The organism is Rhodococcus sp. WY5, assembly GCF_018588185.1.
GTDB classification, from domain to species: Bacteria; Actinomycetota; Actinomycetes; order Mycobacteriales; family Mycobacteriaceae; genus Rhodococcus_F; species Rhodococcus_F qingshengii.
Window position 1 is genome coordinate 1994775 of the sequence record NZ_JAAMPR010000001.1, and the last position, 54035, is coordinate 2048809.

General features: G+C 62.8%; 63 protein-coding genes and 1 tRNA gene (2 of these 64 cut by a window edge). 38 read left to right on the plus strand and 26 right to left on the minus strand.

Translation table 11 applies throughout. The features are described from left to right. Together G4D79_RS09195 and G4D79_RS09200 are read left to right on the plus strand one after the other, a co-directional pair. On the plus strand, positions 1-136 hold the 3' portion of the coding sequence (locus G4D79_RS09195; protein ID WP_007730016.1) for a CoA transferase subunit A. Its footprint begins 611 nt before the window's first position; 136 of the gene's 747 nt are visible here — the last part of the coding sequence; the start codon falls outside the window, past its left edge; the stop codon is at positions 134-136. Continuing rightward, entirely contained in the window at positions 133-780 is a 648-nt protein-coding gene (locus G4D79_RS09200) for a CoA transferase subunit B (protein ID WP_007730017.1), read from the plus strand. The genes G4D79_RS09195 and G4D79_RS09200 overlap by 4 nt, the downstream gene beginning before the upstream one ends. A 63-nt stretch (positions 781-843) precedes the next feature. Here G4D79_RS09200 and G4D79_RS09205 read toward each other — a convergent pair whose 3' ends face one another. Next, positions 844-1722: an AraC family transcriptional regulator gene (locus G4D79_RS09205; RefSeq protein ID WP_099698118.1), complete on the minus strand. Its 879-nt coding sequence runs from the start codon at positions 1720-1722 to the stop codon at positions 844-846. A 154-nt stretch (positions 1723-1876) separates the two neighbouring features. Here G4D79_RS09205 and G4D79_RS09210 point away from each other — a divergent pair, with 154 nt between their 5' ends. The 4 genes from G4D79_RS09210 (at position 1877) to G4D79_RS09225 (ending at position 5978) form a co-directional block, all read left to right on the plus strand. Continuing rightward, the gene (locus G4D79_RS09210) at positions 1877-2449 is read left to right on the plus strand and encodes a peroxidase-related enzyme (RefSeq protein ID WP_099698117.1); all 573 of its coding nucleotides are present in this window, start codon (positions 1877-1879) and stop codon (positions 2447-2449) included. A 133-nt stretch (positions 2450-2582) separates the two neighbouring features. Beyond that, positions 2583-4280, plus strand: a complete 1698-nt coding sequence (locus tag G4D79_RS09215) for a hypothetical protein (protein ID WP_099698116.1) — start codon at positions 2583-2585, stop codon at positions 4278-4280. Continuing rightward, on the plus strand, positions 4252-4869 hold the full coding sequence (locus tag G4D79_RS09220; protein WP_047272058.1) for a sortase domain-bontaining protein: 618 nt from the start codon (positions 4252-4254) through the stop codon (positions 4867-4869). The genes G4D79_RS09215 and G4D79_RS09220 overlap by 29 nt, the downstream gene beginning before the upstream one ends. 26 nt (positions 4870-4895) lie before the next feature. After that, complete coding sequence (locus G4D79_RS09225) at positions 4896-5978, plus strand: M20/M25/M40 family metallo-hydrolase (protein ID WP_030536559.1); 1083 nt, start codon at positions 4896-4898, stop codon at positions 5976-5978. Here the strand turns inward: G4D79_RS09225 and G4D79_RS09230 are convergent. After that, positions 5939-6964, minus strand: a complete 1026-nt coding sequence (locus G4D79_RS09230; RefSeq protein ID WP_003939717.1) for a LacI family DNA-binding transcriptional regulator — start codon at positions 6962-6964, stop codon at positions 5939-5941. The two genes, G4D79_RS09225 and G4D79_RS09230, sit on opposite strands and share 40 nt — an antisense overlap. 234 nt (positions 6965-7198) lie before the next feature. Between G4D79_RS09230 and G4D79_RS09235 the strand changes: the two genes are divergently transcribed. From G4D79_RS09235 to G4D79_RS09270, 8 genes are read left to right on the plus strand one after another with little or no spacing between them, the layout of a single operon-like run. Beyond that, a complete protein-coding gene (locus G4D79_RS09235; RefSeq protein ID WP_003940276.1) occupies positions 7199-8041 on the plus strand; it encodes a BtpA/SgcQ family protein in 843 nt (280 codons plus the stop codon). A gap of 2 nt (positions 8042-8043) precedes the next feature. Beyond that, positions 8044-8943 carry a PfkB family carbohydrate kinase gene (locus G4D79_RS09240; RefSeq protein WP_042924967.1) on the plus strand — a complete coding sequence of 300 codons (900 nt, stop codon included), beginning with the start codon at positions 8044-8046 and terminating at the stop codon, positions 8941-8943. Then, a complete protein-coding gene (locus G4D79_RS09245; RefSeq protein WP_019745494.1) occupies positions 8940-9947 on the plus strand; it encodes a substrate-binding domain-containing protein in 1008 nt (335 codons plus the stop codon). The genes G4D79_RS09240 and G4D79_RS09245 overlap by 4 nt, the downstream gene beginning before the upstream one ends. A 2-nt stretch (positions 9948-9949) precedes the next feature. Beyond that, positions 9950-10720, plus strand: a complete 771-nt coding sequence (locus tag G4D79_RS09250; RefSeq protein ID WP_003939830.1) for an ATP-binding cassette domain-containing protein — start codon at positions 9950-9952, stop codon at positions 10718-10720. Then, positions 10717-11760: an ABC transporter permease gene (locus G4D79_RS09255; RefSeq protein ID WP_003939698.1), complete on the plus strand. Its 1044-nt coding sequence runs from the start codon at positions 10717-10719 to the stop codon at positions 11758-11760. The genes G4D79_RS09250 and G4D79_RS09255 overlap by 4 nt, the downstream gene beginning before the upstream one ends. Then, entirely contained in the window at positions 11715-12806 is a 1092-nt protein-coding gene (locus tag G4D79_RS09260; protein ID WP_233405578.1) for a phosphotriesterase, read from the plus strand. Before G4D79_RS09255 ends, G4D79_RS09260 begins: the two co-directional genes overlap by 46 nt. Next, a complete protein-coding gene (locus G4D79_RS09265; RefSeq protein WP_003939869.1) occupies positions 12799-13551 on the plus strand; it encodes a glutamine amidotransferase in 753 nt (250 codons plus the stop codon). The genes G4D79_RS09260 and G4D79_RS09265 overlap by 8 nt, the downstream gene beginning before the upstream one ends. Next, positions 13548-14174 (plus strand): TenA family protein, encoded by a 627-nt coding sequence (locus G4D79_RS09270; protein ID WP_099698115.1) that lies wholly within the window; start codon positions 13548-13550, stop codon positions 14172-14174. The genes G4D79_RS09265 and G4D79_RS09270 overlap by 4 nt, the downstream gene beginning before the upstream one ends. A 97-nt stretch (positions 14175-14271) precedes the next feature. Here G4D79_RS09270 and G4D79_RS09275 read toward each other — a convergent pair. Beyond that, positions 14272-14345: transfer RNA gene (locus tag G4D79_RS09275), tRNA-Met, on the minus strand. A gap of 53 nt (positions 14346-14398) precedes the next feature. Further along, a complete protein-coding gene (locus tag G4D79_RS09280; protein WP_042446958.1) occupies positions 14399-15109 on the minus strand; it encodes a FadR/GntR family transcriptional regulator in 711 nt (236 codons plus the stop codon). 98 nt (positions 15110-15207) lie between these two features. Between G4D79_RS09280 and G4D79_RS09285 the strand changes: the two genes are divergently transcribed. Genes G4D79_RS09285 through G4D79_RS09300 form a run of 4 tightly spaced genes read left to right on the plus strand, consistent with a single transcriptional unit; the run spans position 15208 to position 18971 of the window. Further along, positions 15208-15957, plus strand: a complete 750-nt coding sequence (locus tag G4D79_RS09285) for a (Fe-S)-binding protein (RefSeq protein ID WP_058037936.1) — start codon at positions 15208-15210, stop codon at positions 15955-15957. Beyond that, complete coding sequence (locus G4D79_RS09290; protein WP_063315731.1) at positions 15954-17474, plus strand: LutB/LldF family L-lactate oxidation iron-sulfur protein; 1521 nt, start codon at positions 15954-15956, stop codon at positions 17472-17474. Before G4D79_RS09285 ends, G4D79_RS09290 begins: the two co-directional genes overlap by 4 nt. Beyond that, positions 17471-18097: an LUD domain-containing protein gene (locus tag G4D79_RS09295; protein ID WP_047272066.1), complete on the plus strand. Its 627-nt coding sequence runs from the start codon at positions 17471-17473 to the stop codon at positions 18095-18097. The genes G4D79_RS09290 and G4D79_RS09295 overlap by 4 nt, the downstream gene beginning before the upstream one ends. A gap of 58 nt (positions 18098-18155) precedes the next feature. Continuing rightward, entirely contained in the window at positions 18156-18971 is an 816-nt protein-coding gene (locus tag G4D79_RS09300) for a mycofactocin-coupled SDR family oxidoreductase (protein ID WP_099698114.1), read from the plus strand. Positions 18972-18977: 6 nt separating this feature from the next. Here G4D79_RS09300 and G4D79_RS09305 read toward each other — a convergent pair whose 3' ends face one another. Continuing rightward, positions 18978-19616 (minus strand): LON peptidase substrate-binding domain-containing protein, encoded by a 639-nt coding sequence (locus G4D79_RS09305; RefSeq protein WP_099698113.1) that lies wholly within the window; start codon positions 19614-19616, stop codon positions 18978-18980. Then, the gene (locus G4D79_RS09310) at positions 19616-20092 is read right to left on the minus strand and encodes a DUF309 domain-containing protein (RefSeq protein ID WP_003940372.1); all 477 of its coding nucleotides are present in this window, start codon (positions 20090-20092) and stop codon (positions 19616-19618) included. The genes G4D79_RS09305 and G4D79_RS09310 overlap by 1 nt, the downstream gene beginning before the upstream one ends. A 140-nt stretch (positions 20093-20232) precedes the next feature. On the opposite strand from G4D79_RS09310, the gene G4D79_RS09315 reads away from it, so the two are divergent. Together G4D79_RS09315 and G4D79_RS09320 are read left to right on the plus strand one after the other, a co-directional pair. Then, on the plus strand, positions 20233-20577 hold the full coding sequence (locus G4D79_RS09315; RefSeq protein WP_003939718.1) for a YciI family protein: 345 nt from the start codon (positions 20233-20235) through the stop codon (positions 20575-20577). A gap of 6 nt (positions 20578-20583) precedes the next feature. Beyond that, positions 20584-21825, plus strand: a complete 1242-nt coding sequence (locus tag G4D79_RS09320) for an RNA polymerase sigma factor (RefSeq protein ID WP_003940594.1) — start codon at positions 20584-20586, stop codon at positions 21823-21825. A gap of 7 nt (positions 21826-21832) precedes the next feature. On the opposite strand, the gene G4D79_RS09325 is transcribed toward G4D79_RS09320, so the two are convergent. Beyond that, complete coding sequence (locus G4D79_RS09325) at positions 21833-22411, minus strand: hypothetical protein (RefSeq protein ID WP_099698112.1); 579 nt, start codon at positions 22409-22411, stop codon at positions 21833-21835. 35 nt (positions 22412-22446) lie between these two features. Continuing rightward, positions 22447-23046: a TetR/AcrR family transcriptional regulator gene (locus tag G4D79_RS09330; protein WP_039973130.1), complete on the minus strand. Its 600-nt coding sequence runs from the start codon at positions 23044-23046 to the stop codon at positions 22447-22449. Between the two features lie 140 nt (positions 23047-23186). Between G4D79_RS09330 and G4D79_RS09335 the strand changes: the two genes are divergently transcribed. The 3 genes from G4D79_RS09335 to G4D79_RS09345 all read left to right on the plus strand — a co-directional run bounded on the left by G4D79_RS09335 (position 23187) and on the right by G4D79_RS09345 (position 25912). Continuing rightward, entirely contained in the window at positions 23187-24332 is a 1146-nt protein-coding gene (locus tag G4D79_RS09335; RefSeq protein WP_007730036.1) for an acyl-CoA dehydrogenase family protein, read from the plus strand. A 73-nt stretch (positions 24333-24405) separates the two neighbouring features. After that, positions 24406-25167, plus strand: a complete 762-nt coding sequence (locus G4D79_RS09340; RefSeq protein ID WP_003939707.1) for an SDR family NAD(P)-dependent oxidoreductase — start codon at positions 24406-24408, stop codon at positions 25165-25167. A 97-nt stretch (positions 25168-25264) separates the two neighbouring features. Continuing rightward, positions 25265-25912: a TetR/AcrR family transcriptional regulator gene (locus tag G4D79_RS09345; RefSeq protein WP_007730038.1), complete on the plus strand. Its 648-nt coding sequence runs from the start codon at positions 25265-25267 to the stop codon at positions 25910-25912. A gap of 2 nt (positions 25913-25914) precedes the next feature. Here G4D79_RS09345 and G4D79_RS09350 read toward each other — a convergent pair whose 3' ends face one another. Then, a complete protein-coding gene (locus G4D79_RS09350) occupies positions 25915-26376 on the minus strand; it encodes an SRPBCC family protein (protein WP_003940411.1) in 462 nt (153 codons plus the stop codon). A gap of 89 nt (positions 26377-26465) precedes the next feature. Between G4D79_RS09350 and G4D79_RS09355 the strand changes: the two genes are divergently transcribed. Next, complete coding sequence (locus tag G4D79_RS09355) at positions 26466-27092, plus strand: TetR/AcrR family transcriptional regulator (RefSeq protein WP_099698126.1); 627 nt, start codon at positions 26466-26468, stop codon at positions 27090-27092. 51 nt (positions 27093-27143) lie between these two features. Here the strand turns inward: G4D79_RS09355 and G4D79_RS09360 are convergent, their stop codons facing one another. After that, on the minus strand, positions 27144-27722 hold the full coding sequence (locus G4D79_RS09360) for a TetR/AcrR family transcriptional regulator (RefSeq protein WP_047272072.1): 579 nt from the start codon (positions 27720-27722) through the stop codon (positions 27144-27146). A gap of 34 nt (positions 27723-27756) precedes the next feature. On the opposite strand from G4D79_RS09360, the gene G4D79_RS09365 reads away from it, so the two are divergent. Beyond that, complete coding sequence (locus G4D79_RS09365) at positions 27757-28734, plus strand: DMT family transporter (RefSeq protein WP_235867874.1); 978 nt, start codon at positions 27757-27759, stop codon at positions 28732-28734. Here the strand turns inward: G4D79_RS09365 and G4D79_RS09370 are convergent. The 6 genes from G4D79_RS09370 to G4D79_RS09395 form a co-directional block, all read right to left on the minus strand. Beyond that, a complete protein-coding gene (locus G4D79_RS09370; RefSeq protein ID WP_235867873.1) occupies positions 28721-29542 on the minus strand; it encodes a tyrosine-protein phosphatase in 822 nt (273 codons plus the stop codon). The genes G4D79_RS09365 and G4D79_RS09370 overlap by 14 nt on opposite strands. A 38-nt stretch (positions 29543-29580) precedes the next feature. Beyond that, positions 29581-29994: a phage holin family protein gene (locus tag G4D79_RS09375; protein WP_099698110.1), complete on the minus strand. Its 414-nt coding sequence runs from the start codon at positions 29992-29994 to the stop codon at positions 29581-29583. A gap of 27 nt (positions 29995-30021) precedes the next feature. Then, on the minus strand, positions 30022-30999 hold the full coding sequence (locus G4D79_RS09380) for a DUF1214 domain-containing protein (RefSeq protein ID WP_003940299.1): 978 nt from the start codon (positions 30997-30999) through the stop codon (positions 30022-30024). A gap of 65 nt (positions 31000-31064) precedes the next feature. Further along, the gene (locus tag G4D79_RS09385; protein WP_007729626.1) at positions 31065-31373 is read right to left on the minus strand and encodes an SHOCT domain-containing protein; all 309 of its coding nucleotides are present in this window, start codon (positions 31371-31373) and stop codon (positions 31065-31067) included. Position 31374: 1 nt separating this feature from the next. Continuing rightward, a complete protein-coding gene (locus G4D79_RS09390) occupies positions 31375-31812 on the minus strand; it encodes a DUF6325 family protein (RefSeq protein ID WP_007729624.1) in 438 nt (145 codons plus the stop codon). Then, positions 31809-32183: a PLDc N-terminal domain-containing protein gene (locus G4D79_RS09395; RefSeq protein ID WP_007729621.1), complete on the minus strand. Its 375-nt coding sequence runs from the start codon at positions 32181-32183 to the stop codon at positions 31809-31811. The genes G4D79_RS09390 and G4D79_RS09395 overlap by 4 nt, the downstream gene beginning before the upstream one ends. A gap of 171 nt (positions 32184-32354) precedes the next feature. Here G4D79_RS09395 and G4D79_RS09400 point away from each other — a divergent pair, with 171 nt between their 5' ends. Continuing rightward, entirely contained in the window at positions 32355-33890 is a 1536-nt protein-coding gene (locus G4D79_RS09400) for a LuxR family transcriptional regulator (protein WP_063315739.1), read from the plus strand. Here G4D79_RS09400 and G4D79_RS09405 read toward each other — a convergent pair. Continuing rightward, entirely contained in the window at positions 33825-34412 is a 588-nt protein-coding gene (locus G4D79_RS09405) for a TetR/AcrR family transcriptional regulator (RefSeq protein ID WP_099698124.1), read from the minus strand. The two genes, G4D79_RS09400 and G4D79_RS09405, sit on opposite strands and share 66 nt — an antisense overlap. 95 nt (positions 34413-34507) lie before the next feature. On the opposite strand from G4D79_RS09405, the gene G4D79_RS09410 reads away from it, so the two are divergent. The 4 genes from G4D79_RS09410 (at position 34508) to G4D79_RS09425 (ending at position 39329) form a co-directional block, all read left to right on the plus strand. After that, positions 34508-36286, plus strand: a complete 1779-nt coding sequence (locus G4D79_RS09410) for an ABC transporter ATP-binding protein (protein WP_099698109.1) — start codon at positions 34508-34510, stop codon at positions 36284-36286. A 75-nt stretch (positions 36287-36361) separates the two neighbouring features. Beyond that, positions 36362-37573 carry an acyl-CoA dehydrogenase family protein gene (locus G4D79_RS09415; RefSeq protein WP_003940162.1) on the plus strand — a complete coding sequence of 404 codons (1212 nt, stop codon included), beginning with the start codon at positions 36362-36364 and terminating at the stop codon, positions 37571-37573. After that, on the plus strand, positions 37570-38595 hold the full coding sequence (locus G4D79_RS09420; protein WP_007729609.1) for a phosphotransferase family protein: 1026 nt from the start codon (positions 37570-37572) through the stop codon (positions 38593-38595). The genes G4D79_RS09415 and G4D79_RS09420 overlap by 4 nt, the downstream gene beginning before the upstream one ends. Next, positions 38592-39329, plus strand: coding sequence for an SDR family oxidoreductase (locus G4D79_RS09425; protein WP_030537223.1), 738 nt, complete (start codon positions 38592-38594; stop codon positions 39327-39329). Before G4D79_RS09420 ends, G4D79_RS09425 begins: the two co-directional genes overlap by 4 nt. Positions 39330-39333: 4 nt before the next feature. Here the strand turns inward: G4D79_RS09425 and G4D79_RS09430 are convergent, their stop codons facing one another. Continuing rightward, on the minus strand, positions 39334-39879 hold the full coding sequence (locus G4D79_RS09430) for a hypothetical protein (protein WP_007729604.1): 546 nt from the start codon (positions 39877-39879) through the stop codon (positions 39334-39336). Between the two features lie 144 nt (positions 39880-40023). Here G4D79_RS09430 and G4D79_RS09435 point away from each other — a divergent pair, with 144 nt between their 5' ends. From G4D79_RS09435 to G4D79_RS09450, 4 genes are read left to right on the plus strand one after another with little or no spacing between them, the layout of a single operon-like run. Further along, positions 40024-40524: a methylated-DNA--[protein]-cysteine S-methyltransferase gene (locus G4D79_RS09435; protein ID WP_003940613.1), complete on the plus strand. Its 501-nt coding sequence runs from the start codon at positions 40024-40026 to the stop codon at positions 40522-40524. Continuing rightward, the gene (locus G4D79_RS09440; RefSeq protein WP_080961251.1) at positions 40511-41065 is read left to right on the plus strand and encodes an RNA polymerase sigma factor; all 555 of its coding nucleotides are present in this window, start codon (positions 40511-40513) and stop codon (positions 41063-41065) included. Before G4D79_RS09435 ends, G4D79_RS09440 begins: the two co-directional genes overlap by 14 nt. Further along, positions 41062-41661 (plus strand): methylated-DNA--[protein]-cysteine S-methyltransferase, encoded by a 600-nt coding sequence (locus G4D79_RS09445; protein ID WP_007729599.1) that lies wholly within the window; start codon positions 41062-41064, stop codon positions 41659-41661. The genes G4D79_RS09440 and G4D79_RS09445 overlap by 4 nt, the downstream gene beginning before the upstream one ends. Next, positions 41658-42503, plus strand: coding sequence for a DNA-3-methyladenine glycosylase (locus tag G4D79_RS09450; protein ID WP_099698108.1), 846 nt, complete (start codon positions 41658-41660; stop codon positions 42501-42503). The genes G4D79_RS09445 and G4D79_RS09450 overlap by 4 nt, the downstream gene beginning before the upstream one ends. Positions 42504-42507: 4 nt before the next feature. Here the strand turns inward: G4D79_RS09450 and G4D79_RS09455 are convergent, their stop codons facing one another. The 5 genes from G4D79_RS09455 to G4D79_RS09475 all read right to left on the minus strand — a co-directional run bounded on the left by G4D79_RS09455 (position 42508) and on the right by G4D79_RS09475 (position 48401). Next, positions 42508-44733 (minus strand): MMPL family transporter, encoded by a 2226-nt coding sequence (locus G4D79_RS09455; RefSeq protein WP_064074236.1) that lies wholly within the window; start codon positions 44731-44733, stop codon positions 42508-42510. A gap of 102 nt (positions 44734-44835) precedes the next feature. Next, positions 44836-46386 carry a bifunctional 3'-5' exonuclease/DNA polymerase gene (locus tag G4D79_RS09460; protein WP_099698107.1) on the minus strand — a complete coding sequence of 517 codons (1551 nt, stop codon included), beginning with the start codon at positions 46384-46386 and terminating at the stop codon, positions 44836-44838. Between the two features lie 46 nt (positions 46387-46432). Continuing rightward, a complete protein-coding gene (locus G4D79_RS09465) occupies positions 46433-47296 on the minus strand; it encodes a biotin-dependent carboxyltransferase family protein (protein ID WP_099698106.1) in 864 nt (287 codons plus the stop codon). Next, a complete protein-coding gene (locus G4D79_RS09470; protein WP_099698105.1) occupies positions 47293-47925 on the minus strand; it encodes an allophanate hydrolase subunit 1 in 633 nt (210 codons plus the stop codon). The genes G4D79_RS09465 and G4D79_RS09470 overlap by 4 nt, the downstream gene beginning before the upstream one ends. Next, on the minus strand, positions 47922-48401 hold the full coding sequence (locus G4D79_RS09475) for a MarR family winged helix-turn-helix transcriptional regulator (RefSeq protein WP_064687758.1): 480 nt from the start codon (positions 48399-48401) through the stop codon (positions 47922-47924). Before G4D79_RS09475 ends, G4D79_RS09470 begins: the two co-directional genes overlap by 4 nt. 74 nt (positions 48402-48475) lie before the next feature. On the opposite strand from G4D79_RS09475, the gene G4D79_RS09480 reads away from it, so the two are divergent. Then, complete coding sequence (locus tag G4D79_RS09480) at positions 48476-49309, plus strand: alpha/beta fold hydrolase (RefSeq protein ID WP_099698104.1); 834 nt, start codon at positions 48476-48478, stop codon at positions 49307-49309. Between the two features lie 4 nt (positions 49310-49313). On the opposite strand, the gene G4D79_RS09485 is transcribed toward G4D79_RS09480, so the two are convergent. Further along, positions 49314-49757 (minus strand): hypothetical protein, encoded by a 444-nt coding sequence (locus G4D79_RS09485; RefSeq protein ID WP_054188400.1) that lies wholly within the window; start codon positions 49755-49757, stop codon positions 49314-49316. A gap of 49 nt (positions 49758-49806) precedes the next feature. Between G4D79_RS09485 and G4D79_RS09490 the strand changes: the two genes are divergently transcribed. Then, positions 49807-50085 carry a hypothetical protein gene (locus G4D79_RS09490; RefSeq protein ID WP_054188399.1) on the plus strand — a complete coding sequence of 93 codons (279 nt, stop codon included), beginning with the start codon at positions 49807-49809 and terminating at the stop codon, positions 50083-50085. Between the two features lie 118 nt (positions 50086-50203). Here the strand turns inward: G4D79_RS09490 and G4D79_RS09495 are convergent, their stop codons facing one another. Both G4D79_RS09495 and G4D79_RS09500 read right to left on the minus strand, forming a co-directional pair. Further along, on the minus strand, positions 50204-51580 hold the full coding sequence (locus G4D79_RS09495; protein ID WP_039973099.1) for an NAD-dependent succinate-semialdehyde dehydrogenase: 1377 nt from the start codon (positions 51578-51580) through the stop codon (positions 50204-50206). A gap of 99 nt (positions 51581-51679) precedes the next feature. Continuing rightward, positions 51680-52993, minus strand: coding sequence for a YhgE/Pip domain-containing protein (locus G4D79_RS09500; RefSeq protein ID WP_099698103.1), 1314 nt, complete (start codon positions 52991-52993; stop codon positions 51680-51682). 171 nt (positions 52994-53164) lie between these two features. On the opposite strand from G4D79_RS09500, the gene G4D79_RS09505 reads away from it, so the two are divergent. Beyond that, on the plus strand, positions 53165-53797 hold the full coding sequence (locus tag G4D79_RS09505; protein WP_050654601.1) for a DUF4178 domain-containing protein: 633 nt from the start codon (positions 53165-53167) through the stop codon (positions 53795-53797). Further along, positions 53794-54035: the start of a DUF2617 family protein gene (locus G4D79_RS09510; RefSeq protein ID WP_099698102.1), read on the plus strand. The gene runs 259 nt beyond the window's last position; 242 of the gene's 501 nt are visible here — the first part of the coding sequence; the start codon lies at positions 53794-53796; its stop codon lies off the right edge, out of view. Before G4D79_RS09505 ends, G4D79_RS09510 begins: the two co-directional genes overlap by 4 nt.

The window sequence follows — 54035 nt, forward strand, 5'->3', positions numbered from 1 at the left end:
TGCGCAGGTCGAGCACCTCGTAGAGCCGGGTGAGCTCGACCCCGCCGAGATCCACACGCCGGGCATTCACGTTCAGCGTGTTGTCCACGTCGGCCCCGTGACGGTCGGCATCGAGAATCGGACGGTACGAGCATGACTTCTGTACTACCCACCAAACTCACCCGCGAAGAGATGGCGGCCCGCGTCGCGCGCGAACTCGAGGACGGGCAGTACGTGAACCTCGGCATCGGTATGCCGACGCTGGTTCCGAACTACCTCCCGACCGACATCACCGTTGTATTGCACTCGGAGAACGGCGTTCTGGGCGTGGGGCCGTACCCGACCGAGGACGAACTCGATCCCGAGCTGATCAATGCGGGCAAGGAGACCATCACCGTTCTCCCCGGTGCGTCGTTCTTCGACTCCTCAGCGTCGTTCGGCATGATCCGCGGCGGCCAGGTCGACGTTGCCGTGCTCGGTGCCATGCAGGTCAGTGCCACCGGAGACCTCGCGAACTGGATGATCCCCGGCCACATGGTCAAAGGCATGGGCGGCGCGATGGATCTGGTCCACGGCGCAAAGCGCGTCATCGTGATGATGGAGCACGTCTCGAAGAAGGGTGAGCACAAGATCGTCGAGGAGTGCTCGCTTCCGCTGACCGGTAAGGGCTGCGTCCAGCGAATCATCACCGACATGGCCGTGATCGACGTGACTGACGACGGTCTCCGCCTGGTGGAGACGGCGCCGGGCATCAGCGTCGAGGACGTGGTTGCTGCTACCGGAGCGAAACTGATTCTTTGACAGTCTGTTTCATCTGATGGCTCAGCCGCCGGGTCGTGACTTCCATCCGACCTGGCGGCTGTTTTACGCCCCGACGTCGCTCAGCTCGCTCTCGACCGGAATCCAGAGCTCGAACCGTGCGACGGTGAAATCGTCGTTGTATTCGGTACGCATGATCTCGGGACCAGGTACGGAGCGAAAAGGGTTGGCAGGGAACCATTCCGTGTAGATATCTCGCCACAAATACTGCACAGATTCGATTTCCGACCCGTCGGCGGTGAAGACGGCCCACGTGTGTGCGTCGACCGTCAGCAGATCGAAACCCGTGGGTGAAGGTTTGCCGGTGACCACTCCCAGGTAGTAATCCAGTTCTGTGCCTTCGGTTCTGGGATGCGCCAAATTGTCGACGACACTGACGATTCCCGCCGGGTCCTGATCGGAGAGCTCGCGCAACCCTCGCAACGCAACCTTGTCCACGGAGCGGGTGAAATCTTCGATCGCAGAATTGGGACCTTCGTGAACCAATGGAACCCGGGTCTTGAACCCGACTACCGTCAGGGCAGGTTTGTCCACAAGCATGTAGTCCATCGGTGTGGCTCCTTCCAGTGTCACGTGAATGACAAGTTTCTGTTGCGATTTGAGAACGGCGGGAGCGCGTTTGACCGCGCCGGGGCTCACGCCGTGAAATGCGGTGAACGCTCGTGTGAAGGCTTCCGCGGACGAGTAGCCGTACTTCACGGCGGTCTCCAACACTCCTGATCTGCTGACGGACAACTCGGCACCGGCCAGGGTGAGTCGACGTCGACGGATGTATTCGGATACGGGAATGCCGGCCAGGGCCGAGAACATCCTCCGAAAGTGATACTCCGAGGTGGTTGCCAGCCTTGCCATCTCGGCTGTATCGATCTCGCCGCTCAGATTGCTTTCGATGTAGTCGAGCGCGCGGTTCAGTCCGTCGATCATCGTGTCTTCCTGTTCACGGGTTTCACGCTACGCAGATCACTTGGGCCGTACCCGACTATCCGTGCCCGAAAAAGTAGGGCAGGAAATGCATCTGGACAACTCAGTTAATCATCATTATCTTGAATCGAACATCGATGGCTGACCAGGAGGCACAGTGAGCACCCGTTTTCCGCAGGCTGAATTGACCGAGGTGCCCGAGGACATCGCCACCAAGATTCTCGAGATCCAGGAGAAGTCGGGGTTCGTGCCCAACGTCTTCCTGATGTTCGCTCGGCGCCCAGCCGAGTTCCGGGCATTCTTCGCATACCACGACGCGATCATGCTCAAGGAAGATTCCGCACTCACCAAGGGTGATCGAGAAATGATCGTCACCACGATCTCTGCGGCCAACAAATGTACGTACTGCGTTGTCGCGCACGGCGCAATTCTGCGTATCTACGAGAAGAAGCCGCTGGTTGCCGACCAGGTTGCGGTCAACTATCGCACCGCAGAAATCTCCGATCGTCAGCGCGCGATGCTCGACTTCGCCACCAAGGTGAACTCCGCCTCACACGAAATCGCCGACGCCGACTTCGACGCCCTCCGTGTGCACGGCTTCGGCGACGAGGACGCGTGGGACATCGCCGCGATCACTGCATTCTTCGGGCTCAGCAATCGCATGGCGAGTTTCTCCGGCATGCTGCCCAATCCGGAGTTCTACCTGATGGGGCGCGTTCCGCGGTCCTGATTCCTGCGGGTAGAGCAGCAGCTCTCAATTTTTCGGACCGACCGGTCGTAACGTCTGGAAGTCAGCCGACGAAGTAAAGGCTGTCCACGCCGGAATTGCCGTCTTCGTAAAGAAGGCCGAAAGGTTGAGCGCTATGTCGGAGAAGTCCATCGCCCATTCTCGGAGGGTCCGCTCTGCGGCCGCCGGTGCCGTACTAGCTCTCGGATTGGCGGTGGGCGGCACGGGAATTGCATCGGCAGAGCCGGAAACCGTGTGTACACCGAGCGCTGATCCGCTGGTGACCTGCGCCGAGGAAGAGGCAGCTGCCACCACCGACGCCGACGCGGCGACGAGCACCGAGACCACGCCGGAGAAGGTTGAAGCCGGGGTCGCGGGCACGGGCAGTGCCGAAACCGCTGGTACGGACGCTGCAGCACTGGCGGAAGCCGAAGCAAAAGCCAAGGCAGCTGCCGACGCGGCAGCGAAGGCCGCCGAAGCAGCCGCGACGGCAGGGGTCGACTCGTCCGCAGCGACAGACACTTCGGTGAAGGCGACCGAGGCAATGACCCAGGCGAGCGTCGAGGCAACCAAGGCGGCGGTCGAATCGACCAAGGCCAAGGCGGAGGCCGGGGCCGCGGAACAGTCTGCCAAGGAAGCCGAAGAGGCAGCCAAGGTTGCGGAGTCCGCGGCGGCCGATGCGAAAGAGGTAGCAAAAACAGCTCAGGCAGAAGCCGACGCGGCCGCGGCCAAGGCTGCTGAACTCGAGGAGGCTGCGAAGGCCGCCGGTTCGGGGCCCAAGACCGAAGAGGCAGCAAAGGCGCGCGCCGAGGCTAATGCTCTGCAGGCCAAGGCCGATGAGGCGAAGGCTGCCGCGGATGCAAACGCCAAACTGGTAGCGGACAAGAACAAGGAAGCCGAGGAAGCCTTCAAGAACTGGGATTTCGCGAAGGCAGCCGTCGCTAAGGCTCAGGCGTTGGCCGCAGCTTGGAATGCCAAGCAGCTCGCGATCACCGTCAAGGAAACTCAGAAGGTGGCCTCCGCCGCCGAAACCACCGCCAAGGCAGCCGAGTCCGCAGCCGCCACCGAGGTAGAAGCTGCCACCGCCGCCCGTAAGGCCGCAGATGAAGCGGCAGCTACCGCAGCTTCCGCACAGAAGGACGCTGCCGCTGCACAGAAGGCCGCGGAGACGGCGCAGGCCGAGGCCGACGCTGCAGGGGAGGCGGCCACCGACAAGCGAGCAATCGCCGACGAAAAGGCTGCCGAAGCCGCCATGAAGGCCGAAGCTGCCGAAGCAGCGAGTAAGAAGGCGCAGGATCTCTACCTGGCCGCCGAAGACGCGAAGGCGGCGGCCGACGCCGCAGCAGCAAAGGCCAAGGAAGCTCAGGCCGCCGCAGCTGCCGCAAAGGCTGAAGCGGATGCAGCGCAGAAGATCGTCGACGAGCTCAAGGCAAAGGGCGAGAAGGAGATCGACAACGGAACAGGCGTCGGCGGTGAGGTGATCATCGGTGAGCACACCGACGACGGCTCCGGAGTCACGAAGGTCGACGAGACCACCGCTGTAGTGAACAAGACCGGCGTCAAGCTGGTCGGCTACTACAACAACAAGGGAGCCTTTGACGTCGTCGACTACTACGTCACCGACGCCGACGGCGATCCGGCACTCGCTGGAAGCCTGCCCCCGGTCGATCTTGCTCTCGGCGACACCGCAAGCAGCAGCACCAGCGGTAGCAGCAACTCCAACCTGCCGGCTGTATTGATCGGCGTCGGAGTCGTCGGCGCTGCCGCCGCAGCAGCTACGACGGTGGTTGTTCGTCGCAAGCGTCATGACGGCCCGGGCAACACGTCTGCGTAGCCTCGGTCTCTCGGCGGTAGCGATCCTCGCCCTCCTCGTATCCGGATGTTCGGGCGAGAACGCGGGATCGCTACCTGACCGCTCGCCGGTGCAGTCGCATATCGCGGCTGCACCGGCTTCGGTGACCGTCGATCCGGCAGAACCCGAGAGGATCGAGTTGAGGTCTGCGTCCGGGGTCACGTACCTGAGCAGTCCGTTGCACTCGGAGAAACTGATGCGCGGCGGCGAGAGTGGGCAGCAACTGAATCCCGTCGACGAACTGCCGGTGTGGTGGGGTGAAAGCGGAATGCCGGGAACGTCGACCACACAAACAGTTGTCGTGGTCGGCCACAACTACACCACTCGCGAAGCACCGTTCCGGGCGCTCCGGGTAGTGGAGCCGGGCGATCGAATTCTCCTGGGTACACCGAACGGCACACTCGAGTACGACGTCGAAACAGTCGGGCCGCTGCACAAAGGTTCGCTGCTGGGCGCTCACGAGTTGCGCGAATCGGTTCCGGGACGGCTGATCCTCGCCAATTGTGATGTCGTCGAAGGAGAGTCGACCGACGACAATTACGTTGTCATCGCCCAGCTGGCAGCGCACTGAATCCGTGGCAGTGCAAGAATAGGTACATGGATTCCCTCGGACTTCTCTCGGAACTGGTAGCTCTCGACACGGTCTCGGGGGAGTCCGCTCCTCAACAGCGGGCGATGGATTCGATTGTCTCGTTGGTTCTCTCACGTGCGCCACAGGCGAAGGTGGAGTCAGACCTGACCGGCAATCATCCCTGGGCCTTGATCACCAACGAAGCTGCACCCTCGGCAGCCAGACTCCTGTTCGCCTGCCACGTGGACACGGTGCCGGTGGGCACTGTCTCCGACTGGGAGTTCGATCCGTATGCCGCACAGGTCGACGGCGAATTGTTCCTCGGCAGAGGGACATCGGATATGAAGGCCGGCCTTGTTGCCGCTACTGCCGCGGTTGTCGACGCTTTCGAACGTGGAGTCCCGGTCGCGCTGTTGCTGACGAGCGACGAGGAAATCGGATCGCTCGGGGCTGTTCGTTCGGCCGACGCCGTTGCGAATCTCGAGGTCGGGGCCGTCATCGTTCCCGAGGCGACCGGCAATCGCATCAACCTGGGGCACCGCGGCGCACTGTGGCTCGAAGTGTCCGTCAAAGGAAAAGCCGCGCACGGGAGTACGCCGCAGCGAGGAACTAACGCCGTCCTCAAACTGCTTGACGTCGTCGACCGAGCCCGGCGTGAGCTTCCGCTGTCGTCCGACGCGTTTCTGGGTGCCGAAACCTGGAACCTCGGCTTGGTCGGCGGGGGTTCGGCTCCGAACATCGTGCCGGACAGTGCACGTGCGGTGATCGATCACCGCACGGTGGGAGACGGCGCCGACCTGCTCGCGTGGTGGCGAGCCCAACCAGAAGTCGACTCGGTGGAGACGTCGATTCATCTGGGAGGTGTGCGTACCGACGCGTCGGACCCGTGGTTGGCCACCCTGCCTATCCCTGTTGCAACCGAACCGGTTTCGTACTTCACCGACGCTTCGGTACTGGCCGCCGCCGCCCCTGGTGCTCCCGTCGTGATCTGGGGCCCTGGCACTCCCTCGCTGATGCATGCGGCCAACGAAAGCGTCAAGGTTTCCGAACTGGACGATGCGATCGCTGCTTACGGTGCGGTTGCCGCCGCTTGGCCGACGGTGGACTGACGGACAATCAGTTCAGGAGCAAGCGCGATGTGGGCTGTCGACTCGGAAGAGTTGTTCATCGCCTGATCCAGAAGTCGCACAGCTTCTTCCGCGATTCTTTCCTGCGGCTGCCCGACGGTGGTCAACGGTGGGTTGCACAATTCGGAGAATGGGATGTTGTCGAAACCGGTGACCAGAACGTCGCCGGGAACGTCGATGCCCAATGTGTGACACGTCTGCAACACGCCAAGTGCGATCAAGTCGTCGGCGCAGACCAGGGCGTCGGGGCGAGTTTTGCCGGTCAGGATGATGTTGGATGCCGTGCGCCCCCACTCGATCGAGTACTCGCCGAGTTGTGTCCACTCGTCACGAGTTTCGATGCCCATTCGATCCGCGTGGCGGAAGAAGCCGGCCCGGCGAAGTTCTGTTGACGAATTGGTCAGCTCGGAACTGATGAAGGCGGCTGATTGCGCGCCACGCTCCGACAGATGCTCCATCACCAGGGATTGAGCGGCGTCGTCGTCGACGCCGACCCAGTCCGTCTGGGTATCCATTGCAAACCGGTCCAGTTGAACGACCGGAAGCGTTGCCGCGCTGGCTCGGACGGCTTCTGCACTCAGTTCGCCGTGGCACGGGCTGATGATGATTCCGTCCACTTGCCGGGAGACGAGCGACTTGAGTCGCTGCGCTTCCACGTCGGGATCGGAACGAGAATCGCACAGGAACAGTTGTAGTCCGCGCCGAGCGAGGACGTGTTCGACGTTGACCACCAGCGAAGTGAAGAAGGGGTTCGCGATACTCGGAACCACCATTCCGACAGTGTCCGTCCGATTACGACGCAGCGAGCTGGCGATGATGTTTCCCGAGTATCCGAGAGAATCCGCGGCTCGTTTGATCGTCGCTGCAAGCTCGTCCGAGACAGGGCGGGATCCGGACAGTGCCCGCGACACGGTGGCCGTCGACACCCCGGCCAGTTCCGCGACATCGCGAATGGTCGCCTTGCGCATGCGTCCCCCGTTTTCTGCTCGATTCGGGTCCGAGGTTATCGAACCGCACGGTCCAGTGTCCCGCATGTAACGCGATTGAGGCAATCGTTTACAAATTCGAATTGTGAAATCCTTGACACAACCCGGTGTTGATCGCATAACCTGCTAATTCATCAAGGCAATCGATTACATCGTGTGCAGATCTTGTGCATGGACATACAGCGCAAATCTTGCGCATGGAATGGGGTAGCTGAAGTGACCGCATCACCGCTCGGAGTCTTTCCGCCCAAGCCCTCGGCGCTGGCAGAGATGTTCACCGGCACGCCATCTCTCATCGGGGCCATTCACCTCCCGGCCCTGCCGGGCAGCCCGCACTACACCGGGCAGCCGGTTTCGGAAATTGCTCGCTTCGCCGTCGAGGAAGCACACGCGTATGTCGACAACGGTTTCGACGGTGTGATCGTCGAAAATCACTGGGACATACCGTTCCTCAAGCCCGGCGAACACGGATACGAAACCGCCGCCAGCATGGGAGTCATCACGGCAGCGGTGGTCGGCGAGTTCGGCAAGGCGGTCGGCGTCAGCATCCTGTCCAACGCCGGCGAGTGCGGAGTGGCCGCAGCGTGGGCGGCAGGCGCGAGTTTTGTGCGCGTCAATCAGTGGGCAAATGCCTACATTGCCAATGAGGGATTCATCGAGGGTCAGGCGGCCAAGACGACGCGCTTCCGCCATCGCATCGGTGCCGACCCGGTCCGGATCTTCGCTGACGTGCACGTCAAGCACGGTGCGCATGCCATTGTCGCGGACCGCACTGTCGCGGAACAGACCGAAGACGCCGAGTTCTTCGACGCAGATGTTCTGATCGCGACGGGTTCGCGCACCGGTGACGCCGCTTCGGTCGACGAGGTTTCCGTGATCCGAGACAACACCGTTCTTCCCGTGATCATCGGATCCGGCATCACGGCTGCCAATGTCGCAGCGCTGATGAAGGAATGCGACGGCGCCATAGTTGCATCCTCGGTGAAGGACAATGGACGCTGGTGGGGACGGGTCGCAGGCGAGAAGGTCCGCGAACTGTCCCGGGCCGCAGGAAAGTAACCATGATTGTCTTTTGTGGATACGCCAACAACGATGTGACGGTACATGTCCCACACGTACCGGTACTCGGTGAGCGCGTTCAGGCAACGGCCATCAGTCAGATCGACGGTGGAATGAATGCAAATGCTGCGGTATCCGCGGCCAGAATGGGCGCGCAAGTGATCTTTGCCGGTGCCGTGGGCCCGGACGCGCGGTCCACCGAGTTTCTCGAATCCCTCGAGGCAGATGGCGTCGACACCAGTTGGTCGCCGCGAGATGCGTTCCTGTCGACGGCAGTTGTTCTCATCGCGCAGGACGGCGATCGCTCCATCATCAGCCAGGACGACCCGAACGATGCCGAACGCATCGGAGTTGTCGTCACCCGATTGGCCGCTGCCGGCGGTGGACGACTGTTCCTCGACGGATACCGTGCGGTCTTCCTCCCGGATGAATTACCGGGAAGCGTAAGTCTGGTAATCGATCTGGACGGTTGTGAAAACAAGGCCGCGGCACTGCGCGCGTTCGCTCTGGCCGACCACGTCGTCGTAGGGCGTGCCCTGTGGGAAGGCGAGTTCGGGATCGGTTTCGACCAGTGGCAGACTCTGGCCGCCGAGCACCACACCCACCTGCTGGTGACCGACGGCTCGCGAGGTTGGACACTGGCCACACCGGACGGCGAGGTGACGAGCGAACCGGCAGTAGTGGTCGACGTCGTCGATGCAGTCGGGGCCGGTGATTGCTTCGGCGGTACGTACATCGCTTTTGTCGACGCCGGGCGCTCACCGGTGGACGCCGCACGACTCGCCGGGGCATCGGCTGCATTGGCTTGCGCCACCGCAGGCCCCCGCGGATGCCCCACCCGAGATGAATTGGACAGCTTCACAGCAACATTGACCCCTCACACCCTTTTGGAGACTCGATGATGAAACGTGCATTGCCTCTGGCGCTGGGAGCTGCAGTCGCGCTCACGCTCACCGCTTGTGACTCGGCTTCGTCGAGTGACTCGAAGGACGCATCGGGGGGCTCGTCCATCCCGCAGCCGACCCGGGTCGCCGAAAGCTGTGACGGGACGAACGGCAAGCTCAAGGTCGGTCTGGTGACCATCAACCTCCAGGCGCTGTACTTCAACCAGATCAACAATGCCGCGAAGAACGTCGCGGACAAGGCAGGCGTCGACCTGCAGATCATCAGCGGCAACGACGATTCCGTCGCGCAGGCCAACGCCTTCGACAATCTGATCGCCGCCGGAGTCGACGCGATCATCGTCGATGCAATCGACACGGACGGAATCAAGCCGTCGGTGGTCAAGGCCAAGAACGCGGGCATCCCCGTCGTCGCGGTCGACGCGACCATCGACGATCCGGCACTGTCGACTCAGGTCGGTACGGCCAACGCCGAGGGTGGCGCCAAGATCGGAAACACCTTGGCCGACGTCGCGAACAACACCGGTACGGTCGGTATCGTCGGCGCGCTCAACAGTACTGTCCAGTTGGAGCGGCAGAAGGGCTTCACGGAGACCGTGACCGGCCGCGGAATGACCGTCGGCACCGTCGTGGACGGACGTAACATTCAGGAGAACGCACAGACCGCAGCGGAGAACCTGCTGACCGGCGGTGGCGACATGAAGTACGTCTACGCAACCGGTGAGCCGGCACTGATCGGTCTCGTCGCGGCGGTCAACAGTCAGAAGGCGCAGGATCGCATCGAAGCAGTCGGTTGGGATCTTTCGGATCAGGCGGTAGGCGGACTCAAAGCCGGTTGGCTTAAAGGCGTGGTCCAGCAGAACACCTTCGAATTCGGCCATGAGGCAATGAATTCGGCAATCGACCTGGCTTGCGGACGCGGCGCTCCGGCAAACATCCCGGTTCCCACCCAGATCGTGACCCCGGAGAACGTGGCCGACTACATGTACTACTTGGAGAAGTAATCATGGCACCTCCACTGATCGAACTCTCGGGCATCACCAAGTCGTACGGACCGGTGAAGTCCCTTCAAGGAGTGGACCTTCGGCTGGCGAAGGGTGAAGTACTCGGAGTGGTCGGCGACAACGGCGCCGGTAAGTCCACTCTGATGAAGATTCTCGCCGGTGCGGTTCAGCACGACGGCGGCGAAATGCGCGTCAACGGTGAACCAGTGCGCTTTTCGACGCCTCTCGACGCCCAGCAGAAAAAGATCGGAATCGTCTACCAGGATCTGGCTCTGTGCGACACGCTGGACGTCGCCAGCAACCTGTTCCTCGGCAGAGAACCGCGAAAAGGCCCCTTCCTCGACCGGCATGCCATGCACGAGAAGGCGGCTCACATTCTTGCCGACCTGCATGTCAAGGTGAAGTCGACCTACCAGGAGATCGGGCAACTGTCCGGCGGACAGCGGCAAACCGTCGCGATCGCCCGCGCAGTCTCCTTCCGCCCAGACGTACTGATCCTCGACGAGCCCACCGCAGCGCTTGCCGTCGCCGAGGTCGAGTCGGTGCTCAAGCTGATCACGGACGTCGCAGCGGCCGGCGTGGGCGTCATTCTCGTGACACACCGCCTGCAGGACCTGTTCCGCGTGTGTGACCGAATCACGGTCATGTACGAGGGGCAGAGTGTCGACGACGTTCCGATCGGCGACCTCAACATCGAGTCCCTCGTCGGACTCATCACTCGAACTCCGGTGCCGCAACGGACATCGGCAGCAACACAGGGAGCCACGGCATGACCACTCTCGAGAAGACCCAGGCGCCGATCGAGCGCAAGCTCGCCGCGAAACCCTCCTTGTGGGACAGCGTCAACAAGCCCACCCTCGCGATGCTGGCGGTGACAGTTGCTGTCGCAGCCGTCTTCTCGGCGACCACGTCGTCGTTCCTGACATTCACGAACCTGTCGAACCTGGCAACCCAGATCGCTCCGGTTCTGATCATCGCGGTGGCGATGACTTTCGTGATCACGGCAGGTCAGATCGACCTGTCCGTCGGTGCGATCGTCGCGTTCGTCGCGGCGATGAGTGCCGAGCTTATCCAGGCCGGCGTCGATTCGTCCCTGGTCTTCGTCGCCGCCCCGGTGATGGGTGCGGCCTGGGGCCTGGTCAACGGATGGCTCGCTGCCTATCAGGGCATTCCGCCGTTCATCGTGACTCTGGCGACGATGTCCGTCATTCGCGGTATCGCGCTGTATCGGACCGAAGGATTCTCCGTTCCGGTTCCGGCCGACACTTACTTCGCGAAGCTCGGAACTGCTGAGTTCCTCGGGTTCTCCGCCAGCGCCTGGATTGCTCTCGTCGTCGTGGTCATCGGAGCAATTGCGCTCAACCGCATGCGCTTCGGGCGCTACGTCACCGGTATCGGGTCCAACGTCGAATCCGTGCGACGGTCCGGCGTCAACACGCGTCGTGTGCTCATGATGACGCTCGTCTTCACCGGCTTGGCTGCCGGTATCGCGGGACTGCTGATCGCGGCTCGACTGGGCTCGGGTTCGGCCAACTCCGCAACGGGATTCGAGCTCACGGTGATCACCGCGGTGGTTCTCGGTGGCACCAATCTCTTCGGCGGTCGCGGCACCGTGATCGGTACCGTCATCGGCGCCGTCCTGACCGGAATCATCGCGAACGGACTGACCCTGCTCGGCGTGAGCCCGTTCCTGACGCCGATCATCACCGGTGTCGTTCTGCTACTGGCCATCTGGATCAACATGCGCGGACATACACTGAGCGCGCTGTGGCGACACCTGCAGTCCGCACCGTCGGGGCCTGCACGCTCATGAGCAAGGTTCGTACTGTCACGGGAACTGTGGACAGCTCGGAACTCGGACTGGTTCTCCCACACGAACATCTGCACAACGACGTCACCGGTGCGTACACCGAGGCCCCGGATCCGGTTGTGGCACAGCGGTTGGCCGGTCCGGTACGCGCCGAGGATGCCTGGCTTCTTCACGACAATCCGTACTACAGTCTCGACAATTGTCGAGTCGACGACGCAGCGGCCGTGGTGGAAGACCTTGTGGACTTCGCCCGCCTCGGTGGTCGGACGATCGTCGATCTGACACCGCCGGGACTGGGCCGGGCACCGGAGAAGTTGGCGGAGTTCTCGCGAAAGTCAGACGTGCGAGTGATCATGGGTTCAGGGTGGTACCTCGAGACGACCCATCCGGTCGAGGTCCACGAACTCGGTGTCGACGATCTGGCAGGTTCGCTCGTCGAGGAGTTCGATCCGGCAAAGGAATTGGCTCCGGGAGTGATCGGGGAGATCGGCGTCTCCCCGCTCTTCACTCAGAACGAGGCGAAAGCGTTGCGGGCGGCGTGCATTGCTCAGCGCGAGGTGGACGTGCCCCTGTTCGTCCACCTTCCGGGCTGGCAGCGCGTGGGACATCACGTCGTCGACATCGTGGTCGACGAGATGGGCGTCGATCCGCAAGCAGTGGTGCTGTGCCACATGGACCCGTCCGGACACGACGCCGACTACCAACGATCGCTCGCCGACCGCGGTGTCTTTCTCGAATTCGACATGATCGGGATGCCTTTCGATTTCCCCGGCGAGGGTCTTTCGCCGCATCCGGCGGAAACAGCCACTGCGGTAGCCGGATTGGTCACCTCCGGTCACGCATCACAGCTCCTGCTCAGTCACGACCTCTTCCTCAAATCAATGCTCAGAAAGCACGGCGGAAACGGATTCTCCTACGTACCACTCGCCTTCGCCGCCCGATTGGTGCGCGCAGGCGTAGATCCCCAGCAAGTGTCCGCGTTGATGCGAGACAACCCGAGGTCGCTCTTCGAGCAGGCCGCGAAAGGAAACAGAAGCAGTCATGGGTAAACGAGTACTGATCGCCGGCGAGAGCTGGATGACGACGTCGACGCACGTCAAGGGCGTCGACGAGTTCAGTGTCCATTCCTACGTCGAGGGAGTCGGCCCGCTTCGGGATGCGCTCACCTCACGTGGCCACGACGTGACACACATGCCCGCACACCTGGTGCCGACGCAGTTCCCCGGTACCGCAGAAGCACTGTCGCAGTTCGACGTCGTCGTTCTCTCCGACATCGGAGCGAACTCGCTGCAGCTGGCTCCCGGCGTGTTCGACCAGTTCCGCGCCGGCGAGGATCGCCTTGTCGCGCTTCGTGACTGGGTGAACGCCGGCGGCTCACTGATGATGATCGGTGGTTACCTCTCGTTCTCCGGGTTCCAGGCGCGAGCAGCTTTCCGCCAGACCGCGATCGCCGAGGTACTGCCCGTGACGATGCTGGCCGAAGACGATCGCGTCGAGACACCGGCTGGGATCGTTCCCACCGTCGTCGATGCTGCTCACCCGGCTCTCGGTGGTGCCGGCGATTCCTGGCCGGCGCTCCTGGGATACAACCGCGTCGTCGCGAAGGACGGTGCCGTGGTTCCCGCCACCATCAACGGCGATCCGCTTGTCGCTGCCGGTGAATACGGCGCCGGACGGTCGATCGTCTTCACCTCGGACTGCTCGCCGCACTGGGCTCCGCCGGAGTTCTGTGAGCAGTGGCCCGGATACACCGACCTGTTCGACGGCTTGATCAGTTGGGTCGCCGGCGAATGAGTCGCTCCTCAGACCTGCTCGCGCGGCAGCAGAGTAATCTCGCTGCCGCGCGGGCGGTTCCATTCATCGAGGACACCATCGGCGGGACGTTGAGTGATGAGGGATTCCGCCGGTACCTCGTGATCGAAGAGGCATTTGTACTGACGGCCGTCAAGGTGTTGGGGTTGGTGGTCGCCGAATCCCCGACGCTCGACGACGCGCTCGACCACGTGACGTCGATGTCGAACCTGGTGGGCGAGCAGCGCGAGTATTTCGCGCAGTTGCGTTCCCGCTTCCCGTACGAGGGGGACGCAGCGGCGCTGGTCGAGGAGTCGGCCGTGCTGTCCACGCACGCCTTGGCCCTCGCTCGCGAAGAGGGCAGGGCGGCGGCGCTGGTGGGCATGTACGCCGCGGAAACCCTGTATCTGTCGTGGTGCCGGGAGGCGGCGGCAGTGAAGGTAGATCGCGAACCAGCGTTGCAGGACTGGGTGGACATGCATGTCGCTCCGCCGTTCGTGTCCCAGGTGGCAGTGCTGGCGTGCGAGGTGGACGCCATGCCCGAGTCCGTCACCGACGAGGACCTGGATCGGTGGTTCTCAGGCATGCTGGCTGCAGAGATCGATTTTCACAACGTGGCGGTGTGAGGTACTGCTGTGCGCCTTTATTAACCCCCGGCGGTTAATAAAGGCGCACAGCAAAAGGCCCGTAGGTCGCTTTCGCAACCTACGGGCCTCTTCTTTGTAGCGGGGACAGGATTTGAACCTGCGACCTCTGGGTTATGAGCCCAGCGAGCTACCGAGCTGCTCCACCCCGCGTCGGTGTGAAACCAACAGTACACGACTTCTGGAGGCGCAATTACCACCCCCTGTCACCGGCCGGAGTGGGCGCTTTCCGAGTAGTAACCGCGGATGTGGCCGACTATGCGCTGACGTGCGAGTTCGCCGTCACCCGCGTTGACCGCATCCACCAATCCTCGGTGTTCGTCACGCAGTCGCATGCAGGTGCTCGGCCAGCTGTCGATCTGGACGCCCGCGAGAACGTAGGCCTCGATGGACTCGCGCAGGCCGGTCATCATGGCTGCGATCACCTGATTGCCCGCCGCGTCGGCGAGCGCCACGTGGAACTGTGCGTCGAGTAGCAAGAATTCCTCGGCCGAGAGAGCTGCGTCCTCCATCGAGTCGAGCAGTTCGACGGCCGCGCGGAGGTCGGGTGTCGGGGTCCGCGATGCCAGGGACTGCATCACCTCGGATTCGAGAACGAGTCGTGTCTTCACCACATCCGAGACCGGAAAGCCTTGTGCTGCAACCTGCATCCGCATCAGCATGGTCATACCGCCGGTCGGTTTGGCCACGATCATCGCGCCGGACGTCGGGCCGGAGCCAGTCTGCGCCTTGAGGAGGCCGAGTGCTTCCATGACCCGCAACGCTTCTCGGACCGATGACCGTCCGACGCCCAACTCTGCTGCCAGAATTCTCTCTCCCGGCAGGCGCTGGCCAGGAGACACCTCGCCTGAAACGAGCCGACGTTCGAGGTGGCTCAGTACTTGTTCCCACGCTCGCGGGCTCGGCTCGGTCGGCATGAGGCAAGAGCATAACCGGGTGGACGCCGTTTATGGGGTGGCCTGTACGGGGATGTATTACTGTGGTCAGACCACACCGACAGATTGCGGGGAACCACATGCGAGTAGCGCTGTTCGCCACCTGCATCGGGGACACGATGTTTCCCGACGCCGTCAAGGCCACCGCCCTCCTGCTCACCCGTCTCGGGCACGACGTCGTGTTTCCGTCCGGGCAGACTTGCTGCGGGCAGATGCACGTCAATACCGGCTATCAGCCGGGCGCACTACCGCTGGTCGCGAACTACGCCGACACCTTCGGTGATGCGTCGATCGACGCGGTTGTCGCACCATCGGGGTCGTGCGTCGGTTCGGTCCGTCATCAACACGAGATCGTCGCCGAGCGCTACGGCACCGCGTCGCTGTGTGGACAGGTGCAGACCGTGAAGGCAAAGACGTACGAGCTTTCCGAATTCCTCGTGGACGTTCTCGGGGTCACCGATGTGGGCGCGTACTTCCCGCACCGGGTCACCTATCACCCGACCTGTCACTCACTGCGCATGTTGAGGGTGGGGGACAAGCCACTTCAGTTGCTGCGCAACGTCCGCGACATCGATCTGGTCGAACTCCCCGAAGCAGATTCCTGCTGTGGATTCGGCGGCACCTTCGCCATCAAGAATGCGGAGACTTCGACGGCCATGCTGGCGGACAAGATTCGCCACGTTGCGGACACCGGCGCCGAATTCTGCAGCGCCGGAGACTCGTCCTGCCTCATGCACATCGGCGGCGGTATGTCACGACTGCAGATGGGCGCCAAGACCATTCACCTCGCGGAGATTCTGGCGTCGGTGGAAAGCCGGGTGCCCGCATGAGCGCTGTGACGCTGGGTCTGCCCAGCTTCCCGCCGAGGTCGCCCGAGGGTGCAGGGTTCCTGCGAGGTACTGAGAAATTCCCCGTCGCAGCACATCACGAGCTGGCCAACGCGCAACTGCGACGCAATATCGGCAAGGCGACGCACACCATCCGTGCCAAGCGCATCAACGTGACTGGAGAGCTTCCCGATTGGGAAGACCTGCGTGACGCGGGTTCGGCGATCAAGGCCGACGTCATGGCGCGGTTGCCGGAACTGCTCGAACAGTTCGAGGCTGCAGTCATCGCGCGCGGTGGGCATGTGCATTGGGCGGCGGATGCCAACGAGGCCAACGCCATTGTGACCGAACTTGTCAAAGCCACCGGCTCCGACGAGGTCATCAAGGTCAAGTCGATGGCCACGCAGGAGATCGGTCTCAACGAGCATCTCGAAGCCCACGGAATCACCGCCTACGAGACCGATCTCGCGGAATTGATCGTCCAACTCGGCCACGACAAACCGTCGCACATCCTGGTTCCCGCGATCCATCGCAACAGGTCCGAGATTCGGGAGATATTCCTTCGTGAGATGCCAGATGTCGATCCGAACCTCGGGGAGAACCCGGCCGAACTTGCCGCAGCTGCACGAAAGTTCTTACGCCACAAGTTCATGACGACGCCGGTCGCCGTCTCCGGCGCCAATTTCGGCATCGCGGACACGGGCACTCTGACCGTCGTGGAGTCGGAGGGCAACGGGCGAATGTGCCTGACGCTGCCGAAAACACTGATCACCGTGATGGGCATCGAGAAGATTCTGCCGACGTATCAGGATCTGGAGGTCTTCCTGCAACTGCTGCCGCGGTCCTCGACGGGGGAGCGGATGAACCCGTACACCTCCATGTGGACCGGCGTCACGCCCGACGACGGTCCACAGGAGTTCCACCTGGTCCTCCTCGACAACGGTCGGACTGCCGCGCTTGCCGACAAGATCGGGAGGGAAGCCCTGAGCTGCATACGGTGCTCGGCGTGTCTGAACGTGTGCCCGGTCTACGAGCGCACCGGCGGTCACGCCTACGGATCGACCTATCCGGGACCGATCGGCGCGGTGCTGACTCCGCAGCTCGCGGGCATACATGGCAAAGACGATCCCAACTCGACGCTTCCCTTTGCCTCGAGTCTGTGCGGTGCGTGCTTCGACGCCTGCCCGGTCAAGATCGACATACCCTCGCTGCTCGTCGAATTGCGGCACCAGAAGGTCGAGCAATCCGGTGTCACGGCAGAGTCTTTGGCGATGAAAGCCGCCTCTCTGGCGATGTCGACCGAGGGCCGGTGGACGTTGGCTCAGAAAGCTGCCGGGCTCGGACGCGTCGTGGCCGGCAGGAAAGGGAAGATCTCTACGTTGCCACCTCCATTGAACGGTTGGACAGCTGCCAGAGACATTCCCGCACCGCCCAAGCAGACCTTCCGATCCTGGTGGGACTCCGACGAAGGCCGCGCGGCATTGGACGAGGCTCGTCGTGACGGGAAGGCGGACAGATGAATTCACGTGAAGTGGTGCTCGGACGCATTCGTGATGCCATCACCTTGGCGCCCGCCCGCGAAGGCGAGATACCGCGAAACTACCGGACTGGCAGAACCATGTCCGACGAGGAACTCATCGATTTGTTCGTCGACCGTCTGGTGGACTACAAGGCGCACGTTCACCATTGCGCTGCAACAGAAATCGCCGAGGCCGTCGCCGGAATACTGAAAGGGCGCGGACTACACACTCTGGGGATCCCCGCCGGCCTCGACCGATCATGGGTAGCCGGATTCGACGGAACGCTGGTGGTGGACAGCCCGGACGTACCGGCTCCTGAACTCGAGAACCTCGACGCCGTTGTCACCGGCTCGAAGGTATCGTGCGCCGAAACCGGCACCATCTTCCTCGACGCCGGTCCATCGCAGGGACGCCGTGCGTTGACGCTGGTACCGGACACACACATCTGCGTCGTGTATCGCAGCAGTGTGGAAGTGGGAGTGCCGGAGGCGATTGCGAATCTGACACCGGAGCGCCCCACCACCATGATCAGCGGCCCGTCGGCGACCTCCGACATCGAACTCGAACGCGTCGAAGGTGTCCATGGTCCGAGGAATCTTCACGTCGTCATCGTCGACGGTTGATTCCCGTCGAGCGGGAACTCGGAGGCAGCGGGCCACATCAGCGTCTAACGTCCCGGCCATGACACAACTGTTGGCAGGCAAGGTCGTTTTCATCACCGGTGCAGCGCGGGGTCAGGGACGCAATCACGCGATTCGACTCGCGAAGGAAGGTGCAGACGTCATCGCTGTCGACGTGTGCGCGTCGGTGTCCGAAGACGTGGGTTACGCGGCCGCGACTGAAGCCGACCTCGAAGAAACGGCTCGTCTCGTGCGAGCGGCGGGGCGCGAGATCGTCACCGCTGTAGCGGACGTCCGTGACCTCGAGGCACTGCGTGCGGCGGTGGCGTCGGGCGTCGACAAGTTCGGTCGCCTCGACGTCGTGATTGCCAATGCGGGCATCGCTACGTGGAACCGTTTCTGGGAGATGCCTGAAGAGCAGTGGTCGACGCTGGTGGACATCAATCTCAATGGTGTCTGGCGCACGATGACAGCTGCGGTTCCTGCAATGATCGAAGCCGGCAACGGTGGTTCCATCGTGATTGTGAGCAGTGCTGCCGGCGTCGCCGAAGCGCCCGGCTGCGCGCACTACTCGGCGGCCAAGCACGGCCTCGTGGGTTTGGCTCGCACTGCTGCAACGGAATTGGGAAGCTTCGACATTCGAGTCAACACCATCCACCCTGGCGCGGTGGAGACCGAGATGGGCAACGATCCCAACGTCGGTAAGGTACTCACTACTCATCCGGAGTACATGAACTCGTACAAGTGGCCGCTCACGTCCGTCCCGCGCACCACCGTCGAGGACATCTCCAACGCTGTCGTCTACCTCGCGACGGACCTCTCCCGCGCGGTCACCGGGACGAAGATCGTCATCGACATGGGTCAGACGATGGCGTAGTTGCGCTCAGAGGAGATTGAACTGCGCGACCTCGATGGTGTTCTCGACTGCCTCCGAGAGTGCGCGAATACGTTCGTCGGCACCTGGCGCGGTCAAAATCGCCAGGCGATCGGCGTCACCCATCGGAATGCTCCTGGCGAGGGCAAACAGCCGAGAACCCAGCGGATCCAAGGGATCCGGTGGGACGGGCATTCGCGGAGTCTGTTCGCCGGCCCGAAGTGCGAGCTTTCCCAACATTCCGTACATGAACTCGATGCGCTCGAGGAGCGAGTCGTATTCGTAAGCAGTGACTGGTGTTCCGTTGTTCTCGTCAGGCCACAATTCGACCTCGGCAAGTGGGTAGGGATCGTCCGGCAGCCATCGATTGACCCGGATGCGGTCTTCGGTCCGGCAATACAACTGATACCGCCCGGCACCCATGGCGACATGAGACTCGATCCGAGCCAGAGTGCCGACGTCGTGACGTGATTCGCCGCCACCGACCTCGTGGCCACGAGCGATGAGCACGACTCCGAACAGTGGGCCGTCGGCAGCTTCGAGAACGTTCTCGACCAGTGCGCGATACCGAGGTTCGAAGATGTTCAGGGGCAACACCTCACCCGGTAGCAAAGCGGAGCCGAGCGGAAACATGGGGAAGATAGGCATCAGGGGATTCTCAACCTCGGAATCGGAGGGGCGGGGAAATCGCCGGGGCGATCGATTTCGGCGAGCAGGTGCTCGGACCACGTCAGTAGACCGGGGATATCGAGGCCGTGCGGACTCTCGACCTCGTAGTGCCTGATGCGGTCGTGACCCTGGCCGAGGAGTGAGACGGCGCCGGTGTTGTTGCCCCGAAGCAGATGGGTGAGCCCGACGGCCAACTGAGCCAGTCCCTGCCACAGGTCACGTTCCTCGGGCGGCGCGCTTTTCCACGTTCCTTCGAGAATCTCGTGTGCGTGGAAAGGCATGCCGTGGTCGAGGAGGCGCTGCGCCTCGGTGATCGACTCGTCTGGTGGCAGGCGTACATCGTCCGGAATGCGCGGGACACCGCCCGCTGCGTCGCGTGGCAGTGGACGTCCGAGTCCGTCACGGGGCCGCGAATTGAGGGGTTTCCCAGCGGCGTCCCGGTCGCGTTCGGTCATACACTCAGCCTAACGGCAGCACCTCGGACGAACCCGCCAAAAGTTTTTTCGAGTCGCCTGTCGATTCCGGGGAGAACCGTTCGTCGTCATGTTGTAAGGCAAGAAAGCCGCAAGAAAAACAACAGACCAAGGAGTCAGTCATGAAGTACATGTTGCTCATCTACACCGCACCCGGCGGAGACACCGAACCCCAGTGCACGTTCGAGGACTGGCAGCAATACGACAAGGAAATGAAGGATGCCGGGATCTGGGTGTCCGGCGATGCCCTCGCCGACCTGACGACAACGACGACGGTTCGGGTCTCGCAGTCCGGAGAAAAGACCGTCACCGACGGTCCCTTCGCAGAAACCCGTGAAATCCTCGGCGGCTACGACGTCATCGACGTTCCCGATCTGGATGCGGCGCTTTCATGGGCCGCGCGGTGCCCCGGCGCGCGCGACGGGGGCAGCGTCGAGGTGCGTCCACTGGCCGGGTTCGGGGACTGATTCGCCGTGGACGAGCAGGCCGAGAACTCCATCGAGTCAGTGTTCCGGGAGGAACGCGGACGACTCTTGGCCTCGCTCGTCCGCCGCTTCGGTGATCTGGATCTGGCCGAGGAAGTCACCTCCGAAGCCGTCGAGGCCGCGTTGGTGCACTGGCCCGTGGACGGAGTGCCGGCTAAACCGGGCGCCTGGCTGCTGACCACGGCGCGTCGTAAAGCCGTCGACAGGCTTCGTCGTGATCAGGCATATGCGGCGCGATTGGCGGTGATGCAGGTGGACGCCGATCGTGCCGACCCGGCGCCGCCCACGGTCGACGGAGAACTTCCCGACGAGCGGTTGCAGCTGTTCTTCACCTGCTCGCACCCAGCGCTGGCCGAGGACGACCGAATCGCACTCACCTTGCGTTGCCTCGGAGGGTTGACGACGCCCGAGGTTGCTCGGGCCTTCCTCGTGCCTTCGGCGACCATGGCGCAGCGGATCGTGCGTGCGAAGAAGAAGATACGTCAGGCTCGGATTCCCTTCCGAACTCCCAGCGCCGAAGAACTCCCGGAGCGTCTGCCCGGTGTTCTGCAGGTGATCTATTCGGTGTTTACCGAGGGGTACGCAGCGAGTTCGGGTCCGGATCTGCAACGCGTCGACCTGGCGGTGGAGGCGATCAGGCTGGCGAGGATCTTACGCGCATTGCTTCCCGATGAGCGCGAGATCGCCGGGTTGCTTGCATTGATGCTTCTCGTCCACGCGCGTCGGGATGCCCGTACCGACGCCGCCGGCGGGATCGTGCTCCTCGAAGACCAGGATCGCGGGTGTTGGGACCAGCCGATGATCGAGGAAGGCAGCGACCTCGTCGTAGTCGCGTTGACCGGGGGAGCGCCGGGGCCGTACGGGGTGCAGGCCGCCATCGCCGCATTGCACGACGAGGCCGCAGATGTGGAGAGCACCGACTGGCCACAGATCTGCGCTCTCTACGGAGTGCTCCTCACGCTGACTCCGTCGCCGGTCGTGGCCGTCAATCGGGCAGTAGCGTTGGCGATGCGCGACGGCGAGGAAGTCGGGCTGACTGCGCTGGAGGAACTGGCAGCGGAGCCCAAACTTGCCGACTACCATCCGTATCACCTTGCACGAGCCGAACTACTTGCTCGGTTGGGGCGCACCGACGCAGCGGCATCCGCGTACCGACAAGCTCTGAAACTCGTTGGTACGGAACCGGAGCGGGCCTACCTGGAGCGTCGGTTGGGTGAGATCTCCGATTGATCGGCTCCTATCGAGGGACGTCGAGATCGAAGTACAGGGTCTCGGACCAGTAACCGAGGCCGAGCTCGCGTAGCGGTTCCTCGACGCTCTCCTGAGTAGGCGTGAACAGTCGCTCCCAGAAGCGCGGCTTGGCGGGTGCGAGTGTGGCCAGCGCCGCCTCCATCTCGGCGTCGATGTCCGCCAGACCGGTCATCAGGGCCGTGCCCTGTTCGGCGAACGGTTCGTCGTCCATGTCGAAGATCTCGCCGCACTCGAGGACGAAGTAGTGGTCGGGTTCGGTGTGGCTGCGCAGGAAACGCAGCGCATCGCCGGCCATCGTGCCGAGTTCGGGGTGATCGATGCGGCCGAGGAAGTCTTCGAGCCGGGCGATACCAGGACCACAGGGCGCGGTGACCGCGATCAGGTCGGGGGTGTCGTCCCAGATGATCGACTGTTGGGCGAAGGGATTCACGGACACAAGGATCCTCGGGACCAGCGGTATCGCGTACGACCACTCCGAGATTCCTTTGAGTCCACGGGTGCGAGCGGCAGCCGGATTCTCATGCGGGGCAACAGGGGTCGAGTAGAGATAGGTGCGGTTGGCCACTGGCCGAGTCCTTTCTGCGGTCGGTGTCACCTGATTCAGGCGGCGCCCACCATCCTCAATGCCAGGTCTCCGTACAGTTTTCCGATGTCTTCCGGATTCGTGTAATTGCCGGCTGGGAACCAGCGGCACACGTCGACGCACAGGGACATCAAGGCGAGGGTGACGCCTTCGGCATCGGGGATCGTGAAGTCGCCCGACTGCACGCCGGCGTCGACAACCTCCCGGACCACCCGCGTCGTGCTGCGGCGAAGAGCGACGACGGTTCGGTAGTGCTCTGGTGTGAGGGCAGTGAGTTCGTACTGGACAACGCGAGCGAGTGAATGGTGCCCGGCCTGCCAACTGGCGAAGGTGCTGATCAGTTCCTGCAAACGAACGGACGGTTCTTCACCCGGGCGGTCGGCGCCCTCGACCACTTTCAACGCTTCGGTGTGGCCTTCGAAGCTGATCGCGAAAAGCAGCTCTTCTTTCGAGCGGTAGTGCGGGTACATGGCGGCGGGACTCATGTCGAGTCGCGCGGCGATGTCACGGGTGGTGGTGCCGCCGTAGCCGGCAGAGGCAAAAGCGTCCACGGCTGCCGCGCGGATACGGGCCGCAGCTTTGGAGGGGCTGATCACCACGTCAGGTGAATCGCTCACGGTTTCCTCCAGGTGTGACGGATTTCGATGTTGACAATATCCCGCTCTCGATTCACTATAAGCAGGTGCTTAGATTCTAAGCGAATGCTTAGGAACATCGTTACGTGTGGCTTTGCCACGCCGAAAGGAAGCAACTCGTCATGCGTCGCACTCTGTACGGACCCGATCACGAGGCATTTCGCGAATCTGCTCGCGAATTCGTCAACCGGAACATCCTTCCGGTCGCAGAGAAGCTGATCGACCAGCGCTTCATCGATCGTGAAATCTGGCTCGAAGCGGGACGCAACGGCTTCCTCGGACTCGAGGTTCCGGAGGCGTACGGCGGAAGCGAAGCCGGCGACTACCGCTTCAACGCGGTTCTGGCCGAAGAGCTCTCGCGCGCCAGTGCAGCTGTTGCCTCGAGCTTCGGCATTCACGCCGACGTCGTTGCTCCCTACCTCGTTCAGCTCACCACCGAAGAGCAGAAGCAGCGTTGGCTGCCCAAGTTCTGCACCGGTGAGATGCTGACGGCCATCGGCATGACCGAGCCTTCCGGTGGATCCGACCTCGCCTCGCTCAAGACCACTGCGGTCAAGGACGGCGACGACTGGATCATCAACGGCTCCAAGACCTTCATCACCAACGGCTACAACGCCGACCTCGTGATCGTGGCGGCTCGGACCAGTCCCGAGAAGAAGTCCAAGGGCATCACCCTCTTTGCCGTCGAGACCGGCATGGAAGGCTTCGAGCGCGGACGCAAGCTCGACAAGGTCGGCCAGCACGAGTCCGATACCGCCGAACTGTTCTTCGAGAACGTTCGCGTGCCGTCCACCAACATCATCGGTGAGATCGACCGCGGCTTCATCCACATGATGGAAATGCTGCCGCAGGAGCGCGTCGGCGCTGCGGTGTCCAACATCGCGCACGCCGCTCCGATCCTCGAAGAGACGCTGCAATATGCCAAGGACCGCAAGGCTTTCGGTCAGCCGATCGGCTCGTTGCAGTGGAACAAATTCCTTCTCGCGGATCTCGTCACCCGCATCGAGGTCACCCAGGCCTACGTCGACAACTGCGTCGCGGCACACGCTGCCGGCGAGCTGACCGCCATCGACGCCGCCAAGGCTAAGTGGTGGACCGCGCAGGTGCAGAACGAGGTCCTCGATCACTGCGTTCAGTTGCACGGTGGCTACGGCTTCATGACCGAGTACCGCGCCGCTCGCGCGTGGATGGACGCCCGCGTCACCAAGATCTGGGCCGGATCCAACGAGATCATGAAGGAACTCATCGGCCGCGATCTCGGCCTGTAATTTCGCAACTGCAGTCGATACGTCACTGCAACCGCCACTTCCCGAACCCGACGACACAGGAGCATCACCGCGCATGTCTGTTCTCGACAAGTTCTCTCTGACCGATCGAGTGGTCATCGTGACCGGTGCGTCGTCGGGCCTCGGGGTGGCGTTTGCGAAAGCCGCAGCAGAGGCCGGCGCGGACGTCGTCCTCGCTGCTCGCCGCGTCGACAAGCTCGAAGACACGGCCAAGCTCGTGCGTGACGCAGGCCGCGAAGCATTGTGCGTGGCCACCGACATCGTCGATCCGGCTCAGGCTCAGAACATGGTCGACGCCGCGATGGAGAAGTTCGGCCGCGTGGACGTGCTGGTCAACAATGCCGGCGTCGGAACTGCCGTTCCGGCGACCCGCGAGACCCCGGACCAGTTCCGCGCCGTCATCGACATCAACCTCAACGGGTCCTACTGGGCAGCGCAGGCCTGCGGCCGCGTCATGCTCCCGGGCAGCTCCATCGTCAACATCTCGAGCATTCTCGGATTGACGACCGCCGGACTCCCGCAGGCCGCCTATGCGGCGAGCAAGGCAGGCGTCGTCGGATTGACCCGCGACCTCGCACAGCAGTGGGGAACGCGCAAGGGCATTCGCGTCAACGCGATCGCGCCCGGCTTCTTCAAGTCGGAAATGACAGACCAATACAACGACGGTTACTTGGACGCGATGGCTCCGCGCCTGATCCTCGGCCGCATGGGCGATCCGGAAGAGCTCGCGGCCACCATGGTGTGGCTCGCGTCCGAGGCCGGCGGATACGTCACCGGTCAGACCATCGCCGTCGACGGAGGAATCACCATCACCTGACGCCGATGCCCAGATGTCGCCGGCTTTGCCGTATAAGTAGCTGGTGACCTCTCGCGCCGAACCTCAGGAGAACTGGGAAGACCGTCCGCCACCATCCATGGCTGCGACGGAGCTTCTGCGTGACCTGCCGGTGACTGCCCGCGGCGTCCGGACCAGGGCTTCTCTGGTCGCAGCGGCTCGAACGGTGTTCGAGCGCGCAGGGTATCTCGACGCCCGTCTCACGGACATCACCAAGGAAGCGAACTGCTCCACCGGCACGTTCTACACCTACTTCGACAACAAAGAGCAGATCTTCGCCGCAGTTCTCGACGTCGCGCAGGAAGACATGCTGCACCCAGGCATGGGACGGGTCCGCGACGTCGACAATCCGTATGCGGTCCTCGAATCGAGCAACCGTGCCTACCTGACGGCTTTTCGCCGCAACGCCAAACTCATGGGCCTACTCGAGCAGGTATCGCACATCGATCCGGCCTTCGCGAAACTGCGTCGGGACCGAGCCGAGACCTTCATTTCTCGTAATGCCCGAGCCATCGAACGCTTGCAAGCAGCTGGCAAGGCAGACGCCTCGTTGGACCCGCTGTTGGCTTCCCGAGCACTGTCGGCGATGGTGAGCCGTCTTGCCTACAGTTCATTCGTCTCCGAGGAACCTGGCGCCGACGGCAACCCCGTCCCGTTCGAGGACGTCGTCAAGACGGCTACTCAGGTGTGGGCCAACGCGCTGGGACTCGAAGGCGACCGCGGGTAGTTTCAGCCTTCGCCGCGGGCCGCGAACTGCTCCTCGAGGCTGTGGCGCAGTGTTTCCTCGCTGTTCTTGACAGCGTTTTCGACGAACGGCCCGATCAATCGGCCGAGTGCCTTGCCGGCAATGCCGCCGGGCAGTTTGTAGGCGAAGTCGACGGAAAGCTCGGTCTTGGAATCGTCGATCGCGGCGAACTCCCACGTGGACGAGTTGGATACACCGCCGAGCGAGGACAGCTTGATGATCCGATTCTTCTCCCACTCGGTGACCTCGAGTTTGGAGCGCAACGTGCTCGGCCCGATCTGCATGGCCGCGTCGAACGTGGCGCCGAGTCCCTGATCGAACTCTCCGAACGGGGTGAACTCGGAAACACCGAACATCCACGTCGGGACATTGCGGTAGTTGTCGATGTAGTCGAAGGCGACATCAACCGGCACGGCAGCAACCGCGGTGTGGCGAACATGGATCATGACTGGTCCCTGTCTTTCGGTGAACACCGACTCTAACCAATGGCTCCGACGTGTTCGGCGGCGGCGCAAGAGCGATCTACGGTATCGGTATGACGAACGAGCTTCCGGTACGCGGGTCCTGGCGCGATTACGAAGACCTGGGACTACCGAAACCGCTCGCTGCGGCGTTGGAGGCGTTCGTCGAGCAGGGCTATCACGGGACTTCGATCCGTGACGTCGCGTCGCGGTCCGGGCTGTCGGTGCCGGGGCTCTACCACCACTACCCGTCCAAGCAGGCTCTGCTGATCGGTCTGGCGACCGTTGTGATGACGGAGTTGTTGGAGCGAAGCCGCGCCGCCGAACTCGATGCCGGGGACGATCCCTCTGATCGCTTCGACGCGGTGATCGAATCTCTGTTGCGGTTCCACATGTTTCGACGCGAGCAGTCGTTCGTCGCCTCCTCCGAGATCCGCAGCATGGAGCCCGACAGCCGGGCTGGTTACATCGCCCAGCGCGACGAACAGCAGAAGCAGGTGGACCGGATCGTCCTCGACGGCGTCGCCTCGGGCGTGTTCGAAGCCGACCATCCCGAGGACGCCAGCCGAGCCGTGGTGACGATGTGCGTCGCCGTCGCGGTCTGGTACCGAGCGGACGGTGAGTTGTCTCCGGACGAGTTGGTGGAGAGGTATCTGGAGATAGCGCGTCGGATGGTGGGGGCGAAGCGGGTGAGGGAGTGACTGTGGGGGCGAAGCGGATGGGGGAGTGATCTGTTGACGCAACTGCGCGAATCAGTCTGAATTTTTGAGCAATTCGAGCGCTGCGTTCCGGCCGGCACCGAAGGGGTCGGTGCCGATACCGATCCCGTCTGCGACGAGGGCACCTTCGTGAAGCAGCATGATTGCCTCGACGAGACGTTCGTCGGCTAGTCCGTCCGTCGCCAGAATGCGCCGGAAAAGGTCTGACATCTCCCGCTTTTGTTCGGCGATGACAGCGAACACCGGATGTGAGTGATCGCTGAACTCGGCGTGCGCGTTGATCATGCTGCACCCCTTGCCTCCGCTCGCCTTGGACCAGGAGGCGGAAGCGTCGAATACCGCACTCAACTGTTCGGCGCGGCTAGCTCCGGCTGATGCGAGCTTCTCGTCGCGAAAGATTCGCCACCGCCGATCTCGAGCCCTCAGGTATTCCACGACGAGACCGTCTTTCGAGCCGAACCGTTCGTACAAAGTCTTCTTCGTGACCCCGGCGTCCAGTGCGACGGTATCCACGCCTACGGCATGAATCCCCTTTTCGTAGAACAGCTTCGACGCAGACTCCAGAATGCGACGCGCTTTCGGAGTCAATTCGGGTGTGGATTCCTCTGCCATGGACAAAAGTATACCGATCTGTATAGTCGGGCTCATGAGTAAACAGATCGGTATACCTCGGATCGTGACCTCGAGATCTGCCGTGACGGCTACCTTGTCGGTCCTGTTCGTCGCGTGCTGGAGTTCGGGATTCATCGGGGCCAAACTCGGCGCCGGCAGTGCCGAGGTCCCCACACTGCTGATGTGGCGTTTTCTCCCGCTCGCGGTGGTACTGCTCCCGATTGTCTGGCTCTCCGCCCGGCGCCGGAACACGATGCCCACACCGCGGGCTCTCGGCAGGCAGGTGGTGATCGGGATGCTCTCCCAGAGTGGCTACCTGTTGTCGGTGTACTGGGCAGTCGATCTCGGGGTGAACACCGGAACCACAGCGCTGATCGACGGTATTCAGCCGCTGGTGGCTGCCGCGCTGCTCGGTCCGGTCCTCGGTGTCGCAGTCCCGCGTATGCAGTGGGTCGGGTTGGCGATCGGAATGGGCGGCGTCGCGATGGTCACGGCAGCCGATGCCGGGGCCGGTACATCGGCGCCGTGGTGGGCGTACGCGATTCCGTTCCTGGGGATGCTCAGCCTGGTTGCATCCACCTTCGTCCAGCAACGCGCTCCCACGTCTACACCGCCACTGCAGGCTTTGGCCATCCACTGCTCAACCAGCGCAATAGTTTTCACAACTCTGGCGATCGTCTCGGATGCTGCCGTACCGCCGAGTATCAGCACATTCTGGATCGCGTTGCTCTGGTTGATCGTGTTGTCCACCTTCGGTGGTTACGGGCTGTACTGGTTGTTGCTCCGCCGCATCGGCATTACGTCCGTCAACACCCTGATGTTCTTGATCGCCCCCGTCACCGCGGTCTGGGGCGCACTGATGTTCGGAGAATCCTTCACTCCGTTCACCGCGCTCGGCTTGGCGGTGGGCATCGTCGCCGTCGTCGTGGTCACCCGGGTGGGCAATCGCCCGAAGAAGCAGGACGAGGGCACGGATTCCTGCCCGGCGAGAGCTTCGATCACGTCGCGCTGATGAAGGCCGATCGGGATGTGAACCGCTCGCGGAGCGCGGTGAGTTGCTCTGCGGTGAGCTTCAGTCCGTTGATTGCGTAGTCCTCGACGGTGCCGAAGTGCGTGCGCATTTCGTCGAGAGCTGCGTCGAAATAGCTGTCACGGACTCCGAGGAGGGGTCGTAGCACTTCTGCGTCAACGCCTTTGCTCGCGGCGAAGTCGAGGATCGGTTCTGTCATGGGAGCCAGATCGGTGTTCGTCTCCAGGTAGTCGGCGCGTACATCGGCTTCGTCGGCCCCGAGGAGGAGTAGGAAAGAGGTCGCGGCCCACCCGGTTCGATCCTTGCCGGTGGTGCAGTGGAAAAGTGCTGCCCCGGTGCGTTTTTCGTCGATGAGGTCGAGGTAGAACGTGCGATAGGCGTCGAGAGCGGACGGCAGGCTGACGAAGTTGCGGTTGGCTTCCTCCATCTGTGCGATCCCACGTCCGTCGCTGATGGTCTCGGCGTATGCGACCGGGTCCGTCATGAGTAGTCCAGTGGCCGCGGCGTTTTGGGCATTGTCGGCAAGTACGTCGAGCCAGACTGTGCGCGTCGAGTCAGGGAGATTGTCGAGTGCGCCGTCGCGCTCTGCGGCGGTCCTCAGGTCGTATACCGTCCGGACGTCCAAGTCGGCGACCGCGGCAAGGTCGTCGCCGTCGAGTTTCGCCAGAGTCGCCGAACGATAGAGCGCGCCCGCGCGGACGGTGCCGTCCGCAACAGGAATGCCACCGAGGTCCCGGAAGTTCGGAGCGGACTTCAGGAGAACGCGGCGATCGAGCGGGTGAGTTGGCATGGCTGACTCCTTGTGGGTTCCGTTTCCGAACTGATCATTCATGCCTTCTGCACACTGCGCACGAGCTTTTCGGCATTGCGTCTCTTGATCCACTTGTCGATGACGAGGGCCATGAAGATCCACCCTCCCAATGCCGTGATCACCCACACGATGATCGGGGCGAGGATCCAGGACCCGACGCCGCTGATCTCGATACCGTCGGGGACCAGGGTCGCAACCCAGAGCGCGAGCAGTGTGGCGACCAAGCCGACACCACCCGCGAGCGGAGCCGCGTAGTGCAGTGCCACGCTGAGCACGAATGGGCCGAGAATCATGTGTGCGAGGGTGAATACACCGATAACGGCCAAGAAGCCGTTCACGCTCAGGCTGACCCCGGGAAGAGCAAAATGCACGACGATCAGCGCGATCGCGCCGAGAACACATTGCGAAATGAGCTGAAATAACAGACGCATGGCTTGTACCTCCGTGATCAGGTCGAGTCACCCGAGAGTGGTGTGTGCGTGGGGAACGCTTTGCTGCAGGGCTTCGGGACGAGGCGCCGTCCAGGTGCCGTCGAGCACGGAGGGACGGGGGCGGTACAGGCGCAGTACGTAGTTCCACCCGGGCATGATGGGCAGTGCGTTCGCGACGCCGTCGAGATGGACCCCGAAGCGAATGGTGGTGCTGCCGTCGGAGTCTGGGGTGGCCGTGAGGCTGTTGATGCTGTTGACGCCCAGAGCGTTCTCTTCGAAGTATCCGGCCGCGTTGTACAGCGAGACCGACCAGAACGCATCCACGGGAACATCGTTCAGGCGGAGACGGTATTCCCCGACCGGGAGACGTTCGTCGAAGTTGACGTAGGTGGCCTCGTACTCGGGAAGGCCACCCCAGCCGGATGCGGTACCGAGCAGGTGCCTGATCGGATCGACTTCCGCAGCGGTACCGAATGAATGGTCGTACGTGGTGATGCCACGCGCGAGTGCGAGGAGTGCGTCGCGGGTCTCGGTCTGCGATTGCTCGTCGTAGTCGGGCAACGGGAACTCTCCCGTTCCGCCGCCGTCGATGTTGAGGGCGTCTTGCAACCGGTTCACCTCGGCGACGTCTTCGGGGCTGTTCGGATCGACGAGGATGCGCACGATCAGTGCGGCGTAGTCGGTCCCGACCAATTCACGCGTGAGCAGGTGCTCTCCCGGGTCGCGCAGGATGACGGGACCGAAGTGATCTTGACTGACCACCCACACGGAGATGTAGCGCTCGCCGGTATCGGGCACCGTGATGGTGACGTTCTCGCGCACGTCGATGATCGCGCTGCTGTACAGAGTGTCGCGGTTCTGGCGGATGATCGGCTGGTTGTCGAGTGACCCGAGATCACGAGTGTGGTTCCACGTGCCCAGGCCGACGCCCGCGGCCAGGCGAGCGAACATGAGATCGGACTCTGCCCGATTGAAGTTCAGGACGTTGACGGCGATCGTGGACATAGTGGGTTCCAATCGGTGTCGGGGTACGGAAGCGGGCGCGGTAATCCATGGCCCGTCGGGGTGAATCAGCCCAGCAGTCGTGCTTTCGCGGCTTGGAACTCGGCGTCACTCAGCAGGCCTTGTGATTTGAGGTCGCCGAGTTTCTGCAACTCGGCGACGAGATCGACCGGGGCCGCGGGTGCGGGTGTGGGCATCGGGAGTGCGGCATGCTGCTGGGCGAATTCGTACTGCGCCTGCTCGTAGTCGGCCTGAGCTCTCCTTTGCCGGCGGGTGGCCATACCGTCGCTGACGGCGGTCGCGGTACCGGTGACGACCGCGGTGCGGGCGGCGAGGCCCAGCAGTCCGGGGCGGCCTCGTCTCGGGATGTACGGCATGTCAGACCTCCAATTTCGGGATGATCGTGTCCATGAGGGCATTGACGACGGGTGCGGGTATCCGCTCGTAACCCAGTAGCACCGCGCCTGACGCAGCGGTGCGGGCGGCGAGTTCGCGCTGATAGACCAGCTCGAGCGCGACCAGCAGCGCTGCAGCGCCGGTGGGAATGGCTGCCGCGAGTTCGGTGATGTCCTCATGCCCGAGCAGACCGGACGCGCCGAGCATCTCGACGTTGATCTCGAAGCCGTTCGGCAACTCCTCGACTTCGATGAGGGTGAGTTCATCGTCCTCGGACTTGGAGATGACGATCAGATCGAGCAGCCGCACCAGGCCGGTATCCGTAAGGTCGGTCAGTGCGGAGAGCGCGGCCGGGTCGAGGCTCTGCCCAGGCAGGCCGAGAAGGTAGAAGTCGACGGGGCCGAAACGCGCGGCACTCACGAGAGGACCTTCAGCTTGAGTGCGGCGAACTCGTCCTCGCTGATCGCTCCGGCTTCGAGCAGTGCTGCGGCTGCGGCGATCTCCTCGCTGGGGCTCTTCCCCGCGACCTCGCGGATATACGATTCGGCGGCCTTCTCGGCGTCGCGTGCGGCCTTGTTGCTGCGTTCCGTCATCCCTTCGCCGCGGGCGACGAGATAGACGAGGGCGGTCAGGATCGGTAGGAAGAGCAGGAAGAACACCCAAACGGCCTTCAACCAGCCGTTCAGCTTGTGGTCGCGGAACAGGTCGGCGATGATCGCGAACAGTGCGAAGAGATATCCGATGAAGACGGTCGCCCACAGCATCCAGCCGAGGCTTTCCCAGAAGCTCATGTGTCTTATCCGTTTCGTGTAAGGCCTGCGCACACGGTATTCCGCTGACTCACGCATTTCGGTTGATTCCGGCAATTCTCACCGGTATCGGCGGGCTTCGATCGCGGCCTAATCCGAAGCGGATGAGACCGGATTTCCACGGACATCGAACGTCTCGAGTATCTTCGACACATGATCGAAGCCGTGCGTGACGCACTCGCCTCTGGTGAGGCGGAGCAGGCTCGACGAGTCCTGCGGAAAAACTGGCTTCGTTTGATTCTCGAATCTCACACCAGGGAACTCGAGCAGCTCTGCCTTGCTCATCCCGATCCCCACGATCCGCACATCCTGCTGATACGAGCGTGCTGCCGGGATCTCAGCGGTGATCCGTACGGCGCTGAGTTTCTCCGCGGGCAGGGTCTGCGGGTGGCGTCCGACGATTTTGTCGTCTGCTTCACCGACCTGCTGCTCGCTCCGGACACCTCGACCAAGGCCGTCATCGCCGATCGCGCGCGTCACGCGCTCGCCCAGTGCGAGCCCGAGGACGATTACCCGTCCGCGCTTTTCCTCCTCGGATGGACCGAGGTCAGGCTTCGTCGTGACCTTCCTCGTGCCATCGCGCTACTTCGCTCCGCCGGCGACGAGGCGCAGTTGCAGTCGCGCACGGAGACATTGCGTCTTGCACAGTCCAACTTGGCCTTTGCGCTGACCCACGCGGGAGCATTCACGGAAGCCGAACAGATCCTCGACGGCCTTCCTGCGCGAGAGGTGGCGTCCGATTGGGAACGCTTCGAAGGTGGTCTCCCACAGTCGAATCGGGGGTGCATCGCTTACTGGCGTGGCGACTTCGAGGAGGCGATCGCTCAGTTCGATTCGATCATCGAGGAGGGCAGCCCCGGAACCAATTTCGAGGCGCTCGCCCGTCTGTACCTGGTGATGAGCCTGATCGCTCTGAACCGGGAAGACCGGTACCACAACGCCGCTCGTCTGCTGCGAGGCGTGAGCACTGCGGACAAGCACGGCATTCCTTGGGATACGCTGCGGCGCGTCACCACGGCCTGGCTCGCCCACGCTCAAGGACAGGACGAGCAAGCTCGACGCATCGCAATGCCCACGCTGACCAGAACAGGTGCTGCGGTCGCTCACGCGCTTCTCGCGGAGCTCTACCGAGTCATGGGGGATCCGGAACCGTCGGCTCAAGCGCTTCGCTTGGCAACCTCGGCCGCGCTGCCGCGATATGCGCTGGTGAGCACCCTTGTCACGTCTGCCGCCCTGAACTCCGTCGCCGGGCGTGGACCGCAGGCGCACGAGCAGTTGGATCGTGCGCTGGCGGAAGCAATCCCCGAGCGGATTCTCGCCCCATTTCTGAGCGGCGATCCGGTAATCGTCGATCTGTTGAACGCGCACGCAACACAGGGGTCGAGACACCAGGAGCTCCTGCGCACGATTCTGGAAAAACGGGGCCAGCTCTCTGCCAAACTCGCCGGAGTCCTGACGGAACGTGAGAAAGAGATCCTCACTTTTCTGCGAACCACGATGACTGCAGACGAGATCGCTGCGCACCTCGGCATCGCCTATCCCACTGTGAAGACTCACATTCGCTCGATCTACCGCAAACTAGGCGTGACCAAACGGCGTGCCGCTGTTCAAGCAGCCGACAACCTAGACCGCGGGATCGGGGGCGATTCCGCGGCGGAGGCTGCGAACCGTCAGGTCCAAGGCTTGTAGGCGCGTCCCGGAACCACGGTTCACGTAGTCCATCGACGTGTAGAGCAGTGACCACAGCAGGTTCTGCACCCAGTCCGAACCCATGTCGGGGTCGATGGAACCGTCGGAGTGTCCGCGCTCGATGGCATCGGTGACTGAGTCGTCGTTCGACGCGGACTTGGCAAACGAATCTTCTTGATACACACCGGGAGTGAAGAACAGGACCGTCAAGAGGTCGGCCAGTTCGAAGTATTCATGGCACAGGCGAACCAGCGCTTCGGCTCCCGTACCCTCGCCGAGTCGAGCTGCTGCTGCTGCCTCTCCGACGGCGCGGGTGGCCTCGGCCGCGACTGCGTCGACCAGGTCTGACCGTTCGGGAAAGTAGCGGTGCAAAGTGGTCCGGCCGACCTTTGCGGCCGAAGCGATCTCGCTGAGGGTCGCAGCAGGCTTGGATGCGAACACCGAAACGGCAGCATCGAGGATGGCCTTCCGAGTGCGCTCGCGGGTCGCGCTTTGTTCTGGTGCGCTGTGGATCGTTGTCACGAATCCGAAGCGTAGCCGTGTCCGGTTTCGGTATCCAGTGTTTCCGAATCGGAATTTCTCTTGCCCTTTATGGAACATTCGTGTTCCATAAATTCATGCTTGAATCCGACGCTTCTCAGCCCGCACCGAAATGGAGCAATCTCCGCGTCCTCTCGGAGTTCGCTCGACCGCATCTGCCGTCGCTCCTTCTCGGATTGGTACTGGCGCTGTGCGGCTCGGCGGCGACGCTGGCAACGCCGATGGTCACCAAGTGGGTTCTCGACACCCTCGATACCGGTGCGTCGCTGAAAGGACCTATCCTCACGCTCGTCGTCCTTCTGATCGTCGGTGCAGTGCTCGGTTGTGCTCAGTGGATCGTTCTCGGAACCGCCGCCGAGAAGGTTGTCTTCGACGCCAGGTCGTCGCTGGTGAAGCGATTCCTGGCGGCGACCGTACCTTCGCTGCAATCGCGATCCGTGGGTGAATTGGTCACCCGGGTCACGTCTGACACCTTGCTGCTGCGGGAGGCTGCGTCGTCGGCCGCGGTGAATATTCTGAACGCAGCCGCGTTGACCATCGGAACGATTGTTCTGATGGGCGTACTGGATCTGCCGTTGTTGGGCGTCACCATGGTGGCAATCGTGTTCGCCTCCATACTCTTTGCCGTTCTGATGCCTCGGATTTCCGCAGCCGAAGCGCGAACCCAGGAATCGCTCGGTCAGCTCGGCGGCGTACTCGAGGGTGGCTTGCGTGCGATCCGGACGGTCAAGGTTTCCCTCGCCGAGGATCGCGTCGGCGCTCTGGTGACGAACAATGCGTCCGATGCGAAAAAGCATGCGATCACGGCAGTTCGAGTGTCGGCAACCGCGTGGACTGTCGCGTGGACCGCCATTCAAGGATCGATCATTGCCATCCTCGGCTTTGGTGCGTGGCGAGTCGCCGACGGCGAAATGGCAGTCTCGACGCTCATCGCGTTTCTGCTCTACGCCTTCACCCTGATGGGGCCGGTGTCGGAGCTTGCGCAGAACGTGACCTCCGTTCAGTCGGGAATCGCGGCAGCTATCCGGATTCGCGAGATGCAGTCGTTGCCCACCGAGCAGTACGACGAGGTCGTGGACGTGGTCGCGAAAACCAACGCTGCCGCGCCGCTGATCGAGTTGCGCGACGTCACCGTGAGCTACCACGGATCGAACCAGCCGGCGTTGCGTGATGTCTCGCTGGTCATTCCGACGCGTGGGCACATGGCCATCGTCGGCCCGTCGGGTGCAGGAAAGACGACCTTGCTCTCGACCGTGCTGCGATTTGTCGAACCTCGATCGGGTGAGGTTCTCCTGCATGGAGTCGGTTACGACGCGCTCGATCACCGCGCTGTGCGCGAGAGTCTCGCGTACGTGGAGCAGGAGACACCGGTGGTGCCCGGAACGATTCGGGAGAACGTCGTCTTCAGCCATCCCGATGCGACGGACGAAGAAGTCCAGGCCGTTCTGCGCTTGCTCCGGCTCGACGACGCGATCGAGGCCCTGCCCAACGGACTCGACACCGCTCTGACGGCCACCTCGCTGTCGGGCGGCCAACGTCAGCGGATCGCGATGGCGCGCGCAGTTCTGCGGCCGAGTGCTTTGCTTCTGCTCGACGAAGCCACTGCCCAGGTCGACACGCTCACCGAAGCCGCGATTGTCGACGCGATCAACGAACGTGCGCGCACCGGGGCCGTGGTGACTATCGCTCACCGGCTCTCGACGGTGCGTGACGCCGACTGGATCGTGGTCATGGAAGACGGTCGGATCCGCAACATCTGCAACCATGACGAGCTCATGGACAAGGACGATCTGTACCGCGACATGGTGGTTGCCGGCCGGCTCGATCAGGGCGAGGCGATGCTCGAAGATTGTTGACCCGGCGCATCGGCATGTGCGAGAGTGCTGTTACCGAGCGATCGCTCGGTCGGGATGTTCTTTCGGAGGTGGCTGGTGGCAATCGATCTGACGTACGCGCCCGAGGTGGTGGCGCTGATCGAGAAGACGCGCGACTTCACGCGCAACGTAGTGCTCCCCATCGAAGACGAACACGCCGGTGACATCGCTGTAGCGGGTGGCGATGCCATCCGCATCGAGATGCAGTCGGCAGCAAAAGAAGCCGGTGTCTTCGCCCCGCATGCACCGATCGAGTACGGCGGCCACGGACTCAACATGAGTGATCGCGCGCCGGTCTTCGAGGAAGCCGGCTACTCGCTATTCGGGCCGACGGCGCTCAACATCGCGGCGCCGGACGAGGGCAACGTTCACATGCTGGCCCACGTGGCGAACGAAGCACAGAAGCAGCAGTTCCTCGCGCCGCTCGCAAGCGGGGACATGCGGTCGGCATTCGCCATGACCGAACCCGCGCCCGGAGCGGGATCCGATCCCTCGGCTTTGAACACCCGCGCCGAAAAAGTCCCCGGTGGCTGGAAGATCAACGGTAAGAAATGGTTCATCACCGGCGCCGACGGCGCCGGGTTCTTCATCATCATGGCGCGCACGTCCGGCGAGCCCGGGCAGCGCGGCGGAGCGACCATGTTCTTGGCGCCGACGGACACTCCCGGCCTGGTAGTGGGTCGACACATCGACACCCTCGACAAGGCCATGATCGGTGGGCACTGCGAGGTCACGTTCGAGGATCTCTTCGTACCCGACGAGGCCGTTCTCGGTGAGGTCGATCAAGGTTTCGCCTACGCGCAGGTTCGCCTCGGTCCCGCCCGCATGACGCACGTGATGCGCTGGCTCGGTGCAGCGCGCCGCGGCCACGACGTCGCCGTGGCCAGGGTTGCCGAACGAGAAGGCTTCGGCTCGAAACTCGGTGATCTCGGAATGATCCAGAAGATGGTCGCCGACAACGAGATCGACATCGCAGCCAGCCGCGCACTTCTGGTGCAGGCCTGCTTCGAACTCGATCAGGGCGGGCACGCGAGCAACGCGACGTCCATCGCCAAGACCTACGCTGCCGAGGCGATCTTCCGGATCGTGGACCGCTCCATTCAGATGTGTGGCGGAATGGGCGTGTCCGGCGATCTGCCGCTGGCACGCTTGTCCCGCGAAGTGCGTCCCTTCCGCGTCTACGACGGCCCGTCCGAGGTTCATCGCTGGGCAATTGCGAAACGTGTTGTGGGAGCTGCGAAGCGCGCTGCTCGGGAGGAGTCGAAGTGACGGACTTTCCAGGACTCGATCTCGCGGCGCTCCACAAGTATCTGCAAGCCGCAGGCGTCGAGGTGAGCGGTGAGTTGCGAGCCGAACTGATTTCAGGCGGCAAATCCAATCTCACCTACGGAATCTTCGACGACAACTCGAAGTGGATTCTGCGTCGTCCACCCACGGCCGGCCTCACGCCGTCGGCGCATGACGTTGCGCGTGAGTTCCGAATCACCTCGGCGTTGCAGAACACTGCCGTGCCGGTCGCGCCGACCGTCGTGCTGTGCGAGGACGCCTCGGTGATGGGTGCGTCGTTCACGGTGGTCGAGTTCGTCACCGGTCAAGTGATCCGAACCAAAACCGAGTTGGAAGCTGTTCCGGCAGCGCAGGTCACGCAGTGCACCGACGAGTTGGTGCGTGTTCTCGCTGCACTGCACGACGTCGACTACACCGCAGTGGGTCTCGGCGAACTCGGCAGACCCGACGGTTACGTAGCCCGCCAGGTGAAGTTGTGGGCCGGTCAATGGTCACGCGTCAAGACCGAGGACTCGGCCGACGTGGACAGGTTGGCGTCGAGCCTCGCGGAATTGATTCCGGCGGAATCAGCCTCGTCGATCGTGCACGGCGACTACCGGATCGACAACACGATTCTCGCGGCGAACGACGTCACCAAGGTTGCCGCAGTGGTGGACTGGGAACTGTCGACGCTGGGCGATCCGCTGGCGGACATCGCGATGATGTGCGTCTATCGGCATCCCGCGCTGGATCTGGTTCTGGGTGAGCCTGCTGCGTGGACGAGCCCGTCGCTACCGTCCGTTGTCGATCTGGCGCAACGGTATTCGTCCGTTTCGGGTCGTGAACTGGCGCATTGGAACTTCTACATGGCGCTCGGGTTCTTCAAACTCGCCGTCGTGGCGCAGGGCATCGATCACCGATTCCGGGCAGGAGCCACCGTCGGCGGGGGATTCGACAAGGCTGGATCTTCTGTGCCGGAACTGATCTCGGCCGGACTCAACGCACTGCAAGGGAAATTCGAATGACTCGATCAGCACTGGTCACCGGCGCCTCCAAGGGAATCGGGCTCGGCATCGCAACACGCTTGGCTTCGCAAGGGTACGGGCTGACCATCACGGCGCGTGATACCGAGCGGCTCGCCGTTGTCGCCGAAGAACTTACCCGCGCCGGATCGCCGGACGTCGTCGTCTCGGCCGGCGACATGGCGGACGAGAACTTCGCCGCAGCACTCGTCGCCACACACAATGAGCGATTCGGCTCCATGAGGGCTCTCGTCCTCAACGCCGGAGTGGGAACCAGTGGGCGAGTAGCGGATTACCCGATGCGACGTTTCGACAAGACCGTTGCCGTCAATCTCCGAACACCGTTTGCACTATTGCAAGCGTCGCTGCCGCTCCTGCGTACAGCGGCGGACGCGGACCTTGCCGGCGGAGCGAAGGTGATCGCTCTCGCCTCGATGGCCGGTGTGTATGCCGAGAGCGGCCTGGCCGTCTACGGAGCCACCAAAGCTGCGCTGATTTCGATGGTCGAGGCACTCAACGCCGAGGAATCCGGAAACGGCGTCAGTGCGACGGCCATCGCTCCCGGTTACGTCGACACCGACATGTCGGCATGGACACACGATCGGATCACACCGGACACCATGATCAAGGTCGACGACATCGTGGAGTTGGTGGACGGTCTGCTCAAGCTCTCGTCTCGAGCGGTCGTTCCGAAGGTCGTCATGGCGCGGGCCGGGACCAACGGCTACTCCGCCTGAAATTTCAATCCAGCTTGGCTTCGCCCCGCTTGCGAAAGAAGTGAAAGCCAGGCACCCCGACGATCGCCTGCCGCAGGTCCTTGACCACTCCGAGGAGTTCGTGGATCTCGGGCGAGACGGAGTCCAAGGTTCCGAGGATGGGCAATACCGCGGCCACCCGGTCGGTGAGCTCCGGTAGTTGGTCGATCAGCTTGATCGCGGCGCTGACCTCTGCCTCGGAAAGGTCGTCGGCGAACCTGGCGGCCAGCGGCGCGAGCTGTAGGGCGATGGGCTCGTAGATCTCGAGGAGTTGACCCGCGATGTCCGACGTCTGCTCGACGGCCTCGACCAGTGTCTCAGCGCGAACGGTCACGGCGGCAGCTCCGATGACGACGCGGTCGGCGTTGTCGGCGATCTGGTTGATGCGCGCCACCAACCTCTCGACCGAGAAGAGGAGCGCCTCGAGTCGAGTGGGCAGGGTGACCGCAAATGCGACCGTGGACAGGGACCAGTGCACCACGTCGCCGACGGAGCGGACGACGGTGGAGCTGCCGGGCAAAACTAGAGCCATCCCTCGATACTGCCTGATGTGACGTCAAAGTACAGGTAAATCTCACATTCACGAGGCCCGCGGCGTCTTCGAGGTGTCGGTGCCGGCGCGGACAATCACTTCACCCGCTGCCTGCCGCACCGCGCAACCTGGAAGGATCGAGACATGACGGCTATCCGTACGCACACTGTGATCGACTCGCCGATCGGAGCGTTGACGCTGGTAGCAGCAGGTGACGACCTCTGCGGTCTGTACATGGCGGAGCATCGCCACAAGCCGGACGAGTCCACGTTCGGTGATCGTTCCTCGGCGGTCTTCGGTGAAGTCGAATCGCAGCTCACCGAGTACTTCGAGGGTGATCGCACGGAGTTCTCCGTGCCGCTGGCGCCCGTGGGCACCGAGTTCCAGAAGCGGGTGTGGGACACCTTGCGAACGATCCCGTACGGCGAAACCTGGACCTACATGGAGCTCGCGCAAACTTTGGGTAACCCGCTTGCGATCCGTGCTGCCGCCGCGGCAAACGGCAAGAATCCGATCAGCATCATCGTTCCCTGTCATCGCGTGGTCGGTAGCGACGGAAGTCTGACCGGTTTCGCCGGCGGCCTCGAACGTAAGCGGTTCCTACTCGACCGCGAGCACGGCGGCGAATCGGATGTCCTCTTCTGATGCGCTCGGCTCACAATTCGGTGATCGGGAACGTCTACCGGTCGTGACACTCAAACCGTTCGAAGACGTCGTGACCGAATACGGTGCAGTGGTCCTCCGTGTCTGCCGCGCGGTGGTCGGGCCCGTCGACGCCGAGGACGCGTGGTCCGAGACGTTCATCGCAGCGATGCGGGCATATCCGGATCTGAATCCGGACGCGAACATCGAAGCCTGGCTGGTGACCATCGCGCACCGCAAGGCAATCGACATCACCCGAGTGCGCGCCCGGGTGGCCGTGCCGACAGACGACGTTCCGGAGTTGCCGACGCGAATCGGCGTACCCGGAACGTGGGATCACGAACTCTGGGACGCACTCGAACAGCTACCGCTCAAACAACGTGCGGCAGTCGCCTATCACTTTCTGGGTGGGCTGCCGTACGCAGAGATCGCGGACATCCTCGGCAACACCCCGGCGGCCGCCAGACGCGCGGGTGCCGACGGTATCGCCACACTACGAAGAACCTACTTGTCCGCTACCGCTGCGGAAGGGAGTCACTCATGAGTAACGATGTGTTCGAGGCGCTTCCAGCCGTTGACGCTGACGCCATGATCCGCCTACGGGCGCGCCTGGCTGCTCAGGCGTCCGAAGCTGAATTGATCGACGTGGCATATCGAACCGTCGATTCGCCGGTCGGAAAGCTGCTCCTGGCGGCGACCGATGTCGGCCTGGTGCGGGTTGCCTTTGCCGTCGAAGGGCACGACCTCGTTCTGGAACGTTTGGCGGACACCGTCAGCCCCCGTGTGCTTCATTACCCGCGCAGGCTGGACACTGTCGCTCGCGAGTTGGACGAGTACTTTGCCGGTGCGCGTCGAGAATTCGATCTGCGCTTGGACTTCCAACTCGCGAAGGGGTTCCGACGCGAAGTGTTGCGTCATCTTCCCGAGATCGAATACGGCCACACTGCAAGCTATTCGGTGGTCGCGGCAGCATCGGGAAGCCCACGTGCGGTGCGTGCCGTAGGGACCGCATGTGCAAAGAACCCGCTGCCGTTGGTGGTCCCGTGTCACCGGGTGGTGCGCAGCGACGGCAGCCTCGGGCAGTACGCGGGTGGCCCCGAACTGAAAGCGATTCTGCTGGATCTGGAAGCCGGCCGGTGAGCGCAGTGACGCTGCGCTTTCAGGCGCCCTATGCAGTCGAACCGCTCACCGGTGCCCTGCGGGCTCACTGCGTCGCAGGCCTCGAGCGTCACGACGACGGTGTTCACACCAGAGTCGTACCGTTGCCTTCCGGACCCGTTGTCGTGTCGGTGTCGTGGACCGACGACGGTGTCGTCGTGGATTCCGATGTGCCGGTAGCGGATTCCGCAGTGCTGGAGGTGATCGTGCGCCGTTGGCTCGACCTCGACGCCGATCACACTGCTGTCGAAGCGGCGTTCGGTAGTGATGAGTTGTTGGCCCCACTTGTTGCCGCCCGTCCAGGATTGCGTGTGCTCGGTTCGGTGGACGGGTTCGAGACCGCAGTGCTCACTGTTCTGGGACAACAGGTTTCGCTCGGCGCGGCGAGGACGTTCGGTGGTCGTTTTGTCAGCGCATTCGGAGCGCCGGTGCAAGGGGATTTTCTTGCCTTCCCTGATCCGGACGTGGTTGCAGCGCAATCAACCGAGGGCATACAGAAAGCCGTCGGATTGACCACAGCGCGCGCAAGAACAGTGCACACGCTGGCAACTGCGGCAGCGAACGGCCTCGACCTCTCCTGGAATGCGGATCCTGTCCAATTTCGGCGAGAGCTGTTGGCGCTAAAGGGGATCGGACCGTGGACCGCTGACTATCTCACCGTCCGGATTCTCGGTGATCGCGACGCATTCGTGCCCGATGATCTGGTGTTGAAACGTGCGCTGGGGGTCTCGACGGCCAAAGAAGCCGCAGCGTTGTCCGAGCGCTGGCGACCCTGGCGAGCCTACGCGCTCTTTCATCTGTGGACCAAGGAAGCGTTTCTGTAGTCGGTCAGTCTTTCGCGCGCGCCAGTTCGGACGGCCACCAAATACGTTTCCCGATGTCGTGAGAGAGTGCCGGCACCAGGACGCTGCGCACGATGATCGTATCGAGCAGCACGCCGAAGGCCACGGCAAATCCGATCTCGGCGAGGAAGACCAGTGGCAGGATGCCCAGTACGGCAAATGTTGCGGCCAAGACGATTCCGGCTGACGTGATCACACCGCCCGTCACCGCAAGACCGCGCAGTACACCTGCACGGGTGCCGAATTCTCCGGTCTCCTCCCGGACTCTGGTCATCAGGAAGATGTTGTAGTCGATACCCAGCGCGACGAGGAAGACGAAGGCGAACAGCGGGAACGATTGATCCGCCCCGGCGAACCCGAATACGTGTGTGAAGAAGAATCCGCTCACACCGAGGGTCGCCGCGAATGAAAGCACCACGGTGACAATGAGAATCACCGGGATCAGCAGAGCGCGGAGCAAAGCGGCCAGAACCAGGAAGATCACCACCAGCACGATCGGGATGATCAGGTTTCTGTCGCGGACCGAGGCCGCCTGGACATCAAGGGTGGTGGCCGTGCTGCCGCCGACGAGCGCGTCGGCGCCGGGCACGTCGTGGACGGCAGTCCGCAGTCGCTTGACAGTTTCGAGTGCCTGCGGCGAATCGTAGGAGTCGGCGAGGGTTGCATTGATCATGGTTCGGCCGTCGATCGGTGCAACGGTGAAAGCCGCAGGGGCGCAACCCGCAGCGGCGGCTTGTGCGACGGCAGCGGGGTTGGTCTTGATCAAATCGCTGACCTTCGCGACGTCCACCTGGGTGCAGACGGCGCCGGGATCCTGCGAGATACCTTCGACGCCGCTGGCTGCTTTGATGACGGCGTCGGCCTGGTCGGCGTTTGCGGTGATCACGGCCGGTGCGCCGGCTCCGGGATCGAACTTCGAGTCGTAGAGTTCTTGTCCGACAACGGCGTCGGGACGATTGGTGAAGCTTTCGGTGGATGTCAGGCCATCGGTTTTGAGACTGCCGATCCCGGCCGCGAACAGGATGATCAACAACACTGTGGCGCCGATCCACAGTGGGCGGTCCTTGCTACCGACGGCCTCGGCGATCTTGCCCCACATCCCGTGCGTCGTAAGGTCTGCGGCGTGATCGACCTTGGGCTTGCGCGGCCAGAAGACCCACCGTCCGGTGGCGGCCAGAGCGACCGGCATGAACGTCATCATCACCAGATAGGTGCAGGCGATCCCGATGGCGGCGACGGGTCCGAGGCTCTTGTTGGAGTTGAGTTGAGAGAACGTCAGGCAAAGCAGACCGAGAATCACGGTGACAGCCGAAGCGGTGATGGCCGGCGCAGACTCGCGCCAGGCCTTGATCATCGCGTCGAAGCGGTTGGGATACGTGTGCAATTCTTCGCGATAGCGAGAGATCAAGAGTAGGGCGTAGTCGGTACCGGCACCGATCACCAACACGAAAAGGATGCCTTGAGATTGTCCGGTCAGAGTGAGTAATTCGGCTTTCGCGAGAAAATAGATCACCATCGACGACAAGCCGATGGCGAGGAGCGCGGAGAACAGCGGGAAGAACCACAACACCGGCGATCGGTACACGACAAGCAGGATGAGGATCACGACCAGGAGTGCCGCGCCAAGGAGCGCTCCGTCCAGACCGGCAAAGGCGTCGATGAACGCAACGAGTAGCCCACCTGGCCCGGCTGGGAGTACCTCGACATCACCAGCTGCTTGTTTTGCGGCGTCGATGACGTTCTGCTCGGTGGTCGCCAGGACATCGCCTGCCACGGATGTGTCTCCGTCCTTGGCGACGAGTGGCACGAAGATCGACGCAGTTGTGCCGTCGGCGGAGTACTGAGTGGGCTGCATACCGTCGGCGTCTACCCCGGAGATGCCGGCAATGGCGCCGTAGGCCGAGTTGATTGCAGATTTGTCCGCCTCGGTGAGGGCCGAATCTCGATGGAACAGAACAAATCCAGGGATCGTCTCGACTGCGAGGAAGTTCGCGGATTGGTTGCTGACGATCGTCGATTCTGCGGAACTCGGCAGGTACGAGGCGTTGTCGTTCTTCTGAACCTCGGCGAGTTTGCCTTGGAACGAACCGCCGAATCCGCCTGCGACGAAGGCAAAGATTGCAAGCGCGATCACGGTGAAGATCGGCACGCGAAGGCGTTTGACCGTTCCGCGCTCGTTCCGTTCTGCATCAGTTGTATCCAGCTTGGTCATGGTTCTCCTCGAACGCAGTCGACCAGCACCAACAAAGCAACGTTTTCCAGTAGAACACGCAATACGGGCGCGGTGGAACCACTTGGCGTGGAATTGACGACGCTACGAAGTGCCTTTGCCGTAAGTCTCGCGGGCTGCGACGTCCATGGGAAAACGGACGACTGTGTCGCCGAACAACAATCGAGTTGCCGAAGCCGCGGCGGCCAGCACGTGGGCGGTACCTGACTCGGGATTTCGGGTATGCACGACTACCTCGTCGTGCTGGAAGAAGACCAACTCGCCGTCCGGATCTTCGGCGAGGCGGCGCCTGAGGTCGGCCAGGAGGCACAGCGCCCACTCGGACGCAGTGGCCTGCACGACGAAGTTGCGCGTGAAACGACCGCGGGCGTGAGCGTCGCCGTGGGAGTAGAAGTCGGGAGACGGTGGGGGACAGGCCCGGCCGAGCAGTGACTTCACCACCTCGCCGCGCTCACCTGCCTTGGCAGCTTGCTCGACGTACTCGACGGCGACCGGGAATCGCTTCCGCAACAAGACGAGCAGTGCTTTGGCTTCACCCGCCGTCGCCCCGTACAGGACTCCGAGGATTGCGACCTTGGCTTTTGCGCGATCACCGCCGAAGGCTTCGGCACCGACAAGTGCGTACAGGTCGTCGTCCCCGGCGGCGGCCATCATGCGGCGGTCGCCGGACATGGCGGCCAGAATTCGGGGCTCGAGCTGACCGGCGTCGGCGACGACGAACACGTGGCCCGGATCGGCGACGACGCTCGAGCGCATGGTCTTCGGAATCTGGAGGGCCCCGCCGCCTCGACTCGCCCACCTGCCGGACACGACACCACCGGGAACGTAGATCGGACGGAATCGATCTCCCCGCACCCAACTGTCCATCCACTGCCAACCGTTGGTGCTGTACAGCTTGGCGAGTTCGCGATGACGAAGGAGTAGCGGCACAGCCGGATGATCGATCTCCTGCAGAAACCACTTGCGCGTCGACGGAAGTTCGATGCCCTGACGACCGAACGCCTCGGTGATCTCCACCGAAGACGAAGGATTGACGGTGCGCCCGAAGACCTCACTGATCTGTGCGGCAAGTTCCTGCATACGAGCGGGGAGGTCGTATCCCGTCGGCCGCGGCCCCAGCCGTTCTTCGAGGAGTTCGCGATGCTTCTGCGTCGAGAACGGAAGGCCCGTGTGCGTCATCTCGGCGGCGCTGAGAGCGCCGGCCGATTCTGCTGCGATCAACAAGTCCAGTCGAGCGTCCGCGCCGATGGTTGCGCGCTGCTCGGCGAATTCGGTGACGACGGCGAGGGGATCGAGAACGGGTGCAGTGTCGAAGAGTCCGAGTCGATCGTCGTCGAACTCCTCGGCGGGCGGTGACGGTTTGCCGGCGCGCATTCCGAGTATCGCGCGGGTCAGGGAGATGTCGTGGCACCGCTGAACCCGTACGCCTGCCCGCAGTAGAGGTGGGTACACGGTCGCCGTATTCGGCCACACCCACCGCGGGTGCTCGGCTTCCTCGATGGTGCGTACCGCTGCGATCAGGTCGGGGTATTCGACGGGATCGGCGAGCGGCGTTCCAGCGGGATCGGTCCGTAGGACAGTTGCCGTCACAGCTCCCGTGGACGTCGTACTACCGGGGACCAGGACAACTCGCACGACATCAGTGTGACGGCTGGGTCCGACACGCCATCGCTCGGCGTGCTCAGGCCCCGACGAACTGGATGTGCTGACCCGGGCGGGCTTGGCCGAGTCGGTCGATATCTGCGTCCGCGACCACTCCCACCACCGGATAGCCGCCGGTGATGGGGTGATCGGCGAGGAACACGACAGGTTGGCCGCTGGGTGGGACCTGGATCGATCCGAGTGCCACGCCTTCGGTGGGCAGTTCGGTGTCGTCTGTTCTTCGAAGTAGTTCGTCGGCGCCGACGCGATCGACGCGTGCGCCGATTCGGTCCGAGTCGGTCGAGATCGCCCATCGGCCCTGGAGGAGTGTTTCGGGGTTGGTGAATCGATCTGCGCGAGGACCGAACACCACTCGAATGGCGAGAGTCTCGTTTGCCATCGGCGGCACCGGTGCGAGGTCGACGCCTGAGAACGTGGTCGGCGATGGCCCGATCGGGAGAAAAACACCAGGCTCGAGAGGCGCCGGACCGATCCCGGACATCGTGTCGGTGCTGCGCGATCCCAGGATCTCGGGAACCACAATGCCGCCTCGGACGGTCAGATACGTCCGCAGTCCACTCGGTGCGTAGTCCAGGCGGACGGTCTGACCAGCCCGTAGATCGATCACGCTCGAATGCCCGACCGGAATGCCGTCGCGGTAGGCCTGTGCAGGCGCACCGGTGCACGCGATCGTTGTCGGTTGCTGCGCCCGAAGACTCAGCCCGCCCAGGAGGACCTCGACACCGGCTGCGCCCTCGTTGTTGCCGACGAGCCGATTGCCAAGCCTGAGAGATCGCCTGTCCGCCGCACCGGAAACCCCGACACCCGAGCGAAGATGACCTATCCGTCCGAGGTCCTGGATCAGGCTCAGCGGCCCGGTGTCGAGTATCTCGAGGCCGTTCATCGTTGTTCCTCGTTCACGAAGCGCACGCGTCTGCCGGGCTGAACGGTGGCCGGTGGTGTGGCGTTCAGATCCCACATCACGGCATCGGTGCTCCCGATGATCTGCCAGCCACCCGGTGATGCACGCGGGTAGACCGCGCTGTATCCAGCGGCCAGGGCGACGGAACCGGCAGGCACAGCGGTTCGTGATTGCGTTCGACGCGGAACGTCGAGCCGAGCGTCGCCTGAAGTCAGGTAGGCGAAGCCGGGCGCGAATCCGATGAAGGCGCAACGCCACATTGCCCCGGTGTGGGCCGCAACCACCTCGGATCGGCTCATACCAAGTGACTGTGCGACGTCGTCGAGGTCGGGCCCGTCGTACCTGACGGCGATGGTGAGTGCATCCGTCTCGGAATGCTCGTCTGTGGTCGCGGCAGAATCGGTCTGCTCGAGATCGTTCAAGCACTTCCGGACGTACGTGAGATCTGCCGCCGGGGTGCACGTGACCAGGACCGTGCGAGCTGCGGGGAGGAAGTCTTCGACCCCGACCGGGGTGTTACGCGTCAGTGCTTCGGTGAACGCGAGAACGCCAGCTTCGGAATCGAAGTCCACGAGCAATGCGCGTTCTCCCGCGGGAAGTATGCGAGTCACCGGGAGGGCTCCCTATCGACTCGAGTCCGCTCCACGTCCGCTCGCATCGCGGCGATGAAACTCGCGATGGTGGCTCGCTCTGTGGCGGTAAAATTGCCGAGGGTGCTCACCGCCCGTGAAATGAGTGGGCCGAAGTAACTCTCGCCCAGAGTGACCGCCGATGGTGTGACCTGCAAGAGCACCCGCCTGCGGTCTGCTGAGTCTCGCTCCCGAGCTACGTGGCCCGCTTTGACCATCCGGTCGACGAGCGCGGTCACCGACGCCGAGTTGATACCCAGCTGTGCGCCGAGCCAGCCTGGTGTCGCCGGTGTGTCCGAGCGCTCGGCATCGAGAAGGCAGATCAACGCGCGCACGTCGGTGGAGTGCATTTTGTACTTGTTCGCAAAGCCGGAAACCGCCACGTTCAAGTCGACGGTAAGTGCGCGAAGCGAGTGGACGATCGCCATCGCTTCGTCTTCTGCATCGCCGACGCTCAAGGATGCCTCCAGCCCTGGTGTGTTGTCTCTTGATTGTCTACTATCTCGATAATCGAGAGAAATGGGGGTGGGGGATGGACTTCAATCGCGCATACGACGCTGTACTGACCAAATGGCCGCAGAAACCGCTGGGTGTGGATCTCGCGGGGCGGTTCGGTAACACGCATGTGAACGTCTGTGGGCATGCAGACTCGCGGCCGTTGATCCTTCTGTCCGGGGGAGGTGCCACTTCGACGGTGTGGTTCGACAATGTTGCGACGCTGTCGAAATCCCGGCGTGTCTTTGCTGTCGACACCATGGGCGATGCCGGGCGGAGCGTTCCGAATGGTGATCCGATGAAGTCCGTCGACGATCTGATCGAGTGGATGGACTCGATAGTCGATTGCACCGGGGCCGGCACCGTCGATGTGATCGGACATTCCTACGGCGCGATGATTGCGTTGGCCTTTGCGCTGCATCGACCTGATCGTCTCGGCAAACTTGTTCTGCTCGACCCTAATTCGAGTTTCTCCGGCATGAAGGCGGGCTACCTTCTGCGTGCGCTTCCGCTGTTGCTCTCCCCGTCGCGAGCACGCCGACGGCGACTGTTGGAATGGGAGACAGGCGAGTTGAGTATCGACTCCGACTGGCTGTCTCTTGTGGAAGTGGGCACTTCGGATCTACCGCGACCCGATCTCGTAGTGCCTCGACGTCCGTCGAAGGAGGCCTTGAGCGCACTGGATGTCGAGTTGCTGGTGGTCCTCGCACAAGACGGACGGGTGCATGATGCGGAAACCGTGTCGAAGTCAGTGCGGGAGAGGGTTCCCGCAGCGCGTGTCGAGGTGCTGAAAGATTCTTCGCATCACAGCATTCCGATGGTTCCCGCCGATGAAATCAACCGGGTGCTCGTCGACTTCTTGGAGGGCTAGCGGATCAGGGTGCGACGACGCACCCCGGACCGATCGGGGTGGCCGGATTGACCATGACCGTTGCGACCGGCCCGCCCGCGGACGTCTGGTAGGCCATCAGGGAGTGCTCACCGGGTGCGGTCGGAGTCCACAGCGTGACTGCGTGGCCGAGCACCACCGGCAAGGTGAAGTAAGGATTGACGGTGTCCCAGATCAATTCCTGCGGGAACATGGTCGACGCCCGGTTCATGTCGACAATCGAGACGTTCGGCTCGTTCAACGCTGCTGTCCTGGCAACCACCAGATATGTGCAGCCCGCTCCGTACGGCGTCGTCGGTCCGCTGCTGAGACCCGGAAGGATCGTGACGTCGACTACGTCCGCGGAAGCTGACGTCGCGGAACAGATGGCTGCGCCCGCGCAGAGGGCGGCGGCGATCACGGAAGTGCGAGCGATACGTGAAAGTGTCATACCAGCAGGTCGGTTTTATCTGGGTGGGCGTTACAGGCAGACTGACCGGATGCGCGCACTTCACGTTCTGCTGGCCGGCTTCGGCTTCCTGCTGGGGTTCCTGATTATTGTTGTCTCCGGCCTGATCGAGTGGGCGTCCTTCGCCTCCCGAACCGATTTCGCCTTCGTCGGTGACTCCGCCGTGTCGGTTGGTGTTTCCAACGAGGCGATCTACACCGCCGTCGCTGCTCCACTGGTGGGTGCGCTGATGGGCTGGCTGTCAGCTGTCATCGCGACGAGGTTCGGGTGGAGCCTCACTCGTGGGAGTGTCACTCTGGCAAGCGAGTGACCAGGCAGCGGACCCGCTTGCTGGTCCGTGGGTTATGAGGAAAGGCCCCGACCTCCATCGAGGTCAGGGCCTTCCTTTGCGCCGAGCTACTTCTGTGTCGAGCTACTTCTGTGTCGAACTACTTCTTCGAGACGCGGAGCAGCTTCTTGTTGACGAACTCGTCCATTCCCCACGGACCCAGCTCGCGGCCGACTCCGGAGCGCTTGACTCCGCCGAAGGGCAGACCGGGCAACGTCGTTCCGTGCTCGTTGACGAACGCCATTCCCACGTCGAGATCTGCGGCGACCGACCGGGCGGAATCGAGATCGCTGCTCCAGACGGATCCGCTCAGACCGTAGACCGACGAATTGGCAAGTTCCACAGCCTCGCTGGCCGACTTGACCTTGTAGACGACTCCGGCAGGTCCGAACAGTTCTTCGCTGTAGGCCCGCATGTCCGGTGTCACGTCTGCGAGCAATGTCGGTTGAACGTAGGCGCCCGGGCCGTCGATCTTCTTTCCACCGGTCAGCAGCGTGGCACCCTTGGACACAGCGTCGTCGATCTGCTCGATCAGAGTATCTGCCGCGCTCTGCGAAGAGAGTGGACCCAAGACTGTGGATTCGTCCAACGGGTCACCGGCAGTGACGGATTCGAAGGACGTCGCCAACTTGTTGGTGAAGTCGTCGTAGAAATCTTCGGTGACGATGAAACGCTTGGCCGCGTTGCAGGCCTGGCCGGCATTGGACAGACGTGCCTTGGTTGCGGACTTGACGGTGGCATCCATGTCGTCGGAATCGAGGACGATGAACACGTCTGATCCGCCGAGTTCGAGGACGACCTTCTTGAGATTGCGTCCGGCAGTTTCGGCGACGCTGGTTCCGGCGCGTTCGCTGCCGGTCAGTGACACACCTTGAACTCGGGGATCGGCGATCATGTCCGCGATCTGCTCGTTGGTCGCGAAGACGTTGACGTAGGCGTCGTCCGGCAATCCGGCTTGTCGCAGAATCTCTTCCATCAGCAGCGCCGACTGCGGACAGTTCGATGCGTGCTTGAGAATGATCGTGTTACCGAGCATCAGATTCGGTGCCGCGAAGCGGGCGACTTGGTAGTACGGGAAGTTCCACGGCATGACGCCGATGAGAGCGCCGATCGGTCGCCGGTACACAACCGACTCCTCGGCCCCGGGAACGTCGAGTCGTTCTTCCTCGAGCAGTGCCGGACCGTGGTCTGCATACCACTGATAGATCGCGGCCGAGAGTTGTACTTCGCCCTTGGCCTCGCGGACCGGCTTACCCATCTCCAAGGAGATCATTCGGGCCAGTTCGTCTGCGCGCTCTGTGTACAGTTCGGCGGTCTTGCTCAGGACTGCCGCACGCTGCTGTGGCGCACTGTTGCGCCAGGTCAAGTAGCCGCGATGCGTGTTCGCAAGTGCGGCTTCAACTCCGGCGTCATCCAAAGTATCGAATTCCCTGACGGTTTCACCTGTCGCGGGATTGACTGTTTTGTAATTAGCCATAGTTGTACAACGTGCGGAAGGGGCTCGAAGATTCCCGAAACGCGCAATCACATTGAATCGGCTCAACAGGTTTCGATCAAATCCCGGCTGGGTACCATGTCACGCCACCTTGGGACGATGGGTGCGCTCGTAGCCCTTGCGGTCGTAGAAACGGGTGGTCACGATGCCGAGTACGACGCCGATCAGTAGCCCCACCAACGTCATCCAGACGGCATGCAGCAGGCCTGCCTCACCGCGTGCGCCGAAGAACAGGATCGATCGCGTGCCCATGTAGATCTGGTGCATCGGCTCGAATTGCGCCAGCCAGGCATACAACCTGGGGCTGGCTTCGAGGGGGATGGTGCCACCGGACGAGGGCAGCGCGAGAATGACGAACACGAACAGGTTGATCAACATGCCCAACGAGCCGAACGCGGCCATCACCGACATCGCCGTGATGCCCACCGCTGTGATGACCAGCGCGCCGTACTCCCACAATGCAAGCCCGTGAGTGACCGGCATTCCGAGGGCGCGACTGATCCACTGGAACAACGCGGAGACTATGCCGGACAACACGATCATGAATGCCCATTTGACGAGCAGCGTTCGAAACCTGTTGATACCCACAACGTCGTTCTGAACGAAGAGTGGACCGAATTCGGTAGGCGCGTATCCGAGCATGCCGTCCACCAAGGAATTGACCACGGTTGCTCCGGTGAATCCCGCAAGGACCAACAGCAGCGCGAAATAGAATGCCACCAAACCGAATCCGGTTCCGTCGGGAAGCGGATCGTGGGCAACCGTGAGTACCTTCACCGGGTTTTCGAGCAGCAGGCGGCTCGCTCCGGAGATCTGGGTTCCGGTGCCTCCCGCTTCCAACTGCGCGGTGACAAGGGCGGTGAGTTGCTCGCCCATGTTCTTGTTGACCGAGGCGAGGGCTGTGGTTCCGATCGACTGGACCAGCGATGCCGAGACGGAACCGGCGCGAGGATTGGTGTAGATCGTGATGATCGGTTGCTCTACGTCACCGGCGACGACGCTGGCCTCCGCCAGGATGATCGTCCTCTTCGTGAAATCACTGGGAATCACGATCGCGCCGTACAGCGTGCCGGAGTTCAACCGCGATTGGGCTTCGGCGATACCGATCTGCTGCAGGTCGATCTTCTGGTGGTCGATTCCGCTTTCGAGGCCGGCGACGATGTCGTTTCCGAAGTTCTTACGGTCGGCGGGGTCGCCACCGGGGAGGGTGTCGCCCTCGTCCTGGTTGACCAGGGCGATCGGGAACTGGTCCAGGTGTTTCTTGGGGTCGAGTATTCCGCCCATGTACAACGCTGCCAGCGCAGACATCAAGAGGGTGACCACTATCAATGGTGTCAACCAGAATCGTGGTGTGTGCATGACGGTGCGGGCAGACGGCTCCGTGTTCTTGCTCATCGTCAGTCGACCGGCTTTCGTTCGCGCGGAGTTCCTCGGGCTGAGCGTAAACGCAAAGGTGCGCCGGGGCAGTCTTTCGATCTGCCCGCGGCGCTGGAGACCTGTCCGGTCGGCGACAGGCCGGATTGCCGGCAGTCTCATCCGAAAAGGCTGAGAACGGATCGGTAGGGTATGGCCCGCGGCAACCCTGCCGAGACGATTTCGGAGAAACCGTTGACCAACGTGCTGATAGTTGTCCTGATACTCGTAGTGATCGCTGCCGTCGTGTTTGTGGTCCTGCGTGGACGCCAGGGCAAGCCGAATGCTCGCGTCGACCCGCTCGCCGACTATCCCGAGGTGTACGACCCCCACAAGATCGGGGTCGGCGACATCATCACGTACGCGGGTATCGACCATGTTGTTCGAGGGACCATCACGCTCGACGAAGAGGGGTACATCTGGCGTGAGCACCTTCTCGACGGTTCGACCGGTCGTCGTTGGCTGACGGTCGAGGACGACGAGGGCGAATTGGAGATGACTCTCTGGATGCGTCGAGAAGGAACCAACCTGGTCCCGAACGGCGACGTCATTCTCGACGACAAGGTTCACCGCAAGATCGAAAGTGGAACGGCGAAGTTCACGGCCGAGGGTACTACGGGTACGGCCCCTTCCGGCTCGATGGAATACGCGGACTATGCGACCGCCGACAAGACCGGCCTGATTGCATTCGAGAAGTGGGCGCGCGGACAGTCGTGGGAGGTTTCCACGGGACGGGCGGTCACTCGCAGCGAACTCACTGTCATCCACTCGGGCCCCCCGGAATGAGCCTGTATCTACTCGACGTGGAGCCGACCGACGTGGATGCCTCGGCACTGGGGTTGGTACTGGGAGCTCCTGCGCCACCGACCCTCGTCGAGTTGGTGATCGGAACTTCCGACGCGACGCTGACACTCGGAGTGCTGGGGGCTTCGCACGTGGTGACGGCCTGGGCGTCGGGAAAGAAACTGACCGAACAGGTTTCGTGCGATGCTCTTGCAGTCGGCGGTGAACCACTGCCCGCAGT

Bases quoted from the DNA above. Each gene is read 5' to 3' on its own strand.
- G4D79_RS09200 (WP_007730017.1), top strand. From the start codon at position 133: ATGACTTCTGTACTACCCACCAAACTCACCCGCGAAGAGATGGCGGCC.
- G4D79_RS09205 (WP_099698118.1), bottom strand. From the start codon at position 1,722: ATGATCGACGGACTGAACCGCGCGCTCGACTACATCGAAAGCAATCTG.
- G4D79_RS09215 (WP_099698116.1), top strand. From the start codon at position 2,583: ATGTCGGAGAAGTCCATCGCCCATTCTCGGAGGGTCCGCTCTGCGGCC.
- G4D79_RS09220 (WP_047272058.1), top strand. From the start codon at position 4,252: ATGACGGCCCGGGCAACACGTCTGCGTAGCCTCGGTCTCTCGGCGGTA.
- G4D79_RS09225 (WP_030536559.1), top strand. From the start codon at position 4,896: ATGGATTCCCTCGGACTTCTCTCGGAACTGGTAGCTCTCGACACGGTC.
- G4D79_RS09230 (WP_003939717.1), bottom strand. From the start codon at position 6,964: ATGCGCAAGGCGACCATTCGCGATGTCGCGGAACTGGCCGGGGTGTCG.
- G4D79_RS09240 (WP_042924967.1), top strand. From the start codon at position 8,044: ATGATTGTCTTTTGTGGATACGCCAACAACGATGTGACGGTACATGTC.
- G4D79_RS09245 (WP_019745494.1), top strand. From the start codon at position 8,940: ATGATGAAACGTGCATTGCCTCTGGCGCTGGGAGCTGCAGTCGCGCTC.
- G4D79_RS09250 (WP_003939830.1), top strand. From the start codon at position 9,950: ATGGCACCTCCACTGATCGAACTCTCGGGCATCACCAAGTCGTACGGA.
- G4D79_RS09255 (WP_003939698.1), top strand. From the start codon at position 10,717: ATGACCACTCTCGAGAAGACCCAGGCGCCGATCGAGCGCAAGCTCGCC.
- G4D79_RS09265 (WP_003939869.1), top strand. From the start codon at position 12,799: ATGGGTAAACGAGTACTGATCGCCGGCGAGAGCTGGATGACGACGTCG.
- G4D79_RS09270 (WP_099698115.1), top strand. From the start codon at position 13,548: ATGAGTCGCTCCTCAGACCTGCTCGCGCGGCAGCAGAGTAATCTCGCT.
- G4D79_RS09280 (WP_042446958.1), bottom strand. From the start codon at position 15,109: ATGCCGACCGAGCCGAGCCCGCGAGCGTGGGAACAAGTACTGAGCCAC.
- G4D79_RS09285 (WP_058037936.1), top strand. From the start codon at position 15,208: ATGCGAGTAGCGCTGTTCGCCACCTGCATCGGGGACACGATGTTTCCC.
- G4D79_RS09290 (WP_063315731.1), top strand. From the start codon at position 15,954: ATGAGCGCTGTGACGCTGGGTCTGCCCAGCTTCCCGCCGAGGTCGCCC.
- G4D79_RS09295 (WP_047272066.1), top strand. From the start codon at position 17,471: ATGAATTCACGTGAAGTGGTGCTCGGACGCATTCGTGATGCCATCACC.
- G4D79_RS09300 (WP_099698114.1), top strand. From the start codon at position 18,156: ATGACACAACTGTTGGCAGGCAAGGTCGTTTTCATCACCGGTGCAGCG.
- G4D79_RS09305 (WP_099698113.1), bottom strand. From the start codon at position 19,616: ATGCCTATCTTCCCCATGTTTCCGCTCGGCTCCGCTTTGCTACCGGGT.
- G4D79_RS09310 (WP_003940372.1), bottom strand. From the start codon at position 20,092: ATGACCGAACGCGACCGGGACGCCGCTGGGAAACCCCTCAATTCGCGG.
- G4D79_RS09315 (WP_003939718.1), top strand. From the start codon at position 20,233: ATGAAGTACATGTTGCTCATCTACACCGCACCCGGCGGAGACACCGAA.
- G4D79_RS09335 (WP_007730036.1), top strand. From the start codon at position 23,187: ATGCGTCGCACTCTGTACGGACCCGATCACGAGGCATTTCGCGAATCT.
- G4D79_RS09340 (WP_003939707.1), top strand. From the start codon at position 24,406: ATGTCTGTTCTCGACAAGTTCTCTCTGACCGATCGAGTGGTCATCGTG.
- G4D79_RS09345 (WP_007730038.1), top strand. From the start codon at position 25,265: ATGGCTGCGACGGAGCTTCTGCGTGACCTGCCGGTGACTGCCCGCGGC.
- G4D79_RS09350 (WP_003940411.1), bottom strand. From the start codon at position 26,376: ATGATCCATGTTCGCCACACCGCGGTTGCTGCCGTGCCGGTTGATGTC.
- G4D79_RS09355 (WP_099698126.1), top strand. From the start codon at position 26,466: ATGACGAACGAGCTTCCGGTACGCGGGTCCTGGCGCGATTACGAAGAC.
- G4D79_RS09360 (WP_047272072.1), bottom strand. From the start codon at position 27,722: ATGGCAGAGGAATCCACACCCGAATTGACTCCGAAAGCGCGTCGCATT.
- G4D79_RS09365 (WP_235867874.1), top strand. From the start codon at position 27,757: ATGAGTAAACAGATCGGTATACCTCGGATCGTGACCTCGAGATCTGCC.
- G4D79_RS09370 (WP_235867873.1), bottom strand. From the start codon at position 29,542: ATGCCAACTCACCCGCTCGATCGCCGCGTTCTCCTGAAGTCCGCTCCG.
- G4D79_RS09375 (WP_099698110.1), bottom strand. From the start codon at position 29,994: ATGCGTCTGTTATTTCAGCTCATTTCGCAATGTGTTCTCGGCGCGATC.
- G4D79_RS09380 (WP_003940299.1), bottom strand. From the start codon at position 30,999: ATGTCCACGATCGCCGTCAACGTCCTGAACTTCAATCGGGCAGAGTCC.
- G4D79_RS09385 (WP_007729626.1), bottom strand. From the start codon at position 31,373: ATGCCGTACATCCCGAGACGAGGCCGCCCCGGACTGCTGGGCCTCGCC.
- G4D79_RS09395 (WP_007729621.1), bottom strand. From the start codon at position 32,183: ATGAGCTTCTGGGAAAGCCTCGGCTGGATGCTGTGGGCGACCGTCTTC.
- G4D79_RS09400 (WP_063315739.1), top strand. From the start codon at position 32,355: ATGATCGAAGCCGTGCGTGACGCACTCGCCTCTGGTGAGGCGGAGCAG.
- G4D79_RS09410 (WP_099698109.1), top strand. From the start codon at position 34,508: ATGCTTGAATCCGACGCTTCTCAGCCCGCACCGAAATGGAGCAATCTC.
- G4D79_RS09425 (WP_030537223.1), top strand. From the start codon at position 38,592: ATGACTCGATCAGCACTGGTCACCGGCGCCTCCAAGGGAATCGGGCTC.
- G4D79_RS09430 (WP_007729604.1), bottom strand. From the start codon at position 39,879: ATGGCTCTAGTTTTGCCCGGCAGCTCCACCGTCGTCCGCTCCGTCGGC.
- G4D79_RS09435 (WP_003940613.1), top strand. From the start codon at position 40,024: ATGACGGCTATCCGTACGCACACTGTGATCGACTCGCCGATCGGAGCG.
- G4D79_RS09440 (WP_080961251.1), top strand. From the start codon at position 40,511: ATGTCCTCTTCTGATGCGCTCGGCTCACAATTCGGTGATCGGGAACGT.
- G4D79_RS09445 (WP_007729599.1), top strand. From the start codon at position 41,062: ATGAGTAACGATGTGTTCGAGGCGCTTCCAGCCGTTGACGCTGACGCC.
- G4D79_RS09455 (WP_064074236.1), bottom strand. From the start codon at position 44,733: ATGACCAAGCTGGATACAACTGATGCAGAACGGAACGAGCGCGGAACG.
- G4D79_RS09465 (WP_099698106.1), bottom strand. From the start codon at position 47,296: ATGAACGGCCTCGAGATACTCGACACCGGGCCGCTGAGCCTGATCCAG.
- G4D79_RS09480 (WP_099698104.1), top strand. From the start codon at position 48,476: ATGGACTTCAATCGCGCATACGACGCTGTACTGACCAAATGGCCGCAG.
- G4D79_RS09485 (WP_054188400.1), bottom strand. From the start codon at position 49,757: ATGACACTTTCACGTATCGCTCGCACTTCCGTGATCGCCGCCGCCCTC.
- G4D79_RS09490 (WP_054188399.1), top strand. From the start codon at position 49,807: ATGCGCGCACTTCACGTTCTGCTGGCCGGCTTCGGCTTCCTGCTGGGG.
- G4D79_RS09495 (WP_039973099.1), bottom strand. From the start codon at position 51,580: ATGGCTAATTACAAAACAGTCAATCCCGCGACAGGTGAAACCGTCAGG.
- G4D79_RS09500 (WP_099698103.1), bottom strand. From the start codon at position 52,993: ATGAGCAAGAACACGGAGCCGTCTGCCCGCACCGTCATGCACACACCA.
- G4D79_RS09505 (WP_050654601.1), top strand. From the start codon at position 53,165: ATGGCCCGCGGCAACCCTGCCGAGACGATTTCGGAGAAACCGTTGACC.